The following is a 56786-nucleotide window of genomic DNA, read 5'->3' on the forward strand; positions in this document are numbered from 1 at the left end:
GCCCCTTCGATCCTCGCGCCTTCGACGTCGACGAGATCAACGCCCGGTTCAACGCCCGCGAGTGAGCGCGTCAACAACGGCCGTCACCGGACTATTACGACAGGACGGCAAGGCGATCCGCAATATCGACTTGGCGAGCAGGAGTCAGCAGGCGCCCAACAAGTGAAGTGGTTGCAGGCGCTTCGGGGGCGCCGATTCTGGGCAGTGATGCTCGCGCACCCAATGTCCGTCCGTGAAGTCAGGCTCGCCGTCGGCAGCGCTCATGGTGCAGGCAAAGGCACGTCCGAGCCGAAGTCGGGCCATCGCATGCGAGGGTCAGCCCGACGAGAGTCGATCAACTGCTGATCATTCGCGCGCCGTCGCGAGCCGCATAGGAGCATGGCGGCCGGTTGCTTGACGCCTGAATGTCCATGTGCCCTGTGCCTGGTGGCTCCTGTCAGGTTTTCGAGCGCGTCCGACCGAACAGCGCGGGCGCCATTTCAGCGTGGGCCGCTTCTGGCTCCGCATCCTTTTGAGCCTCTGGCCATAGGTCGGGAAAGTAAAACTGGAGCGCACGACGCGGAATGGCAAACCGCACCTTGCCATACGCTGAATCCGTATTTAGGTAGCCCTGTTTGAGTAGCGAGGACAGCAGGTCGGTGGCAACGCGGTCACCAAGGCCGGTCATTGTCTTGAAGTCCGCGCGTGCAAGCTCTGTTTGGGTGGCGAACAAGTAGTGAAGCGGCTTCAGCGCTTCTCGGCGCACGCCTGCCTTCATTACTGACTCCTCATAGGTCAGCGCGGCTTCTATGCGTCCTTGCATCCCCTCGACGTTCAGCATGCTCGCCATGAAGTCGGCTTGGTCGATGCACATCTCCAGCGCGTAGGTCGTCCACTCGATCAAGCCAGCCTCAGTCAAATTCCCGCGGCCATCCAGGTCGCCGCGTCGATGCTCATCCGCTGCTTGGAGCAATGCCTTGTACTTCGTCTCTGTGCGAGCAAAACCCCGTAGTGGTGACCACAAGCCGTGTGTAAGGCCTGCGGCGTGCAATACGAGGTGGGTATGCAGGCGGGCGACACGTCCGTTGCCATCTAGGAATGGATGTATCCACGCCAGGCGGTGGTGCGACGCCATCGCAGCAACAACAGTCGCCTCTCCACGCCTTGTACGACCGTAAACCTGCCCCCAGCGCTCGATGAAGCGAGGCACAGCCCCGAATGCGGGCGCCTCATGCCGCCCTACGGCGACCTGGCGCTCTCGCACTTGGCCGGGAACCATCTGGGACCCGTCGGAGAGCGTTAGGTCCTCAGGTCTAAGGCCGGCAAAGAGTCGCTCGTGCAGCCACTTCAGTGCTTCTTCCGAGTACAGGCTCTGTACCGCCTCAGCGCTGACGGCGCCGAGTTGTTCCTCGCAGTGCTTTTCGGTTTCGATGTGAGCAACCGCTAGCCGCTGCTTCCGCGCGACGTCAGCGTTGGCTGAGAAGTCCTGCTGAAGGGCTCGCTCGATGTCCGCTGGACGAGTGTGCTCCCCTTCGATGCGGTTGGTGTAGTACGAATTCATGCTGCGCAGCAGCGCACGCAGATCCCCGTGAACATTAGGTCCGGTCTGAGTACCGAGTGCTGTGGCAGCCCTCGTGAGGTCGCTAGCGAGCTCTAGAAGAGGTTCGAGCTGCTCCTGCCGTGGCATCAAAGGTTCGAACTGATGCGGCTGGTCGTACTGCAAGATCTTCTGCGCATCCATCTGCGAGATTGTATGCGCCCTCATCCTCCTATGAAAACTCTTATCTTCTTCCTCTTCATCTGCGAGATATCACGCTTGTTATGCCTCTTCTAGGCATCACACTTGTTACTCGAATCAGCCCTCCTAGTGCGCCAACCCCCTTCTTAGGGACCTCGGGAAGGGTCAAAGTTGCCTACTTCTCCTCTCTGAGAGGTTGGATAGCGTGCCCCTGTCCCCCATCATCGCGAACACAGGCGTCTCGAAGATCGCTCGTGCGATGTCCAGCAGCAGCTGGACGGTTCGAACGTAGGCGTCGTTCATGTCGGCCGCTTCAGATTGAGCCGCTCGCCGGACTTGGTGGTGGACAGCCGCAGCGTCATGCCCTGCACCACAACCGCGATCGTCGAACTCGGTGCCGGCTCTGAGCGCGTCACGGCGACAAGGCGTCGGCGTCGGCGTCGGCGTCGGCGTCGGCGTCGGCGTCGGCGTCGGCGTCGGCGTCGGCGTCGAGAACCTGGCCCCGGTCATGGGAAAGCGTGCCGACGCGACGCATCTCGTCAAGGTCGCTGTCGAGCCAGACCTCCAGATCCGAACCGCTCATTTCGCGCTCTCACGCTTGATGGCCGCGGCAGTACGTCTGGACTTCGGCGGGGAGTCCATCTGGAGATCCTGCAGCTTCCTCCCGACCCGATCGTCGGCTGCCACCGCGTCGATATCCTTGTCCAAGCCGAGCACCGCAAGCACCCCGCAGATACGTGCCAAGCGTTGCACCGGGATCTCCGGCTTCGACGTTGTACAGCGAGGTGCGGGAAATGCCTGCTCGCTGCGCCACCGTTGTGGTGGTCAGCTTGCGGCGCAACCGGGCAAGACGCACGCGCTCACCCAGCGCAGCGAGCATGCGCTGCTCCTGGCGGAATATGACGGGAGGTCTGCTGGGCATTGGCTCGACCGGCATAGACAAAACGTTCACCATTACGGACAAGAAGAAATGCTTTTGTCCATAGTGGTGATGCGCGCAGGCTGCCTCAAAGAGGAACGCTTTCGAGGCCAGGGCGGCGGACCGCCCCAAAGCTTCACAGTTTCTCGTCAGAGCCTTGCCTCTGTCCCGGCCATGCTGAAGCATGGCTCTACGGGAGAGCGGCACGAGCGGGACGTGAACCCATTGCCACGGCCACCCACCGCTCTCAATCACAGCTCAAATCGCGGGCCATCCCAGCCTCGCCTGGCACCGCCGGCGGCGGCCTCACATGAAGCCAGGATTGCGCGGCAGATAGCGCGCCCAGTCACCGCAGTCGCGATCGGCCATCAGCACCATGGGGAGCATGAAGCGCAGGCCCTGGTCGGCCGCGATCGCGAGTGCATCGCTCGCACCGGGGACGAACACGGAAATCCACGGCGCATCGCCCGCGACCGCCAGCGCCAGCGCCGTCCGGAAGGCCGCGGGCATGGCCCCGGCGTGCAGCACGGCCAGCGGGCCCACATGTCCCGTGCTGTCGACATACGCATAGCCCACCCGCTCGCCGCCCTCCTCGAGGAACACGCCCGTCATCGCCACATCGCTCAGCAGGTAGCGGTGATGCTTCTCCCGTCCAACGCTCAGCGTCGCGAGGTCCAGTTGTCGCAACGTCTCGAGGTCGGCCGTCGTCGCCCGGATAGGGCTGGTGCGGAGCGTCGGGTCCCAGGCCCGGCGCGCCATTGCCCCGCGCTCGGCGCCGCACAGGTGGATGACCTGGCGTGGCAACAGGCCGTGCCGGACATACAGCCCCTGTGACGCGACATTGAACGCAAAGGTGATCAGGCCCTTGGTTGCCGCGCCGGCCTCGCGGGCATGCTGGAGGGCGCGGTCCAGCAGCTCGTTGCCGATGCCATCGCCCTGGCGCTCGGGAGCGACGAACAGCTCCGCAAGAAACCAGAGCCGATCGCAGGTCCAGCTCTGCGCGAAGCCGACCATTTCGCCGCCGTCCTCGGCCAGCCAGGTACCGCGCGCGTCGTCCCGCAGGCAGAAGGCCTGGAAGTTCGGCGGACGCACCCGGGCTATCGGCCCGAAGCCGTGGCGGGAGGTCAGGTCGTTGATGCTGCGAACGACCAGCTCCTGGGCACGCGCCAGATCGTCGGCGCGCGCAGGTCGCACGACATGCGGCATGGCACCAGCTCCGAAGCGGGGGCCTGCGTTGTATAGCAGAAGGCCTTGCCGGAGCCAAATTCGCGGCCCGCGGCGTTCATGGGCCGATGCCGGCATTGGCGCCGGAGCCCCCGTCAATGGCGCTTGGGCACCTCGTCGTGTACGGACGCGCCGGCCTCCGAGACCTTGGCTGCCAGCTCGTAGTCGCGCAGCCAGCCCTGGAACTCGGCGGCCGGCATGGGTCTCGCGATGAAGTAGCCCTGCGCATAGTCGCAACCCAGCCGCACCAGCTGATCCCAGTGATCCGCGGTTTCTATGCCCTCTGCGACGATGCGGCGCCCGAGGTCATGTACCAGGTCTATGGTCGACCGCACGATGGTGGCCGAGTCCCTGCTGGTCAGCATGTCGCGAACGAAGGACTGGTCGATCTTGATGTAGTCCACCGGCAGGCGCTGCAGATAGCTCAGCGACGAGTAGCCGGTGCCGAAGTCGTCCAGGTAGAGCGGGATGCCCATGTCGCGCAGGTTACGCAGCACATGCAGTGCGAACTCGGCGTCCTCCATCACCGCGCTTTCCGTGATCTCCAGCTCCAGCGTGCCCCGCGGCGCCGCGAACTCCGCCAGCAGGCGCCGAATCTGTTCCTGCAGTTCCACGTCCCTCAGGTTGCGGGCCGAGAGATTCACCGCGATCGGCAACGCGCCGCCCTCGATGGCCCAGGCCCGGTTCTGTTGCAGCACCGCCCTGATCATCCACTCCGTCAGGGGCCGGATCAGGCCCGTGTGCTCGGCCAGCTCGATAAACTCCTGCGGCGAAACCATGCCGCGCATGGGATGCTGCCAGCGCACCAGGGCCTCGGCCCCGCAGACGCGGCCGCTGAACAGCTCGACCTTGGGCTGCAGGTAGAGCCGGAGCTGGTCCTCCTCGATCGCACGGCGCAGCTCCGACGCCATGCTGAGCCGGCCCGGCTGCTCGGCCCCCCTGACGGGGTCAAAGATGGTCTGGCGCAGCCCGCGCTGCCGCGCCTGCTGGACCGCAATGTCCATGTGGCGGAAGAAGTCATGTGGCGTGGCGCCATGCTCCGGGAACAGCGCAACGCCGGTCTTGGAGGACACGTCGAGCGGAATGTCCGCGATCTGGAAGGGCTCGGACAGCACGTCGGCGACGCGGCGCGCGAACGTCGTCGCCGCGGTCCGGTCGCTGTCGGAGATCAGGATCGCGAACTCGTCGCCACGCAGCCGCGCGACCAGCGCCGGCTCGGGAGCGACGGCCCGCAACCTGGCGCCAAATTCACGCAGCATCTGGTCGCCCTGCTTGAAGCCGAGCGCGTCGTTGACCTCGCGCAGCCGGTCGATGTTGATCTGCAGCGCCGCAAACGGCTGCTGGGTCAGCTGGCTCCTCTCGATCGCCGCGCGCAGGCCCTCGGCGAATTGGGCTTCGTTGGGCAGCCCGGTCAGCGCGTCGAAGTAAGTCAGGCGGTACAAGGCCTCCCGGTCTTGCTCCTGCTGGGTCTGCGACCTGAGCGTGGCGATGCCGAAAGCCAGGTCGTCGGCCGACTCGGTCAGCAGGATCGCCTCGTCGGCATCGAAGACCTCCGGCTCGACGTCGTAGATGGCCAGCGCCCCGACGACGCGGCCGTCCACCCGCAACGGGCAGGCCAGCGCCGACCGCTGCCCGCCGAGGTGCCGCCGCCATGCCCCGTACTTCGGGCTGGAGGCCATGTCGCCGACGACGGTGACCTCATCGTTGCGCACCGAGTGCGCCGCGGCGCCGCCGCTGAACTCGCCCTCGCGCCAGCTGACGCGCAGCAGCCGCAGCGCAGCCAGCCCTCCCGGGTAGCCGCGCTCGGCCATGGGCATCAGCGTGCCAAACGCGTCGTCATGGCGGAACCAGACAATGGCCATGCCATAGCCTCCAGTGGAGACGATGGCCTCGCACATTCCGTCCAGCAGCTCGGCCTCGGTGACAGCCCGCAACATGGTCCGGTTGCCCGCGCTGAGCGTGTGCAGCGCGCGCGTCGTGCGCTCGAGCTCGCGCACGCGCTGGGCGAGCTCGCCGTTCAGCGACTGGATATGCGCCTCCGAGCGCTTGCGTTCCGTGATGTCGGAGCCCAGCACGTAGTAGCCGCTGACCTTCCCATCGACGTCGCGCTGCGGCACATAGCTGATGACCTGCCAGACGTCCGGGAAGGGCTGCCAGTCGTAGGTCTGCGGCTCGCCCTGCAGCACCCGCTTGATCATGGGTTCGGCGATGGCATAGCGCGCTTCGCCGAGCACCTCGCAGACGGTGCGGCCGACGATGCTGCCCCCCTGGGACGCGAAGCGATCCTCGTACTGCTTGTTGACGTAGACGTAGCGCTGCTGCGCGTCGACATAGGCGATCATGGCCGGCACATTGCTGGTGACGCTGCGCAGATGTGCCTCGCTCTGGCGCAGTTGCTCCGTGCGCTCGTCCACCCGCGCGGTCAGCAACCGGTTCTGCGCCTCGATGCCAAGCTTGGCACGTCGCTCCAACGTCACGTCCCGAAACGCCAGGACCATGCCGCGGATGTGCCCCAGCAGATCTTGCTTGGGCGTGGCTGAATAGGCGATCTGGTGCTCGCTGCCGTCGCGCGCCAGCAGCAGGAGATCACTCTCCGCGTTCTGTGGCTCGCCACTGGCCATGACCGCGGGCAGCGGCCCGGGCAGCGGCACATGGTTGGTCCCGCTGCGCAGCGCAAACACCGCGTCAACATGCCGGCCAATGGCATCGGCGGCGGTCCAGCCGGTCATGCGCTCCGCCGCCGGATTGATGCGCGTGACCCTGCCATCGACATCGGTCGTCATGACGCCATCAGCGATGCAGCGCAGCGTGATGGCGAGCCGCCCCTCACTGTCCTCGAGCTGCTGGCTGCTCGCATCGAGGCGCTTGAGCTGCCTGCGGATCAGTCCATAGGTGGCCGCCAGCATGGCAAGCCACGCGCCGACCATCGCTCCGCCCACCACGTTCAGCAGGCGGCCCTTCTCCTGTCCATTGGAGATCAGCAACTCGAGCCGGTGGCTCTCATCCTCCTCCATGGCATCCAGCAGGCGATGAGCGCGCAGGCGGGTCTCCTGAAGGGGAGCGCTGGCGACATAGGCGTCAGCCACCGCGCGGCCCTCGAAGGCGCGCAGCACCTCGATCTGGCGCGACATCGCCAGCCGCTGCGCCAGCACCGCGCGCAACTCCTGCCAGCGAGCCTGCTGCGCCGCGTTGTCGACCGTCCACTGCCCGATCTCGTCGAGGGACTGCTCGCGCCTGGCGATGGCGAGATCGCGCGCCTGCAGATGCTCCGGGGCGGCCGTGATGCGGAAGCTCTGCGTGCTCAGCTCGATCTGCAGCGTGGCCGAGCGGGTATAGGCCAGGCCGTGCATCACCTTCTGAGTCCGCACGACCTGCCGCGCCGCTTCGGCGGCTTCGTTGGCCAGGTGCCAGATGACGAAGGACAGCCCAGCCACCATCGCGATGGCCAAGGCGAACGCGAAGCGAACCTGGCTCTCGAAGCTTGTGGTCTGTTGCACGCTCCCCCCTTAGGCAGCGGCGGCGGCGCCCTTCCGGTCGACCGCCTCGTTCGGGAAGCGATTATTCGCCTCAGCCGGCCTTGCGTTCAACTGCCGCAGCAAACTGTGGCCGGCGCGCGCCACGCCTGGCCACGTCGGGGCCTCAGGCGCCGACGTGGCGCGACAGCCCCTCCACCAGGGCCTCGAAGACGACCCGACAGGCCGTGTTCTGGCGCAGGTCCTCGTGCATGGCGATCCAGGTCTCCAGCGGCCAGCAAAACTGGGCCGCCAGCACGCGCTCCAGCACCGGCTCGCGCCTTGCCAGCACCGCCTGGCAGATGCCTATGCCGGCACCGGCGCGCAGCAGCGCGAGCTGGGCCAGGTCCGAATCGCTGCGCAGCGCAAAGCTGTCGCGGCCAAGGCCGCCAAGGCGCTTGACGCCCATGCGGATGAAGGGCGTCGGTGTGTCGAAGCCGATCAGCGCGTGGCCGCGCAGCTCGGCCAGCGTCGCCGGCCGGCCGTGGCGGTCCAGATAGTCGGGCCGTGCATGCAGGCCCAGCTCGATGCTGCCGATGCGCCGGGCCACCAGTTGGCCCTGCTCGGGCGCCGTCATGCGCACGGCGATGTCGGCCTCGCGGCGCAGCAGATCCTGCAGCTGGTTGCTCAACGCCAGCTCCAGCACCAGGCCCGGGTGGCGCTCGCGCAGCCCGGCCAGCACGCCGGCCAGCACCTCCACGCCTATGACCTCGCTGGCCGTCACGCGCACCGTGCCGCAGACCTCGTCGCCGCGCGCCGTCGCCGCCCGCTGCAGCGCCGCGGCGGCGGCCTCCATCTGCTCGGCATGGCCGCGCAGCGCCAGCGCCGCATCGGTGGCCAGCAGGCCGGTCGGCGAGCGGGTGAACAGCGGCTGGCCCAACGCCTGCTCCAGCGCGGCGACATGGCGGCCGACAGTCGGCTGGGTCAGTCCCAGCACCCGCGCGGCACCCGACAGGGAGCCCTCTCGCAGCACGCCGAGGAAGGTGTGCAGCAGCTCCCAGGGCAGCGTCGATGTCATACACAAATGTATAGCTGCACCGCCATCTTTGGCAATTCTCAAATAGGTCGCTGGTTTCCAGAATGACGGCCATCGACAACGAACTGGAGTGCAGCGATGCAGGACAAGGCAAAGACGGCCCTGGTGCTGGGTGCGAGCGGCGGTATCGGCGGAGAGGTGGCGCGGCAGCTGCACGACGCGGGCTGGCGGGTCTCGGGTCTGAAGCGCGGCCTGGCGGCGTCGCAGGAGACGCGCGACGGCATCCAATGGCGGCGCGGCGACGCGCTGAACGCGGCCGACGTCGCTGGCGCGGCCCATGGCTGCGGCGTCATCGTGCATGCCGTCAATCCGCCCGGCTACCGCGACTGGGATCGCGTCGTGCTGCCCATGCTGGAGCACAGCCTGGCCGCGGCGCGGGCCGAGGGCGCGACGCTGCTGCTGCCCGGCACGGTCTACAACTTCGGCCCCGACGCCTTCCCGCTGCTGCGCGAGGACGCGCCGCAACGGCCCCTCACGCGCAAGGGCGCGATCCGCGTCGAGATGGAGGCGCGGCTGCGCGCGGCCAGCACGGCGGGGCTGCGCGTCATCATCGTCAGGGCCGGCGACTTCTTCGGGCCACGGCCAGGCAACAACTGGTTCTCGCAGGGGCTTGTGAAGCCGGGCCGGCCGGTGACGGCGATCGGCAACCCCGCCTCGCCGGGCACCGGCCACCAGTGGGCCTACTTGCCAGACGTGGCGCGCACCATGGTCGAGTTGCTGGCGCGGCGCGACAGCCTGCCGGCCTTCGCAAGCTTCCATATGGCCGGCCACTGGGACGCCAACGGCCGCCAGATGGCCGAGGCCATCCAGCGCGTCGTCGCTCGCCACGGCGGCAGGCCGCCGCGCATCACCGCCTTCCCCTGGTGGCTGCTGAACCTGGCCTCGCCCTTTGTCGCCACCCTCAGGGAGATGCGCGAGATGCGCTATCTCTGGCAGCAGCCCGTGCGCATGGACAACGCCCGCCTCGTCGCCACGCTGGGCAGCGAGCCGCACACGCCACTGGACGAGGCCGTCGAAGCCGCGCTGCGAGGCCTGGGCTGCCTGCCGACGCCGATGACCGGCCGTAACATGGACTCCAGCTCATTCGTCGGGACTCCGCCATGACCTACTGCGTCGCCATGCGCCTGCGTGCGGGCCTGCTGTTCGCGTCCGACACCCGCACCAACGCCGGGGTCGATCACATCGCCAGCTTCCGCAAGATGTACCAGTTCCAGGTCCCGCACCAGCGCGAGATCATCATCCTGACCGCGGGCAACCTGGCGACGACGCAGTCCGTCATCTCGGTTCTGAACCAGCGCCTGCACGGCGATGGCGAGCACCTGCTCAACGTGCCGTCGCTGTACGACGCAGCCGTGCTGCTGGGCCGCACGCTGAAGGAGATCGTCGCGCGTGACAGCGACGACCAGCAGGGCGGTGTGGACTTCAGCGCCAACATGCTGCTGGGCGGCCAGATCAAGGGCGAAGGTCCGCGCCTCTTTCACGTCTACCCGCAGGGCAACTTCATAGAGGCGACGGAGGACACGCCCTATTTCCAGATCGGCGAGAGCAAGTACGGCAAACCCATCATCGACCGCGTCGTCCGTTACGAGACGACGCCGCTGGACGAGACCGCCAAATGCACGCTCGTCAGCTTCGACTCGACCATCCAATCCAACCTGTCGGTGGGCCTGCCCATCGACATGGTCATGCTGCGCGCCAACCAGTTCGAGCAGGCCATGGGGCCACCCAACCGCATCGAGCGCGACGACCCCTATTTCCAGGCGCTGCGCCAGGGTTGGAGCGCCGGACTCAGGAAAGTCTTCGACGATCTGCCCAACGAGCCCTGGTTCGAGGCCTAGCCCCCTGCCGCCTGACGGCGGCTCCCTCAAGGGTGGCACCGCCAGCGGCCCGGCGGAGCCGGTTCCGCGGCAACCGCCGGATGAGGTGACGCGCCAGCGCGCGTCGCCGTCAAATCGGGCCGAGCACGCGCATCGAGTAGTCGACGGCCCTGACGTCCTTGGTCAGGCGCCCGATGGAGATGCGGTCCACGCCGGTGGCAGCGATCCAGCGCAGCTGCTCCAGCGCTACGCCGCCCGACACCTCCAGCAGCGCCCGACCGGCGTTGACGGCCACGGCCTCGCGCATCTGCGGCTCGCTGAAGTTATCGAGCAACACGCTGACGGCGCCGGCCTCCAACGCCTCGCGCAACTGCGCGATGGTCTCGACCTCGACCTGGATGTCCACGCCCGACTGCAGCGCCTGGGCCGCCCGCAGCGCCTCGCCCACGCCTCCGGCCGCGGCGATGTGGTTCTCCTTGATGAGAATGCCGGCATACAGCGCCAGCCGCTGGTTCTGGCCGCCGCCCACACGCACCGCGTACTTCTGCGCCAGGCGCAGGCCGGGGACGGTCTTGCGGGTGTCGAGGATGGCGCAGCCCTTGGCGTTCGGGCTGGCGCCGGCCACCGCGTCGACATGGGCACGCGTGATCGTCGCCGTGCCGGACAGCAGCTGCAGGAAGTTCAGCGCCGGCCGCTCGGCGCTCAGCAGCGCGCGGCCATCGGCCTCAATGCGGCAGACGATGCCGTCCGCCGTCATCGAGGCGCCCTCGTCGTAAAGCCAGGCTATGCGGGCCGTCGCGTCCAGCGCGGCGAACACGCCGTCGAACCAGTCGCGCCCGCACAGCACGGCCGCCTCGCGCACCCGCACCTGGGCGGCCACGCGCCGGCCCACGGGCACCAGCAGGGCCGTCCAGTCGCAATGGCCGATGTCCTCGGCCAGCGCCTCGTGGATGTTGCGGGCGCGCGCCTGCGCCAGCGTCTCCTCAGAAGAAAACATCGCCACTCACTCCGCGGGGCCGACGATCAGCCGGATCTCGCCCAGGCCCTCGATGCGGCCCACCAGTTCGTCACCCGGCAGCACCGCGCCCACGCCGGCCGGCGTGCCCGTGTAGATCAGATCGCCGGGGTGCAGGTGGTAGAGATGCGAGAGGTTGGCGACGATCTCGGCGGCGTTCCAGATCATGTCGGCCAGGTCACCATGCTGCTTCTCCACGCCGTTGACGGCCAGCGTGATGGCGCCCTTGTCGAGGCGGCCGATGTCGGCCACGCGCGCAATCTCGCCCAGGATGGCCGACTGGTCGAAGCCCTTGGCCGTGTCCCAGGGCTTGCCCGCCGCCTTGGCCGCGGCCTGCAGGTCGCGGCGCGTCATGTCCAGGCCCGTGGCATAGCCCCAGATCGCGGCCTGGGCCGCCTCGGGCGTGACCTTGAACACCGGCGCGCCCAGGGCCAGCACCAGCTCCATCTCGTAGTGGTAGTTCCGGGTTTCTGTGGGATAGGGCACCGTCGCGCCGGAGGGCGTCAGCGCCGTTGCCGGCTTGGTGAAGTAGAACGGCGGCTCGCGCGTCGGGTCGGCGCCCATCTCACGGGCATGATCGGCATAGTTGCGGCCGACGCAGAAGATGCGCCGCACCGCGTAACGGGCCTCGGTGCCACGCACCGCGGCACTGGGTATTTCGACCGGAGGAAAGACGAAGTTGCTCATGGCAAGGCATAGCCGATTGGGACAGACCGCACAGCATACTGGGCTGGCTTTTCTGCTGCTGGCACTGATGCTGCTGACCGGCTGCGCGACGCGCTCCGGCGGCAGCAGCAGCGAGCGCGACGGCCCCGAGCGCAACCCACCACCCCACCTCGGCAGCGTGCCTGACGCCGTACCGCGCCTGGACCCCGTCCGCGTCGGCGGCCCCAACAAGCCCTATGAGGTGCTGGGCGAGCGCTACGAGCCGCTGAAGGGTGACGTCGCCTACGCAGAAAAGGGCCTGGCCTCCTGGTACGGCAAGAAGTTCCACGGCCGCCCCACAGCCAGCGGCGAGGTCTACAACATGTACGCGATGACGGCCGCGCACGCCACGCTGCCCATCCCCAGCTATGCCCGCGTGCGCAACCCGTCCAACGGACGCGAGGTCATCGTCCGCATCAACGATCGTGGCCCCTTCCACAAGGGCCGCATCATCGACCTCAGCTACACCGCGGCGCTGAGGCTGGACGTGCTGCATGGCGTGACGTCGGTGGAAGTGCGGCGCATCACGCACGCCGAGATCCGCGCCGGCAACTGGGTCAAGCCTGCCGGCGAGCCCGTGCCGGTGTTCGTGCCCGACGCGCCGCCAGGCGGGCCGCTGCGCGAGACCACCTCGCCGGCCATGGCCGCGGGCGACGGCGTGTACTGGCTGCAGTTCGGCACCTTTGCCAGGCTGGACGGCGCCGAAGGCCTGCGCCAGCGCGTTGCCGAGGCCGACCTCAGCCTGCTGCCGCTGCTGACCATCGTGCGAGAAGCCGGCCGCCACCATCTGCGCGCCGGGCCCTTCCCCAGCCTGGACGAGGCTCGCGCCACGGCCGCGCGGCTGCGCAACGCAGGCGGGATCGACGCGAGCCTGGTGGAGAAGCGGTGAAACGCGCTGCCCGCGCCCTGCGGGGCGGCGGGCTCAGCGCCCGCCCGCCACGTCCAGCAGCGCGCCCACCGTGTAGCTGGCCGCTTCGCTGAGCAGCCAGGCGATGGCCTCGGCCACCTCCTCGGCACGACCCAGGCGCTGGATGGGTATGGTGGATGCGGCGGCGGCCGCAGCCGCGCCCATGCCGCTGGCCGCATGGATGTCGGTCTCGATGATGCCGGGGCGCACGCCGTTGACGCGTATGCCCTCGCCGATCAGTTCGCGCGCCAGCCCCTTGGTCAGCGTGTCGACAGCGCCCTTGGTGGCGGCGTAGTCCACGTAGATACCGGCCGATCCGAACTCGGCGGCGCGCGAACTGAGGTTGACGATGGCGCCGCCTGCGCCGCCATGCCGCGTGCTCATGCGCCGCGCTGCCTGCTGGCAGCAGCGTAGCGTGCCCAGCACATTGACTTCGAAGAGGCGGCGCCAGCGCTCGGTCGTCATCACCTCCAGCCGCGCGACGGGCGCCACGATGCCGGCGTTGTTGACCAGGCCCGCCAGCCGGCCGCCCTGGGCATCCAGCCGCTCGAACATCGTCGCCACCTGGTCCTCGTCGGCCACGTCGGCCTGCAGCGTGACAGCGCGACGGCCAAGCGCGCGCACCTGGCCTGCCAGCGCGTCTGCTGCGGCAGCGTCGCGCGCGTAGTTGATGGCCACATCCCAGCCCGCCGCGGCGCAGCGCAACGCCGTCGCAGCACCTATGCCCCGCGAACCGCCGGTGATCAGGACCCAGTTCGACACGGGCGACATCATGGCAGCGACCTCACCAGACCTTGCAGTGCTGGCCGGCCGGCTTCACGAGCTTGGCGCCCGGCTTGCACGAAAAGGCGTGCTCGAACTCGGGCATGTTGACGACGACGCCGTTGATGCGCCAGCGGGCCGGCGAATGCGGGTCCACCTTGGCCTGCACGCGCAGCGCCTCGGGACGGGCGTCGGCGCAGTCCCATTGCGCGAAGCCGACGAAGAAACGCTGCTCAGGCGTCAGGCCGTCGCGGTTTTCCAGCGTCTTGCCGGTCATGTGGACCTTCCAGGCCTCCCAGGCGAGCACGAGGCCGCCGAGGTCGGCGAGGTCCTCGCCCAGCGTCAGCCTGGAATTGATCTTGATGTCGTCGACGACGGTGTAGGTCGCGTACTGGTCGGCCACGCAGGCGGCGCGCTGCTCGAAGGCCTGGCCGTCCTTCTTTGTCCACCAGTTCTTCAGGTTGCCCTGGGCGTCGAACTGGCGGCCCTCGTCGTCGAAGCCATGCGTCAGTTCATGGCCTATGGTGCCGCCGGTGTTGCCGTAGTTGGGCGCCTCGTCAAGGCGTGGGTCGTACAGCGGCGCCTGCAGCACACCGGCGGGGAAGTTGATGTCGTTCATCTGTGCGTCGTAGTAGGCGTTCACCGTCTGCGGCGTCATGCCCCACTCGCCGCGGTCCAGCGGCTGGCCTATCTTGGCCAGGCGGCGCTTGGCCTCGAACATGTTGCCGCGGATCACGTTGCCGAGGAAATCGCCGCGCTGCACGGCCAGCGCGGAGTAGTCGCGCCAGCGCTCGGGGTAGCCCACCTTGTTGACGATGGCCTTGAGCTTGGCCTGCGCGCGCGCCTTGGTCTCGGCGCTCATCCAGGCCAGGCCGTCGATGCTGCGCGCCATCGCGGCCTCGATCTCGTCGGTCATCTGCACGGTGGCGGCCTTCAGGTCGGGCGTGAAGTTGCGCGCGACGAACTCCTGGCCCAGCGCCTCGCCCAGCTGCAGGTCCACCAGCTGCACGCAGCGCTTCCAACGCGCCTTCAGCTGCGGCGTGCCGTGCAGGGTCTGGCCGTAGAAGTCGAAGTTGGCCTGCACGAAACCGTTGTCCAGCGCCGGAGCCAGGCTGCTGGCCAGTTGCCAGCGCAGATAGGTCTTCAGGTCGGCCAGGTTCATGGCGCGCAGCCGCGCGCCCAGCGCCTTGAAGAAGGCCGGCTCGGTGACGTTGTAGCGCGCCTGCGCGGGTGCGGTGCCCAACGCAACCTGGTAGGCCGCCCAGTCGAAGCCAGGCATCAAGGCCTGCAGGCCGCGGGCATCGACGACGTGGAAGGTCTTGTAGGGGTCGCGCTTGTCCACCTTGCTGAGCGACGCCTTGGCCAGCACCGTCTCGGTCGCCATCACGCGGCGCGCGGCGGCCCGGGCAGCGGCCGGCTCGTCGCCCAGCAGCTCGAAGATCTGGGCCACATGGGCCTCGTAGGCGGCGCGTATGGTCAGCGTCTTGGCGTCGCGCTTGAGGTAGTAGTCGCGATCGGGCAGGCCCAGGCCGCCGGCCGAGGCGAAGGCAATCTGGCGTGTCGCGTCGGCGAAGTCCTGGCCCGAGCTGAAGCCGAAGAACAGGCGGTCGTTGCCGGCCGTGAGCTGCAGCTGGGCCAGCAGGGCGGGCAGTTCGCGCTTGTCCTGCAGCGCGGCGATGCGGTCCAGCAGCGGCTGCAGGCCCTTGAGGCCGGCGGCCTGCACTGCGGCCTCGTCCATGCAGGCGGCGAAGTAGTCACCCAGCTGGGCCTGGGCGGCCGTGCGCTCCCCTCCCGGCTCGCCGAGCTTGTTCAGCACGCCCCACAGGTAGCGCTGGTTCTCGTTGGCCATCTTGGCGTAGACCGACCAGCGCGACTGGTCCGCGGGGATGGGATTGCCCTTGCTCCAGGCACCGCAGGCATAGCGGTACAAGTCGTCGCAGGGGTCGACGCTGCGGTCCATGGCCGTCACGTCCAGGCTGGGTGTGTAGGGCAGCGCGTCCAGCGGTGTCTCGCCCGCAGCACGGGCCAGCGTCGCCGCCAGCAGGGCGGTGAGCAGCAGTCGTTTCATGGTGTAAAGGCGGTATTGAAGTGCCACGATTGTGGGCGCGCTGGCCGATCCGGCCATTCGTCAGAGGAGGCGCCGGCCCTCGGCTGCGGCCGCGATCAGCAGCTCCAGCCGCCGCTCCCGCGTCACCGCCTGCTTGGCGCTCAGCACCCGGCGCAGCATCTGGCGCCGCCAGCCCGGCGGCTGGGCCTCGAACCAGGCCCAGGCCTTGGGCTGGCGCTTGAAGCGCTTCTCCAGTTCGGGCGGCAACACCGCCTCGCCCTCCTGCTCGTAGGCGTAGACGACGCTGCGCCGATCGGTCCGTTTCTCGAACGCCGCCAGGCCCGCCGGCCGCATGCGCCCCTCGGCGGTCAGCACGGCCACGCGGTCGATGTTGATGCGGCTCCAGATCGACGTCGGGCGGCGCGGCGTGAAGCGGATCTGGTAGCGCAGCTCGTCCACACGCTTGCGAACGCCGTCTATCCAGCCGACGCACAGCGCCTCGTCCACCGACTGCGGCCAGGTCAGGCTCGGCACGCCCGAGCCCACCTTGTGGAAGCCCACCACCAGCTCGGTCGCCGTGGCGGCATGCCGGGCCAGCCAGGCGCGGAATTCCTCAGGAGAAGCGAAGTAATGCGGTTCGGCCATGATGCGCGCATTCTGATTGCCTCCGCGCCACCCATGAACACCCTGCTGCTGCTCGTCGCCATCGTCGATGAACACAAGGCCCTGCTGCTGAACCGCTTCCGCGTCATCGACGCACCGACCGCCGCCGCACGCGCAGCCGCCATCGCGACCCACGGTCCCGACATCGATCTGGTGCTGACCAATGGTGCCACCGGCTTCACGGCCGCCGAGATCGCCGCCTGCCCGAACCTGAAGCTGCTGGCCGCCCAGGGTGCCGGCCATGAGAACGTCGATGTGGCGGCCGCCAAGGCGCGCGGCATCCTCACCTGCAACGGCGCCGGCACCAACGACGACTGCGTGGCCGACCACACTCTCGCGCTGCTGCTTGCCAGCGTGCGCGCCCTGCCCCAGCAGGGCGCCGCGCTGCGGGCCGGCGTCTGGCGCGACGCGCTGCCGCTGTTCCCGCAGTTCACCGGCCGGCGCCTTGGCATCGTCGGCCTGGGTGTCATAGGCCGCAAGATCGCCGCGCGCGCGGCGGCCTTCGGCATGGTCATCGGCTATCACAATCGCCGCCCCAGCGAGGCTGCCGGTGCAGCCACCTACTTCGACAGCGTGACGGCGCTCGCCGCCTGGGCCGACGACCTCGTCGTCGCCACGCCCGGCGGCACGGCCACCAAGCACATCGTCGACGCCGAGGTGCTGGCCGCCCTGGGGGCCGGCGGTCACGTGGTGAACATCGCGCGCGGCAGCTGCGTGGACACCGCCGCCCTGGCCGCCGCGCTGCGGGCCGGCCGCATCGCGGGCGCGGCGCTGGACGTCTACGAGAGCGAACCCCGGCCGCCCCAGGAGCTGCTGGGGCTGGACAACGTCATCCTCACGCCCCATGTGGCCGGCTGGTCGCCTCAGGCCATACGCGCGACGGTGGAGAACTTCATCGCCAACGTCGAGGCATGGCGGCGCGGCGCGCCGCTGCCCACGCCGATCTGAGGCCGCGGCCGCGCAGCGGATGCCTCCCTGGATCGGGGGCAACCTGATGGCAACCCGCTACCGGGTTGGCCGCGCGCCTGACGACAATAGGCCCATGCGGTTCACGCGCCACGCCCAGCCGAGCCAGCCCTGCCGGGGCCGGCTGACGCGTCACGGCCTGCGCGCAGCGGCGGCGGGGCCGGCTTGAGCCGCTGGTCCACCGGCCCCCGCCTCGCGCCGACGCCCGCCTCCACCCCGGCCGCTTCCTGGCCGCACGGGCGGCGTGGCGCCCCTGCGCACGCGCTGCTCGTCTCCCTGCTGGTCCACGCGCTGCTGCTGAGCCTGACCTTCGGCGGCGAAGGCCTGGGCCTGCCCGGCCTGACCCTGCCCTGGCAGGCCCGACGGGCCGAGGTGCCCGACCTGCGCGTCGTGCTCGTGACGCCGACTGCCGAGCCCGTGGGGGTGCCGGCACCGCCGGCCGAAGCCCCGACTACGCACGCGGCTACCACGCCAGCGCCTCAGGCCGAGGTCACGCAGGCCGTCGACGATGCACCGCCCGCCGCCCCGGCGGCCCTCCCCGTCATCGCCGTCGACAAGCCCCGCGAGGCGACCTGGAGCGTGCCGCCCGCACCGCCGGCATCTGTCCCCGTCATCGCCGCCTTCGCCGCAGCCTCTGGCCCGCCGATCGAGGTGACGCGGTTGCGCGAGCCCGGCGACGCCAGCCGGGCTGCGCTGGAGCGCGGGTCCCGCGAGCGTGCCGTCGAACTGGCACGGCTCGACGGCGCCGGACGCGAGACGCAGCAACAGGCCCAGCAACAGGCCGAGCGTCTGGCGGCCGCCCAGGCCGAAGCCGACCGTCAGGAAGCGGCACGACTGGAAGCCGCAAGGCAGGAGGTCGCCCGCAAGGAGGCGGCACGGCTGGACGCTGAACGCCAGGAGGCCCAGCGCCAGGCTGCGGCGAGGCTGGAGGCGACCCGCGTCGAAGCGGCGCGCCTGGAGGCCGAGCGGCAGGAGAGCGCACGGCGTGCCACCGCACAACAGGAGGCCGCGCGCCAGGAAGCCGCCCAGGCCGAGGCGGCGCGCGCCGAAGCAGCACGCATCGAAGCAGCACGGCAGGATGCCATCCGCCAGGAGGCAGCGCGCCAGGACGCGGCCCGCGCCGAGGCGGCCCGCGCCGAGGCGGCCAGGCTGGCCGCCGCCAAGGCCGCGGAGGAGTTGCGCGAGGCCAGGCTGCGCGCCATCGGCCAACAGCTCAACGAGGAGGCCACCAGGCGCGACGCGGCCCGCCAGGCCCAGTCCAACCTGCCCTCCTCCTGGAGCAGCGCCCGCCGCGGCCGCCTCTTCGGGCGCGCCGACGCGAACGCCGAGATGGTGCTCTACGCCGAGGCCTGGGCACGCAAGATCCAGCTCAATCCCACCTTCGAGCTGGTGCGCGAGGCCGTCGGGCAGCCCCACACCGACCCGCTGGTGACGGTGGCGCTGCGCAGCGACGGCACGGTGGAATCGGTCAGCTTCGTCCGCTCCAGCGGCGTGCCGGCCATAGACGCCGCCGTCCGCCGCGTCGTCGAGAGCCAGGCCAACTACCCGGCCTTCCCGCCAGCGCTGGCGCGCGAGTACGACGTCATCGAGATCCGCCGCAGCTGGCACTTCGACACGGCGATACGGCTGTACTGAAGTCGGTCGGCCGATCAGGGCGGGGCGGGCCGGCAGCTGCCATACGCCTCCTGGTAAGGCCTGTCGAAGCATCGGGACAGGCCCGTGAGGACGTCCAGATTCGTCCGGTTCTCGGGGTGCTTCTCGGTCGCGATCCGGTGAGCCTCGTACTGGGCGTCGAAGGCGGCCCTGTCCCCGCGCAGAAAGGCCACGGTGGCCAGCGCATAGGTGTTCCAGCTGAAGCTCGGCTGCTGCCTGGCCTCGTCGGGCACCAGCGACTTGAGCGCCTCCTCGGCGGCACGTGCGTTGTCCCCGGACATCGCCAGCGTCTGCGCCAGATGCCAGCGCACGCCGCGCAGCTCGGCCTCCTGCTTCCTCACATAGCGGCCCAGCAGCTGGACGGCCTCGGGAAAGCAGTTTCCGAGCTGGCGCCAACCCGCTTCCGTCTGGTCGAACTCCCGATAGGGCAGCTTGATCGCGGCCGGCGCGACCTCCTTGTACTTGGCCTCGCAGGCCGCGGTCTCGGCTGCCGCCGCCGGCAAGGCCAGGCACAGCCCGATGACGAAGGCGGGCAGTGCTGGGAGCGGTGGCGCCTTCCTCATGCGGGTTCCATGGTGTGAAGTTCCTGGGTCGGTCGCGAGGAGCGCAGCAAGGTCAGCCGGCCGCTGCCGGCCCAGGCGTCCAGCGGCCGGCGCAGGTCCTGGCGCAGCGCATCCTCGCCGTCGGCGCGGGCATCGAGCAGGCCCACCCAGGCGTCGCGGCCGTTGCCCTTGGCCTCGTACAGCGCCGCGTCGGCCAGATCGATGGCGGCACGCCAGTCAAGCGCACGCGGCAGTGCGGCACATAGCGGGAATGCCGAGAAGCCCACCGAGCAGGTCAGCGCCGCGCGCAGACCGCCGGCCAGCTCGAAGGGCTGGACCGACACGGCCAGGCGGGCTCGTTCGGCCAACTCGGCAGCACGGCGGCGCGGCGTACCGCGGGCGACGATGAGGAACTCCTCGCCGCCCCAGCGCACCAGGTAGTCGGTGGCACGGAAGACCTGCTCCAAACGGCCGCGCATCTGCATCAGCACGGCGTCGCCGGCCATGTGGCCATGGGCGTCGTTGATGCCCTTGAAATGGTCGATGTCGATGAGGAAGAACAGCAGGTCCTGCTCGCAGTCCTGGCCCGCGACGGCCGGCGGCTCGTAGTGGCGCAACGCCAGCGCCACGTCGGCGGGCATCTGGCGGTCCAGGAAGCGGCGGTTGCGCAGGCCGGTCAACGGATCGGTGAGGCTGGCCTCCTCCAGCTCGGCAGACTTGGCCGTCAGCGCTGACTTGGCCGCCTCCAACGCCACGGTGCGCTCCTGCACGCGAACCTCCAGCACGCGGCGATGGCGCAGCAGCAGCCGCGTGCGCATGTTGACGATGCCGGCGACGAGCAGCGCGCCGGCGACGATGGCCCCCGCCAGGGCCCAGCGCGTCTGCCACCAGGCCGCGTGCACATCGATGCCGACCTTGAGCTCGCTGGAGCTCCAGGCGCCGTCGCGGTTGCTGCCCTGCACGCGCAGGGCGTAGCTGCCCGGCGCCAAGTTGGTGTACGCCGCCGAGCGGCCCAGCGCGCCGGCGTCTATCCAGCCGGCATCCAGGCCCTCGAGGCGGTAGCGATAGCGGTTGCGCCCGGGCTGGCTGTAGTCCAGCGCCGCGAAGGCCAGGCTGAAGCCGCGCTCGCCGGGCGCCAGCACGAGGGCACCACCCTCGGGCAGCACGCGCTCCTCGCCGTCCACGCGCAGCTCGGACACGACGAGCGGCGGCTGGTAGGTCCATGGCGCGAAGCGCTCGGGGTCGATGACCAGCAGGCCGCGCGCGCCACCGAACAGCATGCGGCCGTCGTCGAGCTTGGCATAGGCGCGGAACCAGCCGGTGCCCAGGTCGGCGCCGTCAGCCGCGCCCAGCTCGCGGCGCTCGCCGCTGCGCGGGTCGTACATGTTGCGCTGCGACCAGATGCGGCCCTGCTTGTCGAACAGCAGGTTGGCGCCGAACGCGCCGCCGATGTCGGAGGCGCCGATGGCCTCGAAGCGCGCACGCCGGCCGTCGCTCTCGACGAGGCGATGCAGGCCGGTGCCGGTGTCCACCCAGAGGCGGCCGGCCAGGTCGACGGCCATGCCCAGCACGGTCTGGCCGGTCAGGCCCTGGGGCTCAACCCATTCGGCCACGGGCTCGTCCGCGCCGGGCCTGGCGATGCGGAACAGGCCCGCCGCGCCGCCGGCCCACAGGCTGCCATCGGGCAGGGCCGCAAAGGCGTTGACTTCGCCGGTCCCGCCCACCAGCCCGGCCGTCGGTACGGGGCGCATGACGGGCCTGGCCGGCGTCCAGCGCATGACGCCGTCCAGCGTCGCGATCCACAGCGCACCGTCGGCGCCGGCGTGCAAGCGCCGCGGCACGGCGTTGCCGCTGCGCAGCGTCTCCTTCCAGTGGCCCTGGGCGTCGAAACGCAGCAGTTGGGTGTCGATGGCGACCCAGACGGAGCCGTCCCGGGTCTGCCCAAGCGCATTGACCCGGCCCGGCGGCAGGCCGCCGGGGCCTTGGGCGACCAGGCCCAGCGGCTGGAGCTGGCGGTCGCGGCGCTCGATGCCGCCAGCCAGCGTGCCCAGCCAGATTTCGCCGTTGTCCAGCTGCAGGATGCTGCGCACGTCCAGCCCGCCGGACGGACCGCCCAGACCGTCACGCACCATGGACAGGCCCGGCAGCGATGGCACGTGGCGCATCAGGCCACCGCCATAGCTGCCGGCCCAGACGGTACCGGCCGGGTCGCGTATCAACGCCCGCACGTCACTGCGCGGTGCCGATCCCGCGTTCGCGGCACCGGCTGCAGTCAGGCGCTCGATCAGCGCGCCGTCGGTCGCGCGCCGCCGTGACAGGCCAGAGGCATCGCCGAACCACAGCTCGTCGGCGTCCGGCTGGGCCATGGCCATGACGGGCCAGGCGCCCGCGGTGGCGCCCGGCTGGGCGCCTGGACTGAAGGGCAGCGGCTGGCCCTGCGGCGACAGCGCGCGCAGCCGCCCCTGGGCGGTGCCGACGATGACGCGGCCATCCAGCGCCTCACTGATCAGCGTGACGAGCTGGTCGCCGACGCCCACGTCCAGTGTCTCTATGGGACCGTCCGGCGCCTTGCGCGCTAGGCCGCGCCAGGTGCCTATCCACAGCGTGCCCTGGCGGTCGACGAGCAGGGTCTGCACGCGCGGGTCGGGCAGGCCGTCGTCGCGGCCCCGGTGGTGGGTGAAGCGCTGGGTCTTGACGTCGAAACGGTCCAGTCCGCCGCTGCCGCCTATCCAAAGCGTGCCGTTCTTCTCCAGCGCCAAGCTGCGCACGGTGTTGGCGGCGGGCGCGGTCTCGTCGGCGGACTTGCCGTCGCGGGCCCAGCGGTCCCAGCGGCCGCTGGCCATGTCCATGCGCACCAGGCCGCTGTTGCCGGCCGCCACCCACATCCAGCCGCGCGGGTCGGGCAGCATGGCGCGCACGAACTGCTCGGGAAGCAGCCGGCCGTCGGGTCCGGCGAGTGGGTAGCGGCGAAAGGCGTAGCCGTCGAATCGCAGCAGACCCTCGGGTGAGCCAGCCCACAGCAGGCCGCGGGCGTCCAGCGCCAGCGCCGACACGACGTTGTCCCGCACGGCGCCGGGATCGCCGATGGACTCGAAGCGCGGCACCACGGCCCTGGCCGCCGTGCAGAGCCCCACGGCAGCCAGCAGAATCGCCCCCCACCTCTTCACGGATGTCATGGGGTGATTCTGCATCTCAGTCGGATTGGAGTAAGCGCAGACGGCCGCTGGCGGCCCAGTCGGCCAGCGGCCGCCGGGTGTCGCCGCGCAGTTCGGCCTCGCCGGCGGCGCTGGCATCGAGCAGGCCCACCCAGGCGTCGCGACCGCCCTTCTTGGCCTGGTAGAGGGCCGCGTCGGCAAGGTCGACGGCGGCGCGCCAGTCCAGCGCGCGCGGCAACTCCGCACACAGCGGGAAGGCGGTGAAGCCAACCGAGCAGGTCAGCGACAGCCGCACGCCGCCACCCAGGTCGAAGGGCTGGCCGGCGATGCACTGGCGGGCCCGTTCGGCCAGCTCGGCAGCGCGGGTGCGCGGCGTCTCGCGGGCCACGACGAGGAACTCCTCGCCGCCCCAGCGCACCAGGTAGTCGGACGCGCGGAAGACCTGGATCAGCCGGCCGCGCATCTGCATCAGCACGGCGTCGCCGGCCATGTGGCCGTGCTCGTCGTTGATGCGCTTGAAATGGTCCACGTCGATGAGAAAGAACAGCATCTCGCGGCTGCGCTCCAGCGGCGCGGTGAGCGGCGCATGGCCATAGAGCTCGCTGCTCTCGTGGCGGCGCACGGCCAGCGCGACGTCGCCTGGCAGCTGCTGCTCGAGGAAGCGGCGGTTGCGCAAACCGGTCAGCGGGTCGGTAAGGCTGGCCTCCTCCAGCTCGGCCGACTTGGCGGCCAGCGCAGCGGTGGCCTCGGCGACGCGCGCCTCCAGCGCATGCTGGCGCTGCAGCAGCATGCGTGTGCGCAGGCGGAACGCCGCCAGCAACAGGCCCAGCGTCGCCAGGCCCGCGAGCACCTGCAGCCAGCGCGTCTGCCACCAGGCCGCCCGCACCTGCACGTCCAGGCGCAGTTCGTGCGGGCTCCAGTCACCCTGGCGGTTGCTGCCCTGCACGCGCATCACATAGCTGCCGGGTTCGAGGTTGGTGTAGGCCGCGCGGCGGGCGGTGGCGCCGGCCTCCAGCCAGCCGGCATCCAGGCCCTCCAGGCGGTAGCGGTAGTGGATGCTGGCCGGGCGGCTGAAGTCCAGCGCAGCGAAGCCGAGGCTGAAGCTGCGCTCGCCAGGCGCCAGCACCAGCGGCTGGCCGGCGGCCGGCAGCGGCCGGTTGACGCCGCCCAGGTGCAGCTCGGTCGCGACGACCGGCGGCCGGTAGGCCCAGGGTGCGAAGCGCTCGGGCTGCAGGACCAGCACACCGCGCGCGCCGCCGAACAGGAAGCGCCCGTCGGCCAGCCGCGTGTAGGCGCGGAACCAGGCGGTGCCGATGTCGGCGCCGTCCACGGCACCCAGCTCCTGGCGCTGGCCGCTGCGCGGGTCGAAAAAGCCGCGGTGCGTCCAGACACGCCCCTGCGCATCGGCCAGCAGGTTGGCGCCGAAGGCGCCGATGACGTCGTCGCCCGACGCGGCCGGGAAATGCTCGAAGCGCAGGCCCTGCGCGTCCGACACCACGGCGCCGCGGTGCAGGCCGGCGCTGGTGTCCACCCACAGCGCGCCCCGGCCGTCCACGGCCAGGCCGACGACGGTGCGGCCCACGAGGCCGGGCGTGGCCGGCGCGTCGGCCACGGGCTGGGCCGCATCGGGCCTGGCGATGCGCAGCAGACCGGCCGCGCCGCCCACCCACAGGCTGCCATCGCGCATCTCCAGCACGGCGTTGACCTCGCCACCGCTGCGCCTGCCATCCGCCAGCATGACCGGCAGCAGCTCGCTGCCGCGCGGCGGCAGCCGCCACAGGCCGTCGGTGGTGGCGATCCAGAGCTGGCCGTCGCGCGTGGCGACCATGCGGCGCGCTGTGACGCGGCCGGTGGCCAGCGTCTGGCGCCAGCGCCCGTCGGGGTCGAAGCGCATCAGCTCGGACTCGGTGGCCAGCCAGACGCCGTCGGGCGTCTGCGCCAGTGCGCCGATGCGGCCCAGAGGGGCCTTGCGGCCTGCGACCGTGACAATCTCGTCGACGGGCCGCAGCGCCGCGTCCAGCACGAGCACGCCGGCGGCCTGGGTGCCCAGCCAGACGCGGCCGTCGTCGAGCTGCAGCACGCTGCGCACGTCCAGGTCGCCGAAGCGCCGCCAGCGCTCGTCGTCGTTCTGCACCAGGGCCAGGCCCGGCAGCGGCGGCACATGGCGCATCAGGCCGGAGCGGTAGCTGCCGGCCCAGATCGTGCCGGAGGGGTCGCGCAGCAGCGCGCGCACCTCGCTGCGCGGCACGGGCGCCGGGCTGCTGCCATCGTGCGGCAGGCGTTCGATGAGGGCCCCGTCGCTGGCGCGGCGGCGCTCGATGCCGTTGCGGCCGCCCAGCCAGAGTTCGTCGTCGCCGGCCTGCGTCATGGACAGCACGGGCCAGGCACCGTCGCTGGCGCCGCTGCGTTCGGCGAAGGGCAGCACACGGCCGTCCTCGGCCGACAGCATGCGCAGGTCGCCCAGGCCGGTGCCGACCAGCACGCGGCCGTCGCGCGTCTCGGCCAACAGCGTGATCTGCGGCCGGGCCAGGCCCAGCGCCACGGGCTCGATACGATCACTGCCGGCGCGCTTGCGGGCCAAGCCCTGCCAGCTGCCTATCCACAGCGTGCCATGGCGGTCACGCAGCAGCGCGGCGATGCGGTCGTCCGGCAGGCCCGAGCCTGCTCCGCGCATATGCGTGAAGCCGCGACGCTGCGGGTCCAGCCGCGAGAGGCCGCCTTGCGTGCCCACCCACAGGCTGCCATCGGGTTCCAATGCCAGCGCGCGCACGGCGTTGGAGGCCGGCGCCAGCGCGTCGATCGGGCCACCCTCGGTGCGGGCCCAGCGCGTCCACTGACCGGAGGCGGTGTCCAGCCAGGCCAGGCCGCTGTTGCCGGCCGCCACCCACAGGCCGCCGCGCGGATCGGCCAGCAGGCTGCGCACGAACTGGTCGACCGGGGCGCTATCCGCCGGGTCGCGCAGCGGATGGCGGCGGAAGCGGTAGCCATCGAAGCGCTGCAGCCCGTCGGGCATGCCCACCCAAAGGAAACCCTGGGCGTCCATGGCCAGCGCCGAGACGGCGCGGTCGCGCAGCGAATCGGCCTCGCCCACCGGCTCGAAGCGCGGCGTGACGGCCCATGCCGGACCGGCCAGGCCCGAGGCGATCAGCAGGGTGGCATACCCCTTCCTCAGCAACACCCTCATGCCCGCATTCTCAGCGACGGCGTGGGCGCCACCGCCGTGGCAATCGGCACGTTTCCCAGCCCTACTGGGCCAGGGGGCGTGTGATAGCGTCGATGCGTTCGACCACCTCCGGCGTGAGCCTGGGCGTCACAGCCAGTGCCCCGAGGTTGTCGCGCAGCTGCTCGAGACGGCTGGCGCCCAGGATGACGGTGGACACGCGTGGGTTGCGGTTGATCCAGGCAATGGCCAGTTGGGCCGTGTTGCAGCCCAGCTCGGCGGCGATGTCGGCCAACTGGCCCACCGCGTCGTTCTTGGTCTTGTCCTGCAGCTGCTCGCGCATCCAGGCCATGTTGTCCAGCGCGCCGCGGCTGCCGGCGGGAATGCCGCCGCGGTACTTGCCGGTCAGCAGGCCCGAGGCCAGCGGGCTCCACGTCGTCAGGCCCAGGCCGATGTCGTCGTACAGGCGCGCGAACTCCTGCTCGACCTTGCGCCGATGGAACAGGTGGTACTGCGGCTGCTCGACGACGGGCTTGTGCAGGTGGTGGCGCTCGGCGATCTCCCAGGCCGCGCGGATGTCGCCCGCGCTCCATTCACTGGTGCCCCAATACAGCGCCTTGCCCTGGCGGATGATGTCGCTCATGGCCCAGACCGTCTCCTCGATCGGCGTGTGCGGGTCGGGGCGGTGGCAGTAGATCAGGTCCAGATGCTCCAGCTGCAGGCGCTTCAGCGAGCCGTCCACGGCCTGCATCAGGTACTTGCGGTTCAGTGTGTCCTTGCGGTTGGTGGTCGTCACGCCGTCACGCTGCAGCCCCCAGAAGAACTTGCTGGAGACGATGTAGTCCAGGCGGTTCCAGCCCAGTGCCTTGAAGGCCTGGCCCATGACGACTTCGCTCTCGCCCTGGGCATAGATCTCGGCGTTGTCGAAGAAGTTGATGCCGGCGTCGAAGGCCGCGGCCAGCATCTCGGTGGCGGCCTTGGTGTCGACCTGGTTGTGGTACGTGACCCAGGAGCCGAGGGAAAGTTCTGAGACCTGGAGGCCGGCGCGGCCGAGGCGGCGGTATTGCATGGGGAGTCCTATGACGGAAGGAAAGCGCGGAGCGCGCAGGCCGACAGCTTAAGCCCCGGCCACAATCGCCCCGCATGGGTGCCGCCGGCGCCCGGCGGCATCCCGAAGGGAACAGCCAAGCATGCACTCGATCCGACGCCGTCTGCTGCCGGGCGCCGCCCTGGCGCTGGCCGGGCCGTTGCGGGCCGCCGGGGCCGAGCCGCTTCAGGTGCTGGTGGACGGCAGCACGGAGCTGCCGCAGGCACTGGTGCGCGGCGACACGGTGGTCGACGGCCTGCAGCACAACCTCGCCGTCGAGATCGGCCGGCGCGTCGGCCGGTCGGTGCAGTTCCGGCTGCTGCCGCGCCGCCGCATCGCCGCAGCGCTGCTGGACGGCGAGGCGGACATGATCTGCGGCTACCAGCCGGCCTGGCTTTCCGGTCCGCTGCGGTGGAGCCACCCCTTCCTTGACGACGGCGACCTGCTCGTCACCGCCGCCCGGCACGGCGCACCAACGCGGCTGCGCGACGTGGCCGGCCAGCGCATAGGAACGATCGCCGGCTTTGTCTACCCCGAGCTGGAGCAGCGGCTGGGCAGCGGCTTCGTCCGCGACGACGCGCCCAACCTGAGCAGCAACCTGCGCAAGCTGGCCAACCGCCGCGTGGACCATGCCGTGATCGGCCGCACCAACTTCGAATACCTGCTCCGGCGCGGCGAGCTGCCGGTCGAGGTGCATGCCCCGCTGCCCATCGCCCAATGGCGCAACGGCTGCGCGCTGTCGCCGCGCACCCCCCTGAGCCTCGCCGCGCTGAATGCCGCCATCATGGCGATGCAGGCCGACGGCAGCCTGAAGCGCATCCGCGACCGTTATCGTTGAGGGCATGAAGTTCGCAGTCATAGGCGCCGGCCCGGCCGGCCTCGCCCTCGCCCTGCTCGCCGCCGAGCGCCTGGGCGACCACGAGATCCACCTGTTCGACACGCGCGCGCTCGACCACGACGTCGGCCGCGACGCGCGCACGCTGGCGCTGAACCTGGGCAGCATCCGGCTGCTGCAGCGCCTGTCGGCCTGGGAGCCCGAGCGCGCCCAAGCCATCCGGGCCGTGCATGTCAGCCAGGCCCCGCCCGCGCCCATCGCCGGCGAGGTGCGCATCAGCGCCACCGAGCAAGGCCTGCCCCAGCTGGGCGCCGTGCTGCCCTATGGCGCCCTCGTTGCGCCGCTGCAGCAGCGCTGGCTGGCACTCGCCGGCGCCGCGCCGCAGCGGCTGTTCACGCGCTTCGGCACGGCGGTACATGCGATCCGCTCGCAGGCCGACGGCGTGGAGCTGGACTGCGGCGAGGGCCCGATCGTCGATCGCTTCGACCTCGCCGTCGTCGCCGAGGGCGGCGTGTTCGCCGAGCAACAGCGCAAGTCCATACGCAGCGACTACCACCAGAACGCCTGGGTCGGCAGCGTGCGCCTGGCCACGCCGGGCCTGCAGGGCCTGGCCATCGAGCGCTTCACGCGCAACGGCCCGCTGGCCCTGCTGCCGCTGCCCGACGACGCGCAGGGGCCGCGCGCGGCGCTGGTCTGGTGCCTGCCCCAGGCCGAGGACGACATCGCCACGCTGAGCGACGCCCAGCGCCTGACCGTCATTCAGCAACAGCTGCCCGCCGCGGCGGGCCGGCTGACCGGCATCTCGGCGCTGAAATGCTTCCCGCTGGGCCTGAACGCCGAGACGCGGCTGCTGCAGGGCCGCGCGCTGCGCATAGGCAACGCGGCCCAGACGCTGCACCCAGTGGCCGGCCAGGGGCTCAACCTCGGCCTGCGCGACGCCCAGGCCCTGGTGGACGCGCTGCGCGAGGCGGCCGAGACCGGGCAAGACCTGGACGCCACGCTGGCCCGCGTCGAGTGGCAGCGCGCCCCCGACCGCTGGCCCATGATCGCCGCGACCGACTTCCTCGCCCGCAGCTTCGCCTGGCGCCTGCCGGGACTGCCGGCGCTGCGCGGCCTGGCGCTGGCCGGGCTGGAGCTGGCAACGCCGCTGAAGACGGCGCTGGCGCGGCGCATGATGTTTGGGGGCTGAATGGACATCCGTCCCACCCACCGGGGAGAGGTTGAGGCTGCGCGGCCGCTGCTCGCCCGGTCCCAGGTCGCGCCGGTGGCCGTGAAGGACGTCCAGGTCGTCGGCTTCCTGCGCGCCATCACGGACAGCCTCTTCAACGGCCGCACCTCCATGGTCGTCGTCGCCGCGATTCATCGCGGCCGCGACATGGTCACGCGGCTGGCGCGGGCCACCATGGGCGAGCGAGAGCGCATGCACCGGGTGCTGCGCGCCGGGGGCGACGGCGTGTCGGCCTTCTACGAGACACTGGGGTTCCGCCGGTCCGGGGTCGCGATGAAGCGCCCCTGCCTGCGCCGCTGACCTGGAGAACCGCTTGCGCCCCACCCTCACTCTCGCGGCCGGCCTGCTTCTGGCCGCCGCCCAGCCGGCCCTGGCCCAGCTCATCCCGCCGGCCAAGGCCATCGCCGGAGCGACCCAGGAAGAATGGTCCAAACGCTGGTGGCGCTGGGCGCTGTCCTTCGAGGACGTGGACAGCCCCGTCGCCGACGCGGACGGACGGCTGTGCGCCAGCGGCCAGTCGGGTCCGGTCTGGTTCCTGGCCGGCGCCTACGACACGCGGCGCACGGTGCGCAGCTGCAGCGTCCCGGCCGGCAAGACGCTGTTCTTCCCGCTCGTGAACGTCATCGCCTTCCCGCCCGACGACGAGCGCGAAGCCTGCGCATCGCTGATGCTGCGCGCCGAGACGCAGATCGACGCGCCGGCCGCCCTGGTGCTGGAGTTCAATGGCCGGCGCTTCGACGGGCTGGGCGAGCACCGCCAGCCGACACGGGGCTGCTTCCTCGTCGCGCCGGACGACGACGCGCCCGCCGCCGGCAACGGCTATTACGTCGCGCTGGGGCCGCTCAAGCGCGGCCGCTACAAGCTGAACTTCGGCGGCATCCTGCCCGGCCTGTCGCAGGCCGTGACCTACACCCTTGATGTGCGCTGAGTGGTCGGCCTAGACTGGACCGCCCATGACGCCCGCCCCCATCCCCGCCAACGACGCCGAGCGACTGCGCGCGCTACGCGAGCTGCTGATCCTAGACACGCCGCCCGAGGAGCGCTTTGACCACTTCGTCGAATTCGCCGCCAGCGAGTTCGACGTGCCCATCGCGCTGATCTGCCTCGTCGACAGCGACCGCCAATGGTTCAAGGCCAGTGTCGGCCTGGAGGCCTGCGAGACCTCGCGCGAGGTCTCCTTCTGCGGCCACACCATCGTGCAGCGCGAGCTCTTCGAGGTGCCGGACGCGACGCGGGACCCGCGCTTCGCCGACAACCCCCTGGTCGCCGGCGCGCCCTTCATCCGCTTCTACATCGGCGCGCCGCTGACACTGGCCTGCGGCGCGACGATAGGCACGCTGTGCCTCATCGACACCCGGCCGCGCCACCTCGATGCGCTGGACCGCCGCATCCTGTGCACGCTGCGCGACCTCGTCGTCGCCGAGCTGGGCGCGCCATGAGCACCGTCGTCATGCCCAAGGGTCGGCTGTTGCTGATGGAGCCGCAGTTCGTGCTCAGGCGCACGGTGGCACTGCTGGCGCGGGACATGGGCCTGACCGACGTACTGGAGGCGACCAGCCCCGCCACGGCCGAGAAGCTACTGCACGAGCGCCGCTTCAATGCACTGCTGATCGCCATCGACGACGACGGCCAGGCGCTGGAGCTTCTGCGCCAGCTGCGCGCCGGCAGCACCTCGCAGATCCCCGGCCTGCCGGTCGCGGCCACGGCGGCGAGCTGCGACATCGAACTCGTGCTGCGGCTCAAGCAGCTCGACGTCTGCCGGCTGCTGCTCAAGCCCTTCAAGGTGCGCGGCATGCTGGACGCCATCTCCGCGCTGGGCGCCCCGGCGCCGTGGCCCGAGCCCTGATAAAGCCCCTGCGACACCCGCTTTTGCGGACACCACCGCGGCGGCGCGGGCCTAGCATCGGCCCAGCCATGCGCCACCCCGCCCTCTTCACCGCCGCTCTGCTGGCCTCGCTGCTGGCCGGCTGCGGCACGCCCAGCCAGCCGTTGCCCATGGCTGTCACGGCCGCGGGCGCACTGCAGATCCGAGGCTGGGTGCCGCAGGCGCTGAAGGCGCAGGTCGCCCTCGCCGCGGTGACGGGCGGCCAGGAGACCGGGCGCTGGTGGGGCTCCAAGGTCAGCGCCGTGGCGCTGCAGCTGGCGCTGGACGACTCCCTGTATGCCGTCGGCATGAAGCCGCCCTCGCCCGAGACCGCGCCACGCTTCGAGCTGCAGGCCGAACTGCTGCAGCTGGACCAACCCGTGCTGCCGGTCGCCGGCGTGTCGGTCGGCGTCGCCGTGCGCTACACGCTGGTCGACAAAACGGACGGCAAGACGATCTACCAGCGCCGCATCGCCAGCAGCGACGAGGCCCGTTTCAGCGAAGCCCTCGTGTCGCCCAACGAGCGGCTGCGCATCGCCAACGAGCGCGCGCTGCGCGCCAACATCGAGATGCTGCTGCGCGACCTCGTCACGCTGCGCCCCTGACCTCGTGCCGGCGACGCCCGGCGGCCCACCACAGCAACAGCGAGAAGACGAAGCCCGCCACGCTGGTTAGGCCGAAGAACCACATCATGGCGTCGTAGCCCGCCGGGTTGGCCGCGCCCGCGCCGGCCTGATCGTTGAGCCAGCCGGCCGCCATGTTCGCGCCGCTGATGCCTGCGTTCTGCACCACCCACATCAGCCCGATGGCCGTGCCGAAGCGATGGGGAGCGACCAGCTTGCTCGTCAGCGGCCACATGACAGCCGGCACGAGGGAGTAGCTGATGCCGATCAGCGCCGTCGGCACCCACAGGCTCCAATCCGTCAGTGCCAGCACGGCCAGCGCCACCGGCAGCAGCAGCGCGCCGAAGGCGAGGAAGGGCGCGTAGCGGCGCAGGCGGTCGCACATCCAGCCGAAGACTGGTGTCGCGAACACGGCGGCGAGGAAGACATAGCTGTTCATCTCCCCGGCAGCGGCCAGGTCCAGTCCATGGGCGTGCTGGAAATACTTGATCGAGAAGGTGCTGCGGAAGGCCAGGATGACCGAGTACCACAGCACGCACAGCGCCAGCAGATACCAGTAGGCGCGGCCGAAATGCAGCAGGTCGCGCCAGGCGAACTGCTCCGCCGACTTGCCGGTGGGCAACAGGCCGGCGCGACGCGGGCCGCGGTCCACCCACCAATAGGCAAGGGCCGCCGCGAAGGCCAGGGCCGCGATCGCGGCGGCGATGACCAGCGGCGGCTGCCAGCCCTGGGCATAGGCGGCGGCGAACCAGGTCGGCGACATGTCGGCGCCGTAGGAGCCCATGCGGCCCACGGCCAGCTCCACGCCCATCGCGAGCGCGAGGCTGCGGCCACCGAAGTAGTCGGCCACGGCGGCCAGCGTCGCGATGTTGAAGGTCTCGGCGCCAATGCCGAACAGCAGCCGGCCCGCGGCCATGCCGGCGAAGTCCGGGCTGAAGGCCGTCAGCGCCGCGCCGAGCGCGCAGATGCCGGCCGTGATCAACGTCATGCGCGCCGCGCCGAAGCGGTCCACCAGCACGCCGCCGACGAGGATGAGGACGACGTTGGGCAGGCTGTAGATCGCGTTCAGCAACGCGATCTGCGTGTCGGCGAAGCCGCGCTGCTGCTGCAGCAGATCGGCCACGGGGCCGATGGAGTCGTAGACGTAGAAGTTGCCGAACAGCGAGATCGCCACCAGCAAGCCGACGATCCAGGCCGTGGCCCGGGGCGGTTGCACGGCGCTCACTTGCCGAGCAGCGACTTCACGGCCGCTTCCAGTTGCTGGTCCTCGCCGGCGTCCAGCCTGGCCTTGTCATTGGGCACAAGGAGGTCCGGCGTGATCAGGGCGCGCTCCATGAACTCGCCGTTCTGCGCGCGGAAGCCCACCTGCGGGATGCCGAAGACGGTGGCGCCGTCCTGCAGCGTCTCCCACCAGACGGCGGTGCCGGTACCGGCCACCGGCATGCCGATGAGCTTGCCGATGCCGAGATGCTTGTAGGTCCACGGGAACAGGTGGGCGTCGGAATAGTTGCTCTCGCTGATCAGCACGACCGAAGGCTTGACCCATTTGCCGACCGGCTCCCAGCCCAGGCTCTGGCCACGCGGCAGGAACTCCAGGTACTTCTTGCCGGACAGCAGCGTGGCCAGCTCATCGTGCAGGTTGCCGCCGCCGTTGAAGCGGGTGTCGACGATGAGGGCTTCCTTGCCGCTGGCACGGCCCAGCGCCTCGCCATAGGTCTGGCGGTAGCTCGCGTCGTCCATGCCGCGCACATGCACGTAGCCCAGGCGGCCGCCGGAGAGCTTGTCCACCAACGCTCGTTCCTGGCGCACCCAACGCTTGTAGAGCAGCTCGCGCTCGGCGCCCTGGCTGATGGCCTTGAGCGCCTGCTCGAAGCGCTTGCCGCTGGCCGGGTCCAGCACCTCCAGCACGACCTGCTTGCCGGCCTTCAGGTTGAGCATGGAATCGAACTCGGCGCCGGCCGCGATGGCCTCGCCGTCGATGGACTCGATGATCATGCCGGCCTTGAGTCTGGCGGTGGCCGTGTCCAGCGGGCCACCCTCGATGACCTCGCCCACCTTGACGCCCGCGCCCTGGTGGGCCGGCTCGTAGAACAGGCCCAGGGCCGCCGTCGCGTCGCCGCGCGGCGCGGGGCGATAGCTGCCGCCGGTGTGCGAGACGTTGAGCTCGCCCAGCATCTCGCTCAGCAGCTCGGCGAAATCGACGCCGTCGGCCACGAAGGGCAGCTGGCGTTCGTAGACCTCGCGGTAGCCAGCCCAGTCAACGCCGCCCATGTCGCTGACATAGAGCTTCTCGTAGGTCTGGCGCCAGACATGGTCGAACATCTGCGCGCGCTCGGCCGTGTGATCGATGCGCAGCTCGGCCGTGAACTTGAGCGCCTCGGTCTTCACGTCGCCCTTGCCGTCGTCACCGGGCAGCTTGAACTTCTGCACCTTGCCGCCGGTCATGACGAACCCCGTCGAGCCCTTGGCGTCCAGCGCCAGGCTGACCGCCTCGATGCGGCCGCCGGGCAGGGAGGCCAGGCGGCGGCCCTCCTTCTCTCGCAGGCGCACCTGCCACAGCTCATGCCCTTCCTCGGTCTTGACGACGTAGAACAGCTGCTCGCCGTCCGGCGTCATCGCGTAGTCCTTGATGTCGCCCGACACCGTGGTCAGGCGCGCCGTGCGGTTCTCCAGGCCCTCGAGCTCGACGACGACAGGCTTGGGCGGCTCGGGCTTCGGCTCTTCCTGCTTGGCGTCCTTCCTGCCCCCGTCCTTCTTGTCGTCCTTCTTCTCGTCCTCCTCGCGCTTCTTCAGCTGGGCATACTCGGCCTTGTCGAGCCGGTAGCGGTCGAAGGCAGCGCGGGTCAGGAACATCGCGTAGACGTCGGCGTCGTTGCGCGCGCCGCCGCCATTGCCGTGCAGGCCATGGCGGTCGGAGGTCCAGATCATCATCTGGCCCTGGCGCGCGAACAGCGGGCGCACGTCCTCATAGCCGCTGTGAGTCAGGTTGACCAGCTTGCCGCTGCCGTCGGCCGGCACCACGCCCACCTCCTGGCCCCAGCGGTTGCGGTCCACGAACTGCACCAGCAGGCTCTTGCCGTCGGGCGCCCAGTCGAACCACTGGTCGCCGTCCTCGTAGGAGTAGTTGAAGTCGCTGGACAGCACCTGGCGCGTCTTGCCGCTGGCGACATCCAGCACATGCAGCGCCGCGCGGTCCTGAAGATAGGCCACCTGCTTGCCGTCCGGCGAGTAGCGTGGCTGGAAGTTCTGGTGGGCGTTCTGCAGCAGCACCTGGGTCGTCACGCGCGGCGCGTTGAAGAAGCCAGGCACGGCCTTCTTGTCGCCGACGATCGCCGCCTCGCACAGGCTCCACCGACCGTTCTGCTCGCAGGCGTAGAGCAGCTTGCGGCCGTCGGGACTGAAGCTGACCGAGCGCTTCTGGCCCGGGCCGTCGGTGATGCGGCGCGTGTTGCCGAACTCGCTCGATGCGACGAAGACCTGGCCACGCACGACGACGGCGACCTCGCTGCCGTCGGGACTGACGGCCATGTCGGTGGCGCCCTCGGACAGCTTGAGGTTCTCGACACGCGGCGCCAGCGCGTCGGCCGCGATGCCGACGCCGACCTTCTGCGGCGCGGCCTCGTCGCCGGCCATCGTGTAGAGCTCGCCGTCGTAGCCGAAGCTCAGCGTGCCGTCGTCCGCGACGGACAGGAAGCGCACCGGGTTCTTCGTGAAGCGGGTGATCTGCCGCGCCGCCTCCGGGCGCTCCAGCGGCATCTTCCAGACATTGAAGGAACCGCTCTTCTCGCTGAGGTAGTAGACCGACTTCTCGTCTGGCGACCAGACCGGGTTGCGGTTCTCGCCGCCGGTGGCGGTCAGCTTGCGGTGCTGGCCGCTCCTGGCGTCCCACAGCCAGAGGTCGCGCGCCACCGGCGAGACATGGTGCTTGCGGAAGTTGTTCTCATAGCCCTTCCAGTCCTCGTAGACGAGCTGGCTGCCGGCCTTGTTGTAGCGCCCGGCCAGGGCCGGCTCGCTGAAGACCTGCTCGGGCCGGCGGCCGCCGTCGATGCCGACCCGGTAGAGCTCGCCCAGGGCCGGCGACGGGAAGGCCATGCTGGTGCGTGCGTCCTGGCGCGCGGCCGAGAACAGCACCGCCTGGCCATCCGGGGTGAAGGCGATGGGCGTCTCGGACGCCGAATGCGTCGTCAGCCGCCGCGACGGCCCGCCCTCGGCGGCAACGAGGAAGACGTCGTTGTTGCCGTAGACGTCGGCCGCATAGGCCAGCAGCCTGCCGTCGGGCGACCAGACCGGCGCCGTGACATGGTTGCCGTTGGCCACCAGCAGCCGCGCCGTGCCGCCCACGGCGGGCACCACGTAGAGGTTGCCCTCGAAGGTGAAGGCGATCTGCCTGCCGTCCGGAGAGATGCTGGACTGGCGCAACCACAGCGGCTGCGTCACGGGGCCCAGCGGGGCGGCGGCGAAAGCGCAGAGAGCGGTCGACAGCGCCAGGGCGGCGCCCGCGAGTTTGAAACGCATGGCAGGGCGGAAATGAGGCTGAGGCCAGCGAGTCTAGGAGTCTCGCTTCGCAGCGCGGAAAGTCACCGCCCGTGGATTACCCCAGCTTGCGATGGGCCAGCGCCGGCAACTGCTGGCGCACCTGGGTCAGGCGTGCCGGGTCCACCTCGGCGACGACGACGCCCTCGCCCTCCGCCAGCACGCTGAGCACCTGGCCCCAGGGGTCGACAACCATGCTGTGGCCCCAGGTGCGGCGGCCGTTGGCATGCTGGCCGCCCTGGGCGGGTGCGACGACATAGCACTGATTCTCGACCGCGCGGGCACGCAGCAGCAGCTCCCAATGGGCCTGGCCGGTCGTGTAGGTGAAGGCGGCCGGCACGGCCAGCAGGTGGCAGCCGGCATAGCTGCGGTAGAGCTCGGGGAAGCGCAGGTCGTAGCAGACCGACAGGCCCACGCGCAGGCCGCCGGCCTCGAAGGCGGTCGGCTGGCTGCCTGGCTCCAGCACGCGGCCCTCGTCATAGCTCTCGCGGCCGTTGTCGAAGGCGAAGAGGTGGATCTTGTCGTAGCGCGCGACGCGCTCGCCGGCTGGCGAGAACACCAGCGTCGAATTGCGCACGCGCTCGGCCGTAGCCGACCTGATGGGCAGCGTGCCGCCGATGATCCACAGGCCCAGGTCGCGCGCCGCCGCGGCCAGCATGGCCTGGATGGGGCCGCTGCCCTCCGCCTCGGCCAGGGCCAGCTTGTCGCCGTCCTGCAGCCCCATCAGGCAGAAGTACTCGGGCAGGGCCGCCAGCTCGGCGCCGCGGCGGGCGGCGTCCTCCAGCAGGCGGCGGGCGGCGGCGAGGTTGGCGGCCACATCGGGGCCGGAGACCATCTGGACGGCTGCGATCTTCATGGTCCCGATGCTAGTTCACCCTCTCGTCAGCGGATGTGTATTCATCGGCCGGACGCAATACTCATCCCCCACCTCACGCCGTTCATCGCAAGTCCGTTCCAGCCGCCGCCCTGGCTCCGCACAGTGGCGCCGCGGTGCCTTCAAGCGCGCGACCCCTCGCGCTGCATCCGCGCTCATGGACGGCTGCGATGAAGCGATCTTTCGTGACGATGAATCCCATGGTCTGGATGCTGTTCTGCATGATGTCGATTGCGGCCGGCTGCGGTGGTTCTGCCGGGGTGGAGGCCGAGCCGGTGGTCATAGGCGCCGGAACGCCCAACGCCGTCTCGGCCTGGAACGAGGCGGCGACCACCACCGTGAACCAGCCGAATGCCGCTGCCGGCACCCCGGAGGAGATGCAATCGGTGTACGCCGTCGACCTGGCCAGCGTCCACGTGGCCATGTATGACGCCGCCGTCGCGATCGCCGGCGGCCACCAGCCCTTCTACGTGACGCCCCGGGCGCGCGCCGACGGCGCCTCGCCGGAGGCCGCCATCGCCGCGGCGGCCTATGGCGTTCTCAGGGGCTTGTTCCCGAGCCGGGCTGCCTTCTACCAGCCGGTCTACGACGCCCAGCTCGCCGCGCTGCCGGACGGCGACGCCAAGCAGCAGGGGCTGGCGCTGGGCGCCGAGGTGGCCGCCGGCGTGCTGGCCGCACGCGCCAACGACGGCCGCATGACGCCGCTGGCCCCATTCGTCGCCGGCACCGGCCCGGGCCAGTTCCGCGGCCCCGCCCTGGTGGGCCGTTCCTACCCCTTCATCCGGCCGTTCGCGCTGGACGCCGCGGCCCAGTTCCGCCCGGCGGGCGCGCCGGCACTGGTCAGCGCGCAGTACGCGGCCGACTACGCCGAGACCCGCGCCCTCGGCGGCAGCGCGAGCACGTCGCGCAGCGCCGAGCAGGCCACCGCCGCCCGCTTTCATAGCGAGCCGCCCTCCGCCTTCTGGCCGCGCAATCTGCGCCGCTTCGTGATGACGGAGCGCCCGCTGGCGGAGCAGGCCCGCCTGGGCGCGCTGCTGTGGGTCACGCATGCGGACGCGACCATTGCCTGCTTCGAGGCCAAGTACCACTTCCTCGCGTGGCGCCCCTTCAGCGCCATCAACCTCGGCGACACCGACGGCAACGACGCCACCGCCGCCGACGCCGCCTGGACGCCCTTGCTGCCCACGCCGCCGCACCCGGAGTACCCGGCCGCCCATGCCTGCGTGGCGGCTGCGGTGGCCCAGGCGCTGCGCCTTCACTTCGGCACGGCCCGGGTCAGCTACGACTTCGACAGCAAGGCCAGCGCCAGCACTCAGCACTATGCCGACGTCGAGGCCCTCCTCACCGACGTCACGACGGCGCGCATCGCCGGCGGCATGCATTTCCGCAGCGCCCTGGTCGACGGCGCCGTCCTCGGTCGCGGCGTCGCCGCCTGGACGTCGAACCGGCGCTTCCAGTCACGATGAACACCATGCCGGAACGCCTGCGCGAGGGCTGGCTGCGGCACCGGCGGTCCCTCGCGCTACTGGCCTTCTCGGCGTTCTACCTGTCGACTCAGATGCTGCTGCAGAGCCTGCTCTTCGAGTTCTGGACGCCTGCGGACATCGCGCAGGCCTGGCTGGACTACCTGCTGGAGCTGACGCTGCTGGCACTGCTGCTGTACGGCGCCTACCTCGGCGTCGATGCGACCTGCACCCGTGCCGGGCGCTGGACGCGGCTGGCCTGGATGGCGCTGGCGCTCTACCTCGTCAGCTGGGCCTTCATGCTGGCCAACGCACTGTGGCGCAGCCGGCTGGCCGCGGTTCCCGATCTCTCGCTCTGCGCCGCCCTCGCCGGCCGGCTGGCCATCGTGCCGATCTACATCGTCGGCGTGCAGACGCTGTGGCAGCGCGCTCGCGAAATGGAAGCCCGAGAGTCCGATTCGCGGCAGTCCGCCGACGCGCTCGAGCGCGAGTCGCGGCGCATGCGGCTGCAGCTGCTGAAGGCGCAGATCGAACCGCATTTCCTGTTCAACACGCTGGCCAACATGCGCCAGCTGTACCGCACCGACCCCGACCAGGCCGCGCCCGTCATGCGCAGCCTGCAGCGCTACCTGCGCGCCGCCTTGCCGCGCGTGCGCCGCGACGACGCGACGCTGGCCGACGAGCTGGACCTCGTGCGTGCCTATCTGATGCTCGTCGCCATGCGCATGCCCGCGCGGCTGGCCTACCGCGTGCACGACGGCTCGGGCTGCGCGGCCCTGGTCTTCCCGGCCATGGTGGTGCTGACGCTGGTGGAGAACGCGATCCGCCACGGCATCGAGCCCTCGGCCGCCGGCGGCCGCGTCGACGTGACGGCCAGCACCGCGCAGGGCTGGCTGTCCATCCGCGTGCGCGACGACGGTGTCGGCTTCGGCGCCGCCCAGATCGGCGGCAGCGGCGTCGGCCTGGCCAATGTGCGCCGCCAGCTGCAGGCCAGCTTCGGCACGCGCGCGCGGCTGCTGCTGGCCGAATGCGCGCCAGGCGTCGAGGCCACCCTCGTCGTGCCCATGGAGGGCGCATGAACGGGCGCCGGCCGCCGTCGCTGCGAGACGACCTGCTGCTGGCCGCTGCGGCCGTCGGCGCCACGGCGGTGCTGTTCCTGCCCGGTGCCTGGCTCGTCGCGGAACGGGTCTCGCCCGAGCTGCTGCTGTTCTCGCTGCTGCAGCCGCTCAACTGGGCCGCCATCGTGCTGGCGCAGGTCGCCGCGCTGCGTCTTGCCGACCGGCACCTCGCGCGGCCCGGCGTTCCCGGGCAGTTCTGCATCGCGGCCCCGGTCGGCATGGCCGTGGCCGCCGGGCTGTGCGCCTGGGTCGACCCGCCGGCGGTGCGGCTGGGCCTGCTCGGCGAGACCGGCAACACCCGGCTGCTGGGTGCCTGGACCGCGGCGCTGATCGCGGCCTTCATGGTCTGGTCGCGCGAGGCCTGGACGCGCCACGCGGCCTCCGTCGAACGGCTGCGGCGCGTGCAGCAAGCGCAGCTCTCGGCACGCCGCGAGGCGGTCGACGCCCAGCTGCGCGCGATGCAGGCGCGCATCGATGCCCAGCAGTTCTTCAAGGCGCTGGACGCCATCGAGCGCCTCTACGGCAGCGACGCCGGGCGCGCGGACGCGCTGTTCGACGCCCTGGTGCTGTACCTGCGCGCGGCCGTGCCCAGCCTGGACGGCGGCGCGTCGACGCTGGGCCGCGAACTGGCACTGGCGGCGGCCTGCGTGCGCATGCACGCGCTGGCCACCGGCCGCGACGTCGCGCTGGAGATCGACGTCGCCGCGCCGCTGCGGTTGCTGGCCTTCCCGCCGGGCGTGCTGCTGCCGCTGCTCGGCGGCGCGCTGGCTGCGGGTCAGAACGCCGGCCCTCTCGCCGTCGTCGCCCGCCCGGCCGGCGCTCGCGCCCTGACGCTGACGCTGCGCGCGCCGCCTGGCCCCGACGAGGCGGGGCTGCGGCAGGCCGGCCGGGCCCTGGCGGCACTGTACGGCGCGGCGGCAACGCTGCGCCGGGAGGCCGGCCTCACCCTCGTCCATCTCGAGCTGCCGCATGGATCACGCTAAGCCCCCGACCGCCGTCATCGCCGAGGACGAGCCCCTGCTCGCCGACGAGTTGCGCCGCAGCCTCGCCGCCCTGTGGCCGCAGCTGCGGATCGCCGCGCAGGCATGCGACGGCGCGCAGGCGCTGCTGGCCATCGACGAGCACCGGCCGGACGTCGCCTTTCTCGACATCCGCATGCCGGTGCTGTCCGGGCTGGACGTCGCGCAGCGCGTCGCTGGCCGCTGCCACGTCGCCTTCCTCAGCGCCTACGACCAGCATGCGATCGCGGCCTTCGAGGCCGGCGGCGTCGACTACGTGCTCAAGCCGCTGTCGCCGGCGCGGCTGGCGGTGACGGTCGAGCGCCTGAAGTCCCGCATCACCGCCACGCCCGCGGCGCTGGAGCGGGCGCTGCAGCAGCTCGCCGCCCAGGCGCCCACGGGGCCGCGCGCCCACCTGCAGTGGATCAATGCCTCGCATGGCCGGGCGGTGCAGATCATCACGGTCGACGAGGTGTTGTACTTCCGCGCCGACACCAAGTGCACGCTGGTCGTCACCGCGCAGGGCGAGGCGGTGATCCGCAAGACGCTCAAGGAGCTCGGCGACGAGCTCGACCCGACGAGCTTCTGGCAGGTGCACCGCTCGGCCATCGTCAACGTGCATGCCATCGACCATGTGCGCCGCGACGGGCGCGGCAACATGCAGCTGCGCCTGAAGGGACGCGCCGAGACGCTGCCGGTCTCGACGCAGTACCAATCGCTGTTCCGGCAGATGTAGGAAAGAACGCCATGAAGCCATCCCACGGCCCCCTCGGCCGCCGCCATGCGCTGGCACTGCTGTCGGCCCTAGGCGTGCCGGCCGGCGCGCTCGCGCAGGACCCGGTGCGCGCCGACCCACGCGGCTATGCCGTGCTGTTCGAGAACAAGCGCCTGCGCGTGCTGCTGTTCACGAGCCGGCCCGGCCTGGGCATCTGCGGCCAGGGCGTGCACTCGCATCCGGCCCATCTGAACATCGCGCTGACGCCGATCAAGGCGCGCATCCGCCTGCCTGACGGCAAGACCCTCGTGGCCGAGAACAAGGCGGGAGACGTGTTCTGGGAAGAGGCGGTCAGGCACTCTGTCGAGAACCTCGGTGGCGCCGACGCCAGGGCCTACATGATCGAGCTGAAGGACACGCAGCCCAGCCGCAAGGCCTAGCTGGCAACAGACCCTAAGGCGCGCTGGCGGCCTTGGCGGCCGGGCCCTCGACCTTCTCCACCTTGGGATCGTTCCAGGTGCCGGTGATGAGGAACTCGCGCGTGTTGGCCGCGGCCACCGGTCGGCTGAGGATGAGCTGGGCCAGGAAGGCGCCCAATGCGACGGCCGGATTGATGGCCGCATAGGCCAGCGACGCCCCGCCGGCCGACACCTCGGGCACGACGACGACGCGCAGCTTCTGCGTCTCGGCCGCGAGGTCGGTGCTGCCATCGACCAGCACGGCCGCCTGCAGGCCGCGGATGCGGATGTTGTCGCTGCGGGCCACACCGGCGGCGATCTTCACGTCGCCGGTCACGCCGTCGAAGGTGAAGCCCTCGGCAAAGACGTCGCGGAAGTCCAGCAGCAGCCGGCGCGGCAGCGACTGCAGGCTGAGCACCCCCAGCAGCCGGCCGACGCCGGGTTCGGCCTTCAGGAAGGTGCCGGTGTCGAGCTGGATGTTGAGCGCACCGGCCATGCTGGCGTAATGGGGCGCCAGCGGCGAGCCGTCCCAGCCGACCTGGCCGGCCATATGGCCCTTGCCGCCGCGCAGCACCTGGCCCTGGCCCAGGCGCTCCAGCAGCTTGCCGCCGTCGGCGATGTCGAGCTTCCAGTCGAGCTGGGTGCGGCGCCGGGCGGCGCTCTCGCCGCCCGTCACCGCGGCCCACAGGCCGCTGGCGTGCAGCGTCGCCTCGGGCGACTGGATCTGCAGCTTCTCCAGCTTCCAGTCGCGCGCGGCGGCCGGCGCCTGGGCCAGCACCTCGAGGCGGCCCATGTGCTTGCCGCGCAGCTCGAAATCGTCGACCTCGATGTCCAGCGACGGCAGCGGGCCGCCGGCCGCGTCGGCCTTGCCCGGGTCTATGAGTTCACTGACCGAGTCGGCCTCCTGGCGCGGCAGTGACAGCCGCGCCAGCCGCGCCTGTACGGCGTCGATCTGGCTGCCCCGCACGCCCTTCAGCTCGATGCGACCGGCGATCTGCTCGGCATCGACGTTGATGCGCCAGTTGGCACCGTCGCGCGCGACCTGCGCGGCCACCCGGCCCAGCTGACGGCCGCCGACCTTGAGCGCCTGGCTGCGCAGCGCGATCTGGCTGGGCAGCAGGCCCGCATCGTCGCCGGCGCCGCCATGGCCGCCGGCCAGCGCACCCAGGCGCTGCTGCCAGGCGTCCAGATCCAGCGCCGCAACATTGACCTGCAGAAGCACGCCGCTGGCCGGCAGCGCGGGCAGTTTGTCCTGCACGGCCAGCGCGCCGCGCAGCACCTGCGAACTCGCCGCCGACACGTCTCGTTGCAGTTGGGCCTGCAGCAGCGGCGCCGCGCCGGCGCCGACCTCGATGCGGATCTCGTCACGGCCCGCGGCGGTGGGCGTCATCAGCAGGCGCAACGGCAGCTGGGCCTCGGCCTCCTTGCGCGCCGGTGCCGGCAGGTCCAGCGCCAGGCCCTGCAAGCTGCTGGTGACGCTGAGCTCGCTCTGCCCGCCCGCAGGAATCGCGAGCTGGAAGCGATAGGCCGCCTGGCCGCTGGCAGCCTGGGCCAGGCGGGCCACGGCACCCAGCTCCGTGGCATGGCGCAGGCCGTCGGCGGTGGCCTGGCCCTGCACGGCAAAGCGCAGGCCGCCGTCGCGCTGCGTGCCCCCCTCGATGCCGGCGTCGCCGCCCAGCAGGCGGGCCGTCACGCCGGCCAGCTGCAGGCCGCGGCGGTCGAAGTCGATGCGGCCGCGCACGCCGGCCAGCGCCGGCAGCTCGGGGCGCAGCTTGAGGTCGACGCCGCCCAGCTGCAACTGGCCCTTCAGCATCGTCTGGTTGGTGTCGTCCAGCGGAATGCCTATGCCCAGCTTGAGGCCGACCTGGCCCTGGGCCGTGGTCGCGCTCAGCGCGTGGCCCAGCCATTCGTCCAGCGGCGAGCCGCGCACGAAGCGCAGCAGGTCGGCGCCGGCACCCTTGCCCGCGCCATCCAGCTGCAGCACGCGGCCATGGTGCAGATCCTGGATGCCGCCGTTGACGCCGCTCAGCTCGTAGTCCAGCACCTTGGCGCGGCCGCCCTTGATGAACATGCCGGCACGCTCGAAGACGAGTTCGGCGTCGACGTTCTCCATCGCCGGCCAGTTGGTGCCGACGTCGCTGGGCGGCACATAGGCCAGCGTGACGCCCTGGGCCTGGGTGGCTACGCGGAAGACCCCGCTGGATCTGGGGGCGTCGAAGGGGAAGTCCGCCAGCTCGCCCTTGAGCCTGACGCTGACGTTGCGCGCCTCGCCAGCCAGCAGCGCGCGCTGTAAATAGCTGCGCGTGGCCGGCAGGCTCTGCGGGATGTAGCGGGCCACGCGCGTGGCCTCCACACGCTGCACATGGCCGCTCAGGTCCAGGAAGCCCGGCGACGATGTGTCGTTCTTTGCCCCGGCTGGCCGCCGCCAGGCGAGGTCGAACTCGCCGCTCAGGTCGGGCGTCTGCAGCTGCAGGTCGCGCAGCCTCAGCTCGACGTCGCCGGCGCCCTTGCCGCCGGCCTTGGCGGGCGGCGGCAGCTGCCAGCTCATTTGCGTGGACAGCCGAGTGATGGGCAGGCGCGGGTCCTCGAACAGTCCCGGCAGCTCGACCTCGCCGTCGCGCAGGGCCAGCCGGGCCGAGCCGCCGCGCTCGCTGGCCTCCAGCGCCAGGCTGGCACCCCGCAGGCCGGGGCGGCCGAGATGGTCGGGCTGTTCAGCCGGCTTGGCCGCCAGCGCCAGGCCGTCGAGCTGGGCCTTGACGCGGTAGCTGCGTGGCGCGTCCAGCGCACCCTGCCACTGGCCGGACAGGGCCGTCAGCACGCCGCGCGGCTCAAGCTCGGCCAGCAGCTGGTGGGCGCGCTCGCCCAGCGGCAGTCGCTGGGCGATCTGGGCCATCAGCGCGAAGTCCAGGCGCTGGGCATTGACCTCGCCGCCCAGCACTTCGTCGCCCGGACCCAGCTGCAGCGCGACGCCCCAGTCCGAGCGCGGCCAGACCACGCCGTCGCCGCTGACAAAGCCGAGCTGACGGGCCTGCAGGCTCAGGCGATCGCTGGCACGGGCCAGGTCCAGCCTGCCCTCGATATGATCCAGGTTCAGCTCGGGGGCGGACTCCAGCAGCTTCAGCCGCACCGAGCGCAGCGCCAGGTCCAGCGTTGCCGCGACCGGCTGGCCGTCCTTGATCTGGCCCCAGGCGCGCACCGCGCCGTCGCCCTCGCTGAGCTGGAAGGGCAGGTTCACATGGCGGCGCAGCTGGCTGAGGTCGGCACGTGGCAGCTCGGCGTAGAGCTGGCCGCTCCAATGCTGGAGCTCGGACGGCCGCTTCAGCACGTTCTGCGTGAACTGGCCACGCAGCGTGAAGCGCCGGCCCCAGTCGGCGGGCGGCGTCGCGTCCAGGCGCAACTGATGGCGGCGCAGGCCGTTGCGCATGATGAAGTTCAGCTCGGACAGCTCCAGCGCCGGTGCGCCGGCGCGCCGCTCGTCGATCCAGCGCACGCGGCCGCGCACGATGGCCAGTTCGGGCTGGCTGAACAGCCAGTCCAGCCCGGCCTCGGTGGCCGAGGCGTCGCTGCGCTCGGCGTCCAGCAGGCCTAGGCCGGCAACGAAGATGCGGCCCTGCGCATCGCGGCGTATGACCAGCTCGGGCGCGTCGACCAGCAGCTGCGAGAAGCGCGGCTCCAGTACCACCAGCGACTGCACCGACAGCACGGCCGCGATGCGCGGCAGACGCAGGGCCGGCCGGCCGGCGGCGTCCAGCACCTGCACGTCGCCCAGTTCCATGCGCGGCATCCAGCCGCCGGACTCGACCGTGATGCGGCCTATGCGCAGCTCTACCCCCAGCGCCTTTGAGGCTTCCTTTTCCAGCCAGGGGCGCCAGTCATTGGCGTGCGGGAGAATGGCCCAGTGCAACACGGACCAAGCCACCACCACCAGCACCCCGGCCAGGGCCAGGACCAGCAGCAGCCCACGCAGGGCTTTCCCGCACAGGCTCAAGGGCCGGCGCGCAGCACGATTGCAGTGGTGGAGGACGGCCGAAAAGAAGTCAAACACGTTGTCTGGGGGCACGTGAAGAACCGGCCGGCAGGCAATCTAGCACAGGGTCATGAGCGCACTGTTTCCCGTTTTTGCTGAGCACAGCCGCTACGTCCAGCGCGTGCGCCGCCGCTATGCGGCGGAACTGGCGTTGCTGCCCCCCGGCCTGCCCGACCGGGCCGTCATCTCGGCGCTGATCGAGACCATGCTCGCGCAGCGGCCTCTGGCCGCTGCGCTGCGCGTGGCCCGTCACCTGGTGCTTGAGCGTCTGGCGGTCCTGGACATCGAACAGGGCGCCAGCGTGGCCGATGTCACGCTGGCCATGACCCACCTGGCCGAGGTCACGCTGGACCGCGCGCTGGCCGCTGCGCGCACCGAACTGGACGAGATCCACGGGCCGCCGCGCAACGCCGACGGCGGCGACATCGCCTTCTGGGTACTGGGCATGGGCAAGCTGGGCGCGCGCGAGCTGAACGTGTCGTCGGACATCGACCTCATCTACGTCTACGAGGACGAGGGCGCCACGCAGGGACCGCGGCCCACTTCGGCCCATGAGTACTTCTCGGCCGTCGCCAAGCGCCTCTACGCGCTGATCGGCGACGTGACCGACGACGGCCAGGTCTTCCGCGTCGACCTGGCGCTGCGCCCCAACGGCAAGAGCGGCCCACCGGTCGTCAGCCTGGGCATGCTGGAGGAGTATTTCTTCGTGCAGGGCCGCGAATGGGAGCGCTTCGCCTGGCTGAAGAGCCGCGTCGTCGCGCCGCTCAGCGGCCCCGGCGCGCCGGGTGACGCACGCACGCTGGCTCTGCGCAACCTCGTCACGCCCTTCGTCTACCGCCGCTATCTGGACTACGGAGTCTTCGAGGGCTTGCGCCAGCTGCACGGCAAGATCCGCAGCGAGGCCAAGGCCCGCGCGGCAGGCCGGCCCGAGCGCGCCAACGACGTCAAGCTATCGCGCGGGGGCATACGCGAGATCGAGTTCATCGTGCAACTGCTGCAGGTGGTGCGCGGCGGCCAGTTCCCCGAGATCCGCACCCGCTCCACCGTCAAGGCGCTGACCCAGCTGGCCGCCGGCGGGCTGATGAAGGCGGAGACCGCGCAGAAGCTCCGCGAGGCCTACGTCTTCCTGCGCCGTGTCGAGCACCGCATCCAGTTCCTGGACGACCAGCAGACGCATTGCCTGCCGCAGGGCGATGCCGACCTGGCCTGGATCGCCGCATCCCTGGGCCTGAAATGTTCGAGGGATGCCTGCGAGCTGTTCGAGCAGCTGGGCGAGGTGCGCGAGCTGGTCGCGACCGAATTCGACGCGCTGCTGCACGAGGGCGGCAAACCCCCGGGCGCTTGCAGGAACGGCCAGTGCAGTGGCCCCAAGCCGGCCGTGGACGGCGAGGACTTTCTGCAAGGCCTGCCCGCGCCGCTGGCCGCGGCCGTGCGCGCGCTGGCCGACACGCCACGCGTGCAAGGCCTGCGCGAGGAGTCGCGCCAGCGCCTGGCCAAGCTCTTCCACCGCGCCGCCCAGGCCGTGACGGCCGAGGAATGCTCGCTGGACGCGGCGCTGCGCTTCGTCGATTGGGTGGGCCCGCTGCTGCGCCGCGAGAGCTATCTCGCCCTGCTCGTCGAACGCCCCGCCGTGCAGCAGCGCCTGCTGCGCCTCCTGGGCCTGGCGCGCTGGCCCATGCGCTATCTGATGCAGCACCCGGGCGTCATCGACGAGCTGGCCGACCCGCTGCTCTTGACTGCCCGCTTTGACCGCCAGGCCTTCATCGACGACCTGCTGGACCGCGAGCAGGGCTGGGCACGCAGCGGCGAGGCCGACGAGGAGGCCCTGCTGGACACACTTCGCCGCGCCCACCATGCCGAGGTTTTCCGCACGCTGGTGCGCGATGTCGAGGGTCGCATCACCGTCGAGCAGGTGGCCGACGACCTGTCCTCGCTGGCCGACGCGGTGCTGCAGATCGCCATCCAATGGGCCTGGGCCCGCTTCGGCAAGGCCCATCGCGAAGAGCCCCGCCTTGCCGTCATCGCCTACGGCAAGCTGGGCGGCAAGGAGCTGGGCTATGGCGGCGACCTGGACGTGGTGTTCGTCTTCGACGATGCGGACGAGAACGCCAGCGAGATCTACGGCGCCTTTGTGCGCCGCCTCATCACCTGGCTGACGCTGCGCACGGCGGCCGGCGAGCTGTTCGACATCGACACGGCGCTGCGGCCCAACGGCAACTCCGGGCTGCTGGTCACGTCGCTGGCCCACTTCGAGGCCTACCAGACCGGCCGCGGCAGCAACACCGCCTGGACCTGGGAGCACCAGGCCATCACGCGGGCGCGCTTCTGCGCCGGCAATGCCGAGCTGGCCGCGCGCTGCGAGAGCGTGCGCCGCCAGGTGCTGACGGCGCCGCGCGACGCCCAGGCGCTCAAGCGCGAGGTGCAAGCCATGCGCGAGAAGGTGCGCGCGGCACGCCCGGTCAGGGACGATCTGTTCGACGTCAAGCACAGCGAGGGCGGCATGATGGACGCCGAGTTCGCGCTGCAGACGCTGGTGCTGACGCAGGCGGCCGTCCACCCCGGGCTGCTGGACAACCTCGGCAACATCGCGCTGCTGCAGCGCTGCGAGGCCGTGGGCCTGCTGCCGGCCGGCGTAGGCGTAGGGGCCGCGAATGCCTACCGCGAGCTGCGCCGCGTGCAGCACAAGGCGCGGCTGGACGAGCAGTCCACCGCGCTGGATGCCGCGGCCGCCGTGCCGCTGGCTGTGCACCGCGACGCCGTGCGGGCGCTATGGCGAGCCGTGTTTGGCTGACGCTGTGCGCGGCGCTGGCCACGCTGTCGCTGCTGGCCTGGCCGCTGCCGCGCGACGCGCTGGACTGGCAGCCGGCGCTGGCCGCGGCGCAACCCTGGCGGGCAGTCAGCGCCGCCTTCGTCCACTGGACGCCGCTGCACCTTGCGGCCAACCTCGCCGGCTGCGCGGTGCTGGCGCTGCTGGGCTGGCGCGCCGCGCTGGGCCCGCGCGAGGCCCTGGCCGGGCTGCTGGCGCTGCCGCTGACGCAGCTGGGCCTGCTGCTGCGCCCGGAGCTGGCGCGCTACGCCGGCCTCTCCGGCGAGCTGCATGCGCTGGCCGCCATCGCGGCGCTGGCGCTGCTGGCGCGGCCGGGGAGGGAGCGGCGAGTCGGTGCCGGCATCGCGCTCGGCCTGGTCGCCAAGCTGGCGCTGGAGGCGCCGCTGGGCCCGCCGCTGCGCGCCACGCCCGGGTTCGACTTCCCCGTCGCGCCGCTGGCCCATCTCACGGGTGCGCTGGCCGGCGCCCTCGCCTGGGGCCTGACAATGCGCCGCTCCGACAGATAGAGATAGCGAGGAGCCCGCATGGGACGTGAAGCCAGTTGTACCGCCCGCGTGGGCAGCCAGAACGCCGAGGAAAGCGCCGAGGTCGCTGCCCTGCTCGAATCGACCACCGTCGTGCTGCGCGGCGCGATCAAGCGCAAATGGGATATCGCCGCGCTGCGCAACCTGCGCGTGGCCGACGAGGCGCTGCTGTTCGAGGCGGGCGATGAAGCGGTCGCCCTCGCGCTGGGCGAGAAGGAGGCCCAGCGCTGGCTGAAGAAGCTGCAGACGCCGCCACCCACGCTCGCCGCCAAGCTGGGCGTCAGCGCCGACAACCCGGCGCTGCTGATCGGGCCCACAGTGGGTGCGCTGGACCCGGCACTGGCCGAGGCGCTGGCCCATGGCCTGACTGGCAACGTCAAGGCCGCGCGGATGCTGGTGGCTGTCATCAGCAAACCCGGCGAGCTGGAGCGCATGGCCGACTTCCACGCCCAGATGATCTGCAAGACCGTGTGGGTGGTGCACCCCAAAGGCCCCGGCGCCTTCCCATCGGATGCCGAAGTGCGCAGCGCGATGCGCGGCTGGGGCTATGTGGACAACAAGACCAGCGCCGTATCGGAGCGGCTCACCGCCACGCGCTACGTCAAGCGCTAAGCGATCAGCAGCTCGCGCGAGCGCACGTGCAGCAGGCGCACCAGGCGCCAGATGCGGCGCTCGATCTCGGCGCCGTCCAGCGCCCACAGCGCCGCGATCTCGGCCAGCAGCAGGCCTTGCGCCAGCAACGTCAGCAGATGGCGACTGGCCTGGTCGATCTGGCGCCCGGCTGGGCTGACGTCCCGCGGCGCCGCGGCCTGGCTCGCCGTGACGATGGGGCTGCGCGCGATGCCGAAGGCGGCCAGCGCCTGGCGCGCGAGCTGGGGGCTGAGCATGGCGCGGCGGCCATGCAGCCGCCACAGCGCCTCGACCAGGCCAGTGCCGCCGCCGTCGTCCACGTGATAGGCGTTGGCGCCGGCGCTCAGCGCCGCGAACAACTGCAGGTCGTCGGCGGTAGGCGCCAGCAGCAGCAGCTGGGGGCGAACGGCCAGACGGCCCAGCTCGTGGGCGACGCGCATCGCATGGCTGTCCACCAGGCGCAGGTCGCAGGCGACGATGTCGGGCGCCAGCGCGCCGATCTCGTCGAGCGCATCGGCCAGCACATGGTGGCTGCCGGCCAGCGCCAGCCCCCCGGCCTGCAGCAGGGCCTGCGTGCGCCGCTGCGGGGCCTCGCCGAGACGGAGGAGATAGACGGAGGGCATGGCGGCGGCGGAAGGCGTCCGCATTGTGCGCGGTTCGCGCGCCGCCTCCCTAACTTGCAGCCGTCATCCCCCACGTCCAGGCGGTTGCCCGGGCGGCCTCACGCCGCCTGGCCTGCTGGCCGGCCAGCCTTGGGCAGGCGCTCTATCGGGCCCTGCGGCGCAAAGCTGTGGGCGCTGGCCAGCGGCCAATAGATCCTGAAGGTGTTGTGCGGCAGCTCGCCGCGCAGCAGCACGCCGGGCTCGACGAAGGGCAGCAGGTTGGCCAGCAGGCGCACCTCGTGCTTGTCCAGCCGGTGCACGATGTGCTGGGCCGTGATCTCCTGCGGGTGGCACAGGCCCGCGGCCTCGACCAGTTCCTTCAGCGCCTTCAACGTGTTCTGGTGGAAGTTGGCGACGCGCTGGGCCTTGTCGGGCACAACGATGGCGCGCTGGCGCACCGGGTCCTGCGTCGTCACGCCGGTGGGGCAGTGGCCCGTGTGGCAGGCCTGGGCCTGGATGCAGCCCAGCGCGAACATGAAGCCGCGCCCGGCATTGCACCAGTCCGCCCCCAGGGCCATCAGGCGCACGATGTCGAAGGCCGACGTCACCTTGCCGGCGCAGCCCAGCTTGACCTTGTCGCGCAGGTCCAGGCCTATCAGCGTGTTGTGTACCAGCAGCAGCCCTTCCTGCAGCGGCGCGCCGACGTTGTTGGTGAACTCCAGCGGCGCCGCGCCGGTACCGCCCTCTGCGCCGTCGACGACGATGAAGTCCGGCGTGATGCCGGTCTCCAGCATGGCCTTGGCCAGCGCGAACCATTCCCAGGGGTGGCCGATGCAGAGTTTGAAGCCTGTGGGCTTGCCACCGGACAGCGTGCGCAGCTTGTCGATGAACTGCATCATCTCCACTGGCGTCGAGAACGCGCTGTGGCGGGCCGGCGAAATGCAGGCCTGACCCACCGGAACGCCGCGCGCGGCGGCGATCTCCTCGGTCACCTTGGGGCCGGGCAGCACGCCCCCATGGCCGGGTTTGGCACCCTGGCTGAGCTTGAGCTCGATCATCTTGACCTGCGGGTCGCGCGCGGCGGCCTCGAAGCGCTCGGCGCTGAACGAGCCGTCATCGTTGCGGCAGCCGAAGTAGCCGGAGCCGATTTCCCAGATCAGGTCGCCACCATGCTGGCGGTGGTGCACGCTGATGGAGCCCTCGCCTGTGTCGTGCGCGAAGCCGCCGATCTTGGCGCCCTTGTTCAGCGCCAGGATGGCGTTGGCGCTCAACGCGCCAAAGCTCATCGCCGAGATGTTGAAGACGCTGGCCGAATAGGGCTGGGCGCGACCGGCGCCTATGGTGATGCGGAAGTCGTGGCTGGTCAGGTGCGTGGGTGCCAGCGAGTGGTTGATCCACTCGTAGCCGCGTGCGCTGACGTCCAGCTGGGTGCCGAAGGGGCGCTGGTCGGGGTCGCCCTTGGCGCGCTGGTAGACGATGGATCGCTGCGCGCGCGAGAACGGCGCGGCGTCGTTGTCGCCCTCCAGGAAGTACTGGCGGATCTCGGGGCGGATGAACTCCAGCAGGAAGCGCAGATGCCCGATAACGGGGTAGTTGCGCAGGATGGAGTGGCGCTGCTGGCGCATGTCGCGCAGGCCCAGCAGCGTGAGCGCGAGAAAGACCAGCACCAGCGCGCCGTTGCCCAGCCCCACCGTCCAGCCGACGGCGAAGCACAGCGCCAGCAGGCCGCACAGCATCCAGGTCAGATAGCGCAGCGGGAAATGCTCGTTGATGCGTCTCGTCCAGCCGGGCCAAGCAAGCATGAAAAATCCTCGTAAACCATGACCGACGGAGCTTAAGCCCGCGGGCACGCACAATCGCCACGCATCAACCCTCAAGGTGGCCGCCCATGAAGTCCCTGTTCTCCGCAATCGGCTGGTTGTTCTCCAAGGCCTGGTGGCTGCTCGACGGCACGCGTCGGGCGCTGATGAACCTGTTCGTGCTGCTACTGGTCGTCATCGTCGCGACGGCCCTGCTGACGCGAGGCCCCAAGGCCCTGGCCGACAAGACCACCCTCGTCCTCAAGCTCGACGGGAACCTCGTCGAGCAGTTCTCCGGCAGCCCGCGCGAGCAGCTGCTGGCCCAGGCCCAGGGCCGCGGCACGCCCAAGCAGACCCGGCTGCGTGACGTGCTGGCCGCACTGGAGCTGGCAGCCAAGGACGACAAGATCAGCAGCGTGCTGCTGGACGTGGAGGACCTGCAGGGCGCCGGCCTGGCCGGCCTGCACGAGGTCAGCGCCGCGCTGCAGCGCTTTCGCAAGACCAGCGGCAAGCCCGTCGTCGCCTACGCCGACAGCTACAGCCAGCGCGGCTACTTCCTCGCGGCCCAGGCCGGTGAGGTCTACCTGCACCCCATGGGCATGGTCATGCTGGAGGGCTTCGGCCGCTGGCGCACCTACTACAAGGACGCGCTGGACCGCATCGGCGTGACGCCCCATGTCATCAAGGTCGGCACCTACAAAAGCTTTGCCGAGCCCTATACCGCCACCGGCCCCAGCCCCGCGACGATGGAGGCCGAGGGGCTGGTCTACGGCGAGCTGTGGAGCGGCTTCACGGGCACGATCGAGACGGCGCGCAAGCTGGAGGCCGGCGCCATCGGCCGGAGCATCGACCAGATCCCGCAGCTGTTGGCCGCCGTGAAGGGTGACGCGGCCCAGCTGGCCGTGCAGGCCAAGCTCGTCGACGGCCTGAAGACGCGCGACCAGATGCGCGAGCTGCTCATCGCCAAGGGCGCCCGAGACGAGGACAGCAAGAGCTTCCGCCAGGTGTCGCTGGCCCAGTACATGGCCTATGTGAAGGACGCCGGCGCGCCGAACAAGCTGCAGCCGGGCGTCGGCATCGTCGTGGCCGAGGGCGAGATCGTCGACGGCGATGCCGGCCCGGGCCGCATTGGCGGCGACTCCACGGCCCGCCTGATCCGCAAGGCACGCGAGGACGAGGCCATCAAGGCCGTCGTGCTGCGCGTGAACTCGCCCGGCGGCAGCGCCTTCGCGTCCGAGATCGTTCGCCGCGAGCTGGAGCTGACGCGCCAGGCCGGCAAGCCCGTTGTCGTCTCCATGGGCGACGTGGCGGCCTCCGGCGGCTACTGGATCTCCATGGCCAGCGACGCCGTCATCGCCGACGCCGGCACCATCACGGGCAGCATCGGCGTGTTCGGCATCCTGCCCACGGCCGAGGGCCTGATGAACAAGCTGTCGCTGCATACGGGCGGCGTCACGACGACCTGGCTGGCCGGTGGCTTCGACCCGCGCCGGCCGCTGGACCCGCGGCTGCAGGCTGCGGTACAGGCCGGCATCGACCACATCTATGCCCGCTTCACCGGCCTCGCCGCCCAGGCGCGCAAGAGCACACCGGAGAAGATCGACACCGTCGCCCAGGGCCGCATCTGGACCGGCGCTCAGGCGCGCGAGCGAGGCCTGGTGGACCGTCTGGGCAGCTTCGACGACGCAGTGCAGACAGCGGTGCAGTTGGCCAAGTTGGAGGTCAAGGCGGGCGAGAAGCCGCGCGTGACCTATGTGGAGCGCGACCTCAGCCGCGGCGAACGCCTGCTCGCGTCGCTGACCGACGTGATGGCGCCATCCCTGGCCCGGGCCGTCGGGCAGTCGCTGGGCTTGGACGCGCTGCCGGCGCCCGTCGTCGAGGAACTGGCCGTGCTCAAGGATCTGTCCAAGGTGGCGGCGCGCGGCCAGTGGGACCGCGCCGCGGCCGTTCACTGTCTCTGCGGCGCGCCTTAGTCGAGCGTCCGGCGGTAGCGCAGCAGCGCCACGCCGCCCGCCACCGCCAGGAAGGCCAGCATGGGCCACAGCTCGGGCAGCAGTTCCGCGGCGCCCGAGCCCTTCAGCATGACGCCGCGCACGATGCGCAGGAAATGCGTCAGCGGCAGCAGCTCGCCCAGCGCCTGGGCCCAGGCCGGCATGCCGCGGAACGGGAACATGAAGCCCGACAGCAGCATGGAAGGCAGGAAGAAGAAGAAGGTCAGCTGCAGGGCCTGCAGCTGGTTGCGGGCCAGCGTGGAGAACGTGAAGCCCACGCCCAGGTTGGCCAGCATGAAGACGCCGATCAGGGCCAGCAGCAGGCCGATGCTGCCGACCATGGGCACGCTGAACAGCAGCCAGGCCGCCCCCAGGATGACGCCCAGCTGCACATAGCCCAGCACCACATAGGGCAGGATCTTGCCGACCATGACCTCGATGGGCCGCACGGGCGTGGCCAACAGGTTCTCCATCGTTCCCCGCTCGCGCTCGCGCGTCATGGCCAGCGCCGTCAGCATCACCATGGTCATGGTCAGGATGGTGCCGACCAGGCCAGGCACGATGTTGTAGCGCGACAGGCCCTCGGGGTTGTAGCGGCGCTGGATGCGCACCTCGAACGGCGGCGCCTGCGGCGCCAGCGCAGCCAGTGCGCCGCGCAGGTCGCGGCTCAGCGCGCTCTGACCCAGCTGGCTCAGCGCGGCGATGGCGTTGCCGGCGGCCGAGGGGTCGGTCGCGTCGGCGGCGATCAGCACGGCCGGCTTCTCGCCGCGCACGACGCGGGCGCCGAAGTCGTCCGGCACGACGACAAGGAACTGGATGTCGCCACGCTGCAGCAGCGCATCGCCGCGCGACTCCGCGATGCCGCTCTCGACGACGCGGAAATAGCCGCTGGTCTGCAGCGCCGCGACGAGGCTGCGCGCCATCGGGCTGGCGTCCTGAGACACGACGGCCGTCGGCAGGCCCTTGGGGTCGGTGTTGATGGCATAGCCGAACAGCACCAGCTGCATGATGGGCACGCCCACGGCCATCGCGAACGTGAGCTTGTCGCGCAGCATCTGCTGCACTTCCTTCAGCGCGATGGCAAAGGTGCGGGCCAGGGCTTGCATCAGCCAGCCTCGGCAAAGTTGTCGGTGGCCTGACCGACGAGGCGCACGAAGGCGTCCTCGAGGTCGCTGGCGCCGGCGGCCTCGACGATGGACGCTGCCGTGCCGCGCGCCAGCACCCGGCCATAGGCGATGTAGACCAGCTCGTCGCAGCGCTCGGCCTCGTCCATGTAGTGGGTGGACACCAGCACGGTGATGCCCTCGCCGGCGAGACGATGGATATGCTCCCAGAACTCGCGGCGGGCCTTGGGGTCGACGCCGGCCGTGGGCTCGTCCAGCAGCAGCAGGCGCGGCCGGTGCAGCAGGCAGGCGGCCAGCGCCAGGCGCTGCTTCCAGCCACCGGACAGCGCGCCGGCCAGCTGCTTCTCGCGGCTGGCCAGCCCCAGTCGCTGCAGCGCGGCGGCCACGGCCTCACGACGGTCGGCCATCGAGAACAGCCGCGCGATGAAGTCCAGGTTCTCGCGTATCGACAAGTCCTCGTAGAGGCCGAATCTCTGCGTCATGTAGCCGACCTGGCGCTTGACCTCGGTGGCCTGGCGGCGGAAGTCCAGGCCCAGCACCCGCCCGTCGCCGGCATCGGGCGTCAGCAGGCCGCAGAGCATGCGCAGTGAAGTGGTCTTGCCGCTGCCGTTGGGACCAAGGAAGCCGACGATGCGGCCGGCCGCGACCTGCATGTCCACACCATCGACGACCTTGCGGCCGCCGTAGGACTTGCTCAGCCCCTTCACGTCGATGGTCAGCTCGGTCATGGTGTCACATCCAGCGGCTGGCCCGGATGCAGCCGCTCCGCATCCTCGGCCTTCAGCGGCCGCGCCTCGACGAGGAAGACCAGCTTGTCGCGCTGCTGGTTGGAGTAGATGACGGGCGGCGTGTACTCCGGCCCTGCGGCGATGAAGCTGATGCGCGCCGGGATGGCCGCGCCGCAGCCGTCGCAATGCAGCTGCACGATCGCATCGGGCTTGAGCCGGCCGACGGCTGACTGCGGCACGTAGAAGCGCGCCTTGCGGTGAGCCGGTGGCAGCAAGGCCAGCACGGGCTGGCCGGCCTGCACCCACTCGCCGGGACGCAGGAAGACGTCTTGCACGCGGGCCGGCATGGGCGCGCTCTGCCGCTTCTGCTCGACGCGCCAGGCCGTCTGCGCGCGGCTGCTCTGCGCCGCCTCGGCGAGCGCGCGGGCGGCGCTGCGCTCGTCCTCGCGCGAGGGCAGCCGGGCGACCGCGAGCGCCGCCTCCAGTTCGGCGACGCGGGCGCGCGCCTGGGCCAGCGTCGTCGCCGCGTCGTCCACGCGGGCCTGGGCCACGAAGCCCTGCATCAGCAGCTGCTGCTGGCGCTGGAGGTCCACGCCTGCCAGGCGCTCGGCGGCACGGGCCTGCTCCAGCTGGGCCCGGGCGACCGCCAGCTCGGGCGCGCGCCTGCCCTTGTCTGTGTCCCGGGCCTGGGCCAGCGCGCTCTGCGCTCGCGCCCGGGCCTCGCTGTCGGCCGCGAGATCGGGCGTCGGGTCCAGCTCGAACAACGGCTGCCCCGCCGCGACTGCGTCGCCCGAGCGCACCGCCAGCGTTGCCAGCCGCCCGGCCACCGGTGGAGCGATGTAGACCAGCTCGGCCTCGGCATAGCCCGTCCAGCCTTCGCTCGGCTTGTCACCGCAGCCGGCCACCAGCACGGCCACCACCGGCAGAAAGATTCGCTT

The 56786-nt window shown here is 70.9% G+C and carries 44 protein-coding genes and 2 pseudogenes (1 of these 46 running past the window's edge); 21 read left to right on the top strand and 25 right to left on the bottom strand.

Features of this window, described 5'->3' with window-relative positions; genetic code table 11:
- Nucleotides 1-436: 436 nt before the first annotated feature.
- The 7 genes and pseudogenes from JOY88_RS03815 to JOY88_RS03840 all read right to left on the bottom strand — a co-directional run bounded on the left by JOY88_RS03815 (nt 437) and on the right by JOY88_RS03840 (nt 8390).
- Complete coding sequence (locus JOY88_RS03815; protein ID WP_293500486.1) at nt 437-1720, bottom strand: Fic family protein; 1284 nt, start codon at nt 1718-1720, stop codon at nt 437-439.
- A gap of 409 nt (nt 1721-2129) precedes the next feature.
- Nucleotides 2130-2300, bottom strand: a complete 171-nt coding sequence (locus tag JOY88_RS03820) for a hypothetical protein (RefSeq protein WP_293500488.1) — start codon at nt 2298-2300, stop codon at nt 2130-2132.
- Nucleotides 2297-2470, bottom strand: coding sequence for a hypothetical protein (locus JOY88_RS03825; protein ID WP_293500490.1), 174 nt, complete (start codon nt 2468-2470; stop codon nt 2297-2299). Before JOY88_RS03825 ends, JOY88_RS03820 begins: the two co-directional genes overlap by 4 nt.
- Before the next feature lie 40 nt (nt 2471-2510).
- Nucleotides 2511-2822: pseudogene (locus tag JOY88_RS23075) on the bottom strand (hypothetical protein); the annotation flags it as partial.
- A gap of 120 nt (nt 2823-2942) precedes the next feature.
- A complete protein-coding gene (locus JOY88_RS03830; RefSeq protein WP_293500492.1) occupies nt 2943-3842 on the bottom strand; it encodes a GNAT family N-acetyltransferase in 900 nt (299 codons plus the stop codon).
- A gap of 113 nt (nt 3843-3955) precedes the next feature.
- Nucleotides 3956-7357: an EAL domain-containing protein gene (locus tag JOY88_RS03835; RefSeq protein WP_293500494.1), complete on the bottom strand. Its 3402-nt coding sequence runs from the start codon at nt 7355-7357 to the stop codon at nt 3956-3958.
- 142 nt (nt 7358-7499) lie between these two features.
- Nucleotides 7500-8390 (bottom strand): LysR family transcriptional regulator, encoded by an 891-nt coding sequence (locus JOY88_RS03840; protein WP_293500496.1) that lies wholly within the window; start codon nt 8388-8390, stop codon nt 7500-7502.
- A 96-nt stretch (nt 8391-8486) separates the two neighbouring features.
- On the opposite strand from JOY88_RS03840, the gene JOY88_RS03845 reads away from it, so the two are divergent.
- Both JOY88_RS03845 and JOY88_RS03850 read left to right on the top strand, forming a co-directional pair.
- The gene (locus JOY88_RS03845) at nt 8487-9512 is read left to right on the top strand and encodes an SDR family oxidoreductase (RefSeq protein ID WP_293500498.1); all 1026 of its coding nucleotides are present in this window, start codon (nt 8487-8489) and stop codon (nt 9510-9512) included.
- Nucleotides 9509-10246, top strand: a complete 738-nt coding sequence (locus JOY88_RS03850) for a proteasome-type protease (protein ID WP_293500500.1) — start codon at nt 9509-9511, stop codon at nt 10244-10246. Before JOY88_RS03845 ends, JOY88_RS03850 begins: the two co-directional genes overlap by 4 nt.
- 109 nt (nt 10247-10355) lie before the next feature.
- Here the strand turns inward: JOY88_RS03850 and nadC are convergent, their stop codons facing one another.
- Together nadC and JOY88_RS03860 are read right to left on the bottom strand one after the other, a co-directional pair.
- Nucleotides 10356-11222: a carboxylating nicotinate-nucleotide diphosphorylase gene (gene nadC / locus JOY88_RS03855; RefSeq protein WP_293500502.1), complete on the bottom strand. Its 867-nt coding sequence runs from the start codon at nt 11220-11222 to the stop codon at nt 10356-10358.
- Between the two features lie 6 nt (nt 11223-11228).
- Nucleotides 11229-11927, bottom strand: coding sequence for a fumarylacetoacetate hydrolase family protein (locus tag JOY88_RS03860; protein ID WP_293500503.1), 699 nt, complete (start codon nt 11925-11927; stop codon nt 11229-11231).
- A 16-nt stretch (nt 11928-11943) separates the two neighbouring features.
- Here JOY88_RS03860 and JOY88_RS03865 point away from each other — a divergent pair, with 16 nt between their 5' ends.
- Nucleotides 11944-12834 carry a septal ring lytic transglycosylase RlpA family protein gene (locus tag JOY88_RS03865; protein ID WP_293500504.1) on the top strand — a complete coding sequence of 297 codons (891 nt, stop codon included), beginning with the start codon at nt 11944-11946 and terminating at the stop codon, nt 12832-12834.
- A gap of 33 nt (nt 12835-12867) precedes the next feature.
- Here JOY88_RS03865 and JOY88_RS03870 read toward each other — a convergent pair whose 3' ends face one another.
- Genes JOY88_RS03870 through JOY88_RS03880 form a run of 3 tightly spaced genes read right to left on the bottom strand, consistent with a single transcriptional unit; the run spans nt 12868 to nt 16306 of the window.
- Nucleotides 12868-13614 (bottom strand): SDR family oxidoreductase, encoded by a 747-nt coding sequence (locus tag JOY88_RS03870; RefSeq protein ID WP_293500505.1) that lies wholly within the window; start codon nt 13612-13614, stop codon nt 12868-12870.
- A gap of 22 nt (nt 13615-13636) precedes the next feature.
- The gene (locus JOY88_RS03875) at nt 13637-15682 is read right to left on the bottom strand and encodes a M13 family metallopeptidase (protein WP_293500506.1); all 2046 of its coding nucleotides are present in this window, start codon (nt 15680-15682) and stop codon (nt 13637-13639) included.
- A gap of 60 nt (nt 15683-15742) precedes the next feature.
- A complete protein-coding gene (locus JOY88_RS03880) occupies nt 15743-16306 on the bottom strand; it encodes a YdeI/OmpD-associated family protein (RefSeq protein WP_293500507.1) in 564 nt (187 codons plus the stop codon).
- Between the two features lie 33 nt (nt 16307-16339).
- Here JOY88_RS03880 and JOY88_RS03885 point away from each other — a divergent pair, with 33 nt between their 5' ends.
- Together JOY88_RS03885 and JOY88_RS03890 are read left to right on the top strand one after the other, a co-directional pair.
- Nucleotides 16340-17272, top strand: coding sequence for an NAD(P)-dependent oxidoreductase (locus JOY88_RS03885; protein ID WP_293500508.1), 933 nt, complete (start codon nt 16340-16342; stop codon nt 17270-17272).
- A gap of 183 nt (nt 17273-17455) precedes the next feature.
- Nucleotides 17456-18925 (top strand): TonB C-terminal domain-containing protein, encoded by a 1470-nt coding sequence (locus tag JOY88_RS03890; RefSeq protein ID WP_293500510.1) that lies wholly within the window; start codon nt 17456-17458, stop codon nt 18923-18925.
- A gap of 14 nt (nt 18926-18939) precedes the next feature.
- Here the strand turns inward: JOY88_RS03890 and JOY88_RS03895 are convergent, their stop codons facing one another.
- From JOY88_RS03895 to JOY88_RS03910, 4 genes are all read right to left on the bottom strand, one after another.
- Nucleotides 18940-19506 (bottom strand): hypothetical protein, encoded by a 567-nt coding sequence (locus JOY88_RS03895; protein ID WP_293500512.1) that lies wholly within the window; start codon nt 19504-19506, stop codon nt 18940-18942.
- The gene (locus JOY88_RS03900; RefSeq protein ID WP_293500514.1) at nt 19503-22661 is read right to left on the bottom strand and encodes a ligand-binding sensor domain-containing diguanylate cyclase; all 3159 of its coding nucleotides are present in this window, start codon (nt 22659-22661) and stop codon (nt 19503-19505) included. The genes JOY88_RS03895 and JOY88_RS03900 overlap by 4 nt, the downstream gene beginning before the upstream one ends.
- Before the next feature lie 16 nt (nt 22662-22677).
- On the bottom strand, nt 22678-25824 hold the full coding sequence (locus JOY88_RS03905; protein ID WP_293500516.1) for a ligand-binding sensor domain-containing diguanylate cyclase: 3147 nt from the start codon (nt 25822-25824) through the stop codon (nt 22678-22680).
- 61 nt (nt 25825-25885) lie between these two features.
- Nucleotides 25886-26869 carry a potassium channel beta subunit family protein gene (locus JOY88_RS03910; protein WP_293500518.1) on the bottom strand — a complete coding sequence of 328 codons (984 nt, stop codon included), beginning with the start codon at nt 26867-26869 and terminating at the stop codon, nt 25886-25888.
- A gap of 121 nt (nt 26870-26990) precedes the next feature.
- Here JOY88_RS03910 and JOY88_RS03915 point away from each other — a divergent pair, with 121 nt between their 5' ends.
- The 7 genes from JOY88_RS03915 (at nt 26991) to JOY88_RS03945 (ending at nt 31419) form a co-directional block, all read left to right on the top strand.
- Complete coding sequence (locus JOY88_RS03915) at nt 26991-27725, top strand: substrate-binding periplasmic protein (RefSeq protein WP_293500520.1); 735 nt, start codon at nt 26991-26993, stop codon at nt 27723-27725.
- Nucleotides 27726-27729: 4 nt separating this feature from the next.
- Entirely contained in the window at nt 27730-28911 is a 1182-nt protein-coding gene (locus tag JOY88_RS03920) for an FAD-dependent monooxygenase (RefSeq protein ID WP_293500522.1), read from the top strand.
- Nucleotides 28912-29250: a hypothetical protein gene (locus tag JOY88_RS03925; protein ID WP_293500524.1), complete on the top strand. Its 339-nt coding sequence runs from the start codon at nt 28912-28914 to the stop codon at nt 29248-29250.
- Nucleotides 29251-29263: 13 nt separating this feature from the next.
- The gene (locus JOY88_RS03930; RefSeq protein WP_293500526.1) at nt 29264-29878 is read left to right on the top strand and encodes a hypothetical protein; all 615 of its coding nucleotides are present in this window, start codon (nt 29264-29266) and stop codon (nt 29876-29878) included.
- A 25-nt stretch (nt 29879-29903) separates the two neighbouring features.
- Nucleotides 29904-30389: a GAF domain-containing protein gene (locus JOY88_RS03935; protein WP_293500528.1), complete on the top strand. Its 486-nt coding sequence runs from the start codon at nt 29904-29906 to the stop codon at nt 30387-30389.
- On the top strand, nt 30386-30796 hold the full coding sequence (locus JOY88_RS03940; RefSeq protein ID WP_293500530.1) for a response regulator: 411 nt from the start codon (nt 30386-30388) through the stop codon (nt 30794-30796). Before JOY88_RS03935 ends, JOY88_RS03940 begins: the two co-directional genes overlap by 4 nt.
- 68 nt (nt 30797-30864) lie before the next feature.
- A complete protein-coding gene (locus tag JOY88_RS03945) occupies nt 30865-31419 on the top strand; it encodes a hypothetical protein (RefSeq protein WP_293500532.1) in 555 nt (184 codons plus the stop codon).
- Here the strand turns inward: JOY88_RS03945 and JOY88_RS03950 are convergent.
- The 3 genes from JOY88_RS03950 to JOY88_RS03960 form a co-directional block, all read right to left on the bottom strand.
- Entirely contained in the window at nt 31403-32662 is a 1260-nt protein-coding gene (locus JOY88_RS03950) for an MFS transporter (protein WP_293500534.1), read from the bottom strand. The two genes, JOY88_RS03945 and JOY88_RS03950, sit on opposite strands and share 17 nt — an antisense overlap.
- Nucleotides 32659-35952 (bottom strand): S41 family peptidase, encoded by a 3294-nt coding sequence (locus JOY88_RS03955; RefSeq protein ID WP_293500536.1) that lies wholly within the window; start codon nt 35950-35952, stop codon nt 32659-32661. Before JOY88_RS03955 ends, JOY88_RS03950 begins: the two co-directional genes overlap by 4 nt.
- Before the next feature lie 76 nt (nt 35953-36028).
- A complete protein-coding gene (locus tag JOY88_RS03960; protein WP_293500537.1) occupies nt 36029-36826 on the bottom strand; it encodes a carbon-nitrogen hydrolase family protein in 798 nt (265 codons plus the stop codon).
- A gap of 188 nt (nt 36827-37014) precedes the next feature.
- Here JOY88_RS03960 and JOY88_RS03965 point away from each other — a divergent pair, with 188 nt between their 5' ends.
- From JOY88_RS03965 to JOY88_RS03985, 5 genes are read left to right on the top strand one after another with little or no spacing between them, the layout of a single operon-like run.
- Nucleotides 37015-38310, top strand: coding sequence for a vanadium-dependent haloperoxidase (locus JOY88_RS03965; RefSeq protein WP_293500538.1), 1296 nt, complete (start codon nt 37015-37017; stop codon nt 38308-38310).
- 5 nt (nt 38311-38315) lie between these two features.
- Nucleotides 38316-39386 (top strand): sensor histidine kinase, encoded by a 1071-nt coding sequence (locus JOY88_RS03970; protein ID WP_293500539.1) that lies wholly within the window; start codon nt 38316-38318, stop codon nt 39384-39386.
- Nucleotides 39383-40408 carry a hypothetical protein gene (locus JOY88_RS03975; protein ID WP_293500540.1) on the top strand — a complete coding sequence of 342 codons (1026 nt, stop codon included), beginning with the start codon at nt 39383-39385 and terminating at the stop codon, nt 40406-40408. The genes JOY88_RS03970 and JOY88_RS03975 overlap by 4 nt, the downstream gene beginning before the upstream one ends.
- The gene (locus JOY88_RS03980; protein ID WP_293500541.1) at nt 40395-41159 is read left to right on the top strand and encodes a LytR/AlgR family response regulator transcription factor; all 765 of its coding nucleotides are present in this window, start codon (nt 40395-40397) and stop codon (nt 41157-41159) included. The genes JOY88_RS03975 and JOY88_RS03980 overlap by 14 nt, the downstream gene beginning before the upstream one ends.
- 11 nt (nt 41160-41170) lie before the next feature.
- The gene (locus JOY88_RS03985) at nt 41171-41578 is read left to right on the top strand and encodes a cupin domain-containing protein (RefSeq protein ID WP_293500542.1); all 408 of its coding nucleotides are present in this window, start codon (nt 41171-41173) and stop codon (nt 41576-41578) included.
- A gap of 13 nt (nt 41579-41591) precedes the next feature.
- On the opposite strand, the gene JOY88_RS03990 is transcribed toward JOY88_RS03985, so the two are convergent.
- The gene (locus JOY88_RS03990; protein ID WP_293500543.1) at nt 41592-45641 is read right to left on the bottom strand and encodes a YhdP family protein; all 4050 of its coding nucleotides are present in this window, start codon (nt 45639-45641) and stop codon (nt 41592-41594) included.
- A 52-nt stretch (nt 45642-45693) separates the two neighbouring features.
- On the opposite strand from JOY88_RS03990, the gene glnE reads away from it, so the two are divergent.
- From glnE to JOY88_RS04005, 3 genes are read left to right on the top strand one after another with little or no spacing between them, the layout of a single operon-like run.
- The gene (gene glnE, locus JOY88_RS03995) at nt 45694-48414 is read left to right on the top strand and encodes a bifunctional [glutamate--ammonia ligase]-adenylyl-L-tyrosine phosphorylase/[glutamate--ammonia-ligase] adenylyltransferase (RefSeq protein ID WP_293500544.1); all 2721 of its coding nucleotides are present in this window, start codon (nt 45694-45696) and stop codon (nt 48412-48414) included.
- Entirely contained in the window at nt 48393-48956 is a 564-nt protein-coding gene (gene rrtA / locus JOY88_RS04000) for a rhombosortase (protein ID WP_293500546.1), read from the top strand. Before glnE ends, rrtA begins: the two co-directional genes overlap by 22 nt.
- An 18-nt stretch (nt 48957-48974) precedes the next feature.
- Nucleotides 48975-49586: a hypothetical protein gene (locus JOY88_RS04005; RefSeq protein ID WP_293500547.1), complete on the top strand. Its 612-nt coding sequence runs from the start codon at nt 48975-48977 to the stop codon at nt 49584-49586.
- Here the strand turns inward: JOY88_RS04005 and JOY88_RS04010 are convergent.
- Both JOY88_RS04010 and JOY88_RS04015 read right to left on the bottom strand, forming a co-directional pair.
- A complete protein-coding gene (locus JOY88_RS04010) occupies nt 49583-50227 on the bottom strand; it encodes a response regulator (RefSeq protein ID WP_293500548.1) in 645 nt (214 codons plus the stop codon). The two genes, JOY88_RS04005 and JOY88_RS04010, sit on opposite strands and share 4 nt — an antisense overlap.
- Before the next feature lie 98 nt (nt 50228-50325).
- The gene (locus tag JOY88_RS04015) at nt 50326-52008 is read right to left on the bottom strand and encodes an FMN-binding glutamate synthase family protein (protein WP_293500550.1); all 1683 of its coding nucleotides are present in this window, start codon (nt 52006-52008) and stop codon (nt 50326-50328) included.
- An 86-nt stretch (nt 52009-52094) separates the two neighbouring features.
- Between JOY88_RS04015 and sppA the strand changes: the two genes are divergently transcribed.
- The gene (sppA, locus tag JOY88_RS04020; protein WP_293500551.1) at nt 52095-53978 is read left to right on the top strand and encodes a signal peptide peptidase SppA; all 1884 of its coding nucleotides are present in this window, start codon (nt 52095-52097) and stop codon (nt 53976-53978) included.
- On the opposite strand, the gene JOY88_RS04025 is transcribed toward sppA, so the two are convergent.
- The 3 genes and pseudogenes from JOY88_RS04025 to JOY88_RS04035 all read right to left on the bottom strand — a co-directional run.
- Nucleotides 53975-55102 carry an ABC transporter permease gene (locus tag JOY88_RS04025; protein ID WP_293500552.1) on the bottom strand — a complete coding sequence of 376 codons (1128 nt, stop codon included), beginning with the start codon at nt 55100-55102 and terminating at the stop codon, nt 53975-53977. The two genes, sppA and JOY88_RS04025, sit on opposite strands and share 4 nt — an antisense overlap.
- Before the next feature lie 77 nt (nt 55103-55179).
- Nucleotides 55180-55848 (bottom strand): annotated as a pseudogene (gene ccmA / locus JOY88_RS04030) (heme ABC exporter ATP-binding protein CcmA); the annotation flags it as partial.
- Nucleotides 55845-56786, bottom strand: the 3' portion of a protein-coding gene (locus JOY88_RS04035; protein WP_293500554.1) for an HlyD family secretion protein. It continues 3 nt past the right edge of the window; only the last 942 of its 945 coding nucleotides appear in the window; its start codon lies beyond the right edge, outside the window — the gene reads right to left on this strand; the stop codon is at nt 55845-55847. The pseudogene ccmA and the gene JOY88_RS04035, both read right to left, overlap by 4 nt.

Source organism: Roseateles sp. (assembly GCF_019237615.1).
Taxonomy (GTDB): domain Bacteria; phylum Pseudomonadota; class Gammaproteobacteria; order Burkholderiales; family Burkholderiaceae_C; genus Pelomonas.

Coding starts and splice junctions, on each gene's coding strand:
- JOY88_RS03945 (WP_293500532.1), top strand. CDS start 30,865: ATGCGCCACCCCGCCCTCTTCACCGCCGCTCTGCTGGCCTCGCTGCTG.
- JOY88_RS03830 (WP_293500492.1), bottom strand. CDS start 3,842: ATGCCGCATGTCGTGCGACCTGCGCGCGCCGACGATCTGGCGCGTGCC.
- JOY88_RS03955 (WP_293500536.1), bottom strand. CDS start 35,952: ATGCGTTTCAAACTCGCGGGCGCCGCCCTGGCGCTGTCGACCGCTCTC.
- JOY88_RS03905 (WP_293500516.1), bottom strand. CDS start 25,824: ATGAGGGTGTTGCTGAGGAAGGGGTATGCCACCCTGCTGATCGCCTCG.
- JOY88_RS03895 (WP_293500512.1), bottom strand. CDS start 19,506: ATGAGGAAGGCGCCACCGCTCCCAGCACTGCCCGCCTTCGTCATCGGG.
- rrtA (WP_293500546.1), top strand. CDS start 48,393: ATGGCGAGCCGTGTTTGGCTGACGCTGTGCGCGGCGCTGGCCACGCTG.
- sppA (WP_293500551.1), top strand. CDS start 52,095: ATGAAGTCCCTGTTCTCCGCAATCGGCTGGTTGTTCTCCAAGGCCTGG.
- JOY88_RS03840 (WP_293500496.1), bottom strand. CDS start 8,390: ATGACATCGACGCTGCCCTGGGAGCTGCTGCACACCTTCCTCGGCGTG.
- JOY88_RS04025 (WP_293500552.1), bottom strand. CDS start 55,102: ATGCAAGCCCTGGCCCGCACCTTTGCCATCGCGCTGAAGGAAGTGCAG.
- JOY88_RS03940 (WP_293500530.1), top strand. CDS start 30,386: ATGAGCACCGTCGTCATGCCCAAGGGTCGGCTGTTGCTGATGGAGCCG.
- JOY88_RS03920 (WP_293500522.1), top strand. CDS start 27,730: ATGAAGTTCGCAGTCATAGGCGCCGGCCCGGCCGGCCTCGCCCTCGCC.
- JOY88_RS03975 (WP_293500540.1), top strand. CDS start 39,383: ATGAACGGGCGCCGGCCGCCGTCGCTGCGAGACGACCTGCTGCTGGCC.
- nadC (WP_293500502.1), bottom strand. CDS start 11,222: ATGTTTTCTTCTGAGGAGACGCTGGCGCAGGCGCGCGCCCGCAACATC.
- JOY88_RS03910 (WP_293500518.1), bottom strand. CDS start 26,869: ATGCAATACCGCCGCCTCGGCCGCGCCGGCCTCCAGGTCTCAGAACTT.
- JOY88_RS03880 (WP_293500507.1), bottom strand. CDS start 16,306: ATGGCCGAACCGCATTACTTCGCTTCTCCTGAGGAATTCCGCGCCTGG.
- JOY88_RS03960 (WP_293500537.1), bottom strand. CDS start 36,826: ATGAAGATCGCAGCCGTCCAGATGGTCTCCGGCCCCGATGTGGCCGCC.
- JOY88_RS03815 (WP_293500486.1), bottom strand. CDS start 1,720: ATGGATGCGCAGAAGATCTTGCAGTACGACCAGCCGCATCAGTTCGAA.
- JOY88_RS03875 (WP_293500506.1), bottom strand. CDS start 15,682: ATGAAACGACTGCTGCTCACCGCCCTGCTGGCGGCGACGCTGGCCCGT.
- JOY88_RS03850 (WP_293500500.1), top strand. CDS start 9,509: ATGACCTACTGCGTCGCCATGCGCCTGCGTGCGGGCCTGCTGTTCGCG.
- JOY88_RS03980 (WP_293500541.1), top strand. CDS start 40,395: ATGGATCACGCTAAGCCCCCGACCGCCGTCATCGCCGAGGACGAGCCC.
- JOY88_RS03820 (WP_293500488.1), bottom strand. CDS start 2,300: ATGAGCGGTTCGGATCTGGAGGTCTGGCTCGACAGCGACCTTGACGAG.
- glnE (WP_293500544.1), top strand. CDS start 45,694: ATGAGCGCACTGTTTCCCGTTTTTGCTGAGCACAGCCGCTACGTCCAG.
- JOY88_RS03915 (WP_293500520.1), top strand. CDS start 26,991: ATGCACTCGATCCGACGCCGTCTGCTGCCGGGCGCCGCCCTGGCGCTG.
- JOY88_RS03935 (WP_293500528.1), top strand. CDS start 29,904: ATGACGCCCGCCCCCATCCCCGCCAACGACGCCGAGCGACTGCGCGCG.
- JOY88_RS04015 (WP_293500550.1), bottom strand. CDS start 52,008: ATGCTTGCTTGGCCCGGCTGGACGAGACGCATCAACGAGCATTTCCCG.
- JOY88_RS03860 (WP_293500503.1), bottom strand. CDS start 11,927: ATGAGCAACTTCGTCTTTCCTCCGGTCGAAATACCCAGTGCCGCGGTG.
- JOY88_RS03925 (WP_293500524.1), top strand. CDS start 28,912: ATGGACATCCGTCCCACCCACCGGGGAGAGGTTGAGGCTGCGCGGCCG.
- JOY88_RS03900 (WP_293500514.1), bottom strand. CDS start 22,661: ATGACATCCGTGAAGAGGTGGGGGGCGATTCTGCTGGCTGCCGTGGGG.
- JOY88_RS03985 (WP_293500542.1), top strand. CDS start 41,171: ATGAAGCCATCCCACGGCCCCCTCGGCCGCCGCCATGCGCTGGCACTG.
- JOY88_RS03970 (WP_293500539.1), top strand. CDS start 38,316: ATGCCGGAACGCCTGCGCGAGGGCTGGCTGCGGCACCGGCGGTCCCTC.
- JOY88_RS03845 (WP_293500498.1), top strand. CDS start 8,487: ATGCAGGACAAGGCAAAGACGGCCCTGGTGCTGGGTGCGAGCGGCGGT.
- JOY88_RS03885 (WP_293500508.1), top strand. CDS start 16,340: ATGAACACCCTGCTGCTGCTCGTCGCCATCGTCGATGAACACAAGGCC.
- JOY88_RS03965 (WP_293500538.1), top strand. CDS start 37,015: ATGAAGCGATCTTTCGTGACGATGAATCCCATGGTCTGGATGCTGTTC.
- JOY88_RS04010 (WP_293500548.1), bottom strand. CDS start 50,227: ATGCCCTCCGTCTATCTCCTCCGTCTCGGCGAGGCCCCGCAGCGGCGC.
- JOY88_RS04005 (WP_293500547.1), top strand. CDS start 48,975: ATGGGACGTGAAGCCAGTTGTACCGCCCGCGTGGGCAGCCAGAACGCC.